Annotated in this window: 57 protein-coding genes and 1 tRNA gene (1 of these 58 only partly in view); 26 read left to right on the forward strand and 32 right to left on the reverse strand. The window is 44.2% G+C overall.

The genetic code is table 11. From position 1 onward, the window contains the following. A protein-coding gene (locus tag B4240_RS07860; RefSeq protein WP_296238083.1) for a GNAT family N-acetyltransferase crosses the window boundary here: on the reverse strand, positions 1-569 show its 5' portion. It extends 73 nt beyond the left edge of the window; only the first 569 of its 642 coding nucleotides appear in the window; it begins with the start codon at positions 567-569; its stop codon lies beyond the left edge, outside the window. 278 nt (positions 570-847) lie between these two features. On the opposite strand from B4240_RS07860, the gene ribF reads away from it, so the two are divergent. Next, the gene (gene ribF, locus B4240_RS07865) at positions 848-1,861 is read left to right on the forward strand and encodes a riboflavin biosynthesis protein RibF (RefSeq protein WP_296238272.1); all 1,014 of its coding nucleotides are present in this window, start codon (positions 848-850) and stop codon (positions 1,859-1,861) included. Positions 1,862-2,002: 141 nt separating this feature from the next. On the opposite strand, the gene B4240_RS07870 is transcribed toward ribF, so the two are convergent. The 4 genes from B4240_RS07870 to B4240_RS07885 all read right to left on the reverse strand — a co-directional run bounded on the left by B4240_RS07870 (position 2,003) and on the right by B4240_RS07885 (position 7,263). Continuing rightward, a complete protein-coding gene (locus B4240_RS07870) occupies positions 2,003-2,242 on the reverse strand; it encodes a DUF2789 domain-containing protein (protein WP_296238084.1) in 240 nt (79 codons plus the stop codon). 203 nt (positions 2,243-2,445) lie between these two features. Continuing rightward, positions 2,446-3,435 (reverse strand): malate dehydrogenase, encoded by a 990-nt coding sequence (locus B4240_RS07875; RefSeq protein ID WP_296238086.1) that lies wholly within the window; start codon positions 3,433-3,435, stop codon positions 2,446-2,448. A 452-nt stretch (positions 3,436-3,887) separates the two neighbouring features. After that, positions 3,888-4,586, reverse strand: coding sequence for a hypothetical protein (locus B4240_RS07880; protein ID WP_296238089.1), 699 nt, complete (start codon positions 4,584-4,586; stop codon positions 3,888-3,890). 385 nt (positions 4,587-4,971) lie between these two features. Beyond that, complete coding sequence (locus B4240_RS07885) at positions 4,972-7,263, reverse strand: lytic transglycosylase domain-containing protein (RefSeq protein ID WP_296238091.1); 2,292 nt, start codon at positions 7,261-7,263, stop codon at positions 4,972-4,974. A 416-nt stretch (positions 7,264-7,679) separates the two neighbouring features. On the opposite strand from B4240_RS07885, the gene miaB reads away from it, so the two are divergent. Continuing rightward, positions 7,680-9,194: a tRNA (N6-isopentenyl adenosine(37)-C2)-methylthiotransferase MiaB gene (gene miaB, locus B4240_RS07890; protein ID WP_296238093.1), complete on the forward strand. Its 1,515-nt coding sequence runs from the start codon at positions 7,680-7,682 to the stop codon at positions 9,192-9,194. An 87-nt stretch (positions 9,195-9,281) separates the two neighbouring features. Here miaB and B4240_RS07895 read toward each other — a convergent pair whose 3' ends face one another. The 4 genes from B4240_RS07895 to B4240_RS07910 form a co-directional block, all read right to left on the reverse strand. Further along, entirely contained in the window at positions 9,282-10,013 is a 732-nt protein-coding gene (locus B4240_RS07895; RefSeq protein ID WP_296238095.1) for a LysE family translocator, read from the reverse strand. 128 nt (positions 10,014-10,141) lie between these two features. Next, the gene (gene argE / locus B4240_RS07900; protein ID WP_296238097.1) at positions 10,142-11,419 is read right to left on the reverse strand and encodes an acetylornithine deacetylase; all 1,278 of its coding nucleotides are present in this window, start codon (positions 11,417-11,419) and stop codon (positions 10,142-10,144) included. 84 nt (positions 11,420-11,503) lie between these two features. Beyond that, entirely contained in the window at positions 11,504-11,986 is a 483-nt protein-coding gene (locus B4240_RS07905; RefSeq protein ID WP_296238099.1) for a nucleoside deaminase, read from the reverse strand. 126 nt (positions 11,987-12,112) lie between these two features. Continuing rightward, positions 12,113-12,766: a UPF0149 family protein gene (locus B4240_RS07910; RefSeq protein WP_296238101.1), complete on the reverse strand. Its 654-nt coding sequence runs from the start codon at positions 12,764-12,766 to the stop codon at positions 12,113-12,115. Between the two features lie 226 nt (positions 12,767-12,992). Here B4240_RS07910 and B4240_RS07915 point away from each other — a divergent pair, with 226 nt between their 5' ends. Both B4240_RS07915 and B4240_RS07920 read left to right on the forward strand, forming a co-directional pair. Further along, the gene (locus tag B4240_RS07915) at positions 12,993-13,433 is read left to right on the forward strand and encodes a hypothetical protein (RefSeq protein WP_296238103.1); all 441 of its coding nucleotides are present in this window, start codon (positions 12,993-12,995) and stop codon (positions 13,431-13,433) included. A 144-nt stretch (positions 13,434-13,577) separates the two neighbouring features. Continuing rightward, the gene (locus B4240_RS07920) at positions 13,578-14,063 is read left to right on the forward strand and encodes a cell division protein ZapA (protein WP_296238104.1); all 486 of its coding nucleotides are present in this window, start codon (positions 13,578-13,580) and stop codon (positions 14,061-14,063) included. A 114-nt stretch (positions 14,064-14,177) separates the two neighbouring features. Here the strand turns inward: B4240_RS07920 and B4240_RS07925 are convergent, their stop codons facing one another. The 4 genes from B4240_RS07925 to B4240_RS07940 all read right to left on the reverse strand — a co-directional run bounded on the left by B4240_RS07925 (position 14,178) and on the right by B4240_RS07940 (position 18,347). Beyond that, on the reverse strand, positions 14,178-14,474 hold the full coding sequence (locus B4240_RS07925) for a hypothetical protein (protein WP_296238106.1): 297 nt from the start codon (positions 14,472-14,474) through the stop codon (positions 14,178-14,180). 109 nt (positions 14,475-14,583) lie between these two features. Further along, positions 14,584-16,677, reverse strand: coding sequence for a glycine--tRNA ligase subunit beta (gene glyS / locus B4240_RS07930; RefSeq protein ID WP_296238108.1), 2,094 nt, complete (start codon positions 16,675-16,677; stop codon positions 14,584-14,586). Between the two features lie 12 nt (positions 16,678-16,689). After that, positions 16,690-17,670, reverse strand: a complete 981-nt coding sequence (glyQ, locus tag B4240_RS07935) for a glycine--tRNA ligase subunit alpha (RefSeq protein WP_296238274.1) — start codon at positions 17,668-17,670, stop codon at positions 16,690-16,692. A 464-nt stretch (positions 17,671-18,134) separates the two neighbouring features. Next, a complete protein-coding gene (locus tag B4240_RS07940; protein ID WP_296238109.1) occupies positions 18,135-18,347 on the reverse strand; it encodes a PspC domain-containing protein in 213 nt (70 codons plus the stop codon). 523 nt (positions 18,348-18,870) lie between these two features. On the opposite strand from B4240_RS07940, the gene nadR reads away from it, so the two are divergent. The 3 genes from nadR to B4240_RS07955 all read left to right on the forward strand — a co-directional run bounded on the left by nadR (position 18,871) and on the right by B4240_RS07955 (position 21,417). Continuing rightward, entirely contained in the window at positions 18,871-19,911 is a 1,041-nt protein-coding gene (nadR, locus tag B4240_RS07945; protein ID WP_296238110.1) for a multifunctional transcriptional regulator/nicotinamide-nucleotide adenylyltransferase/ribosylnicotinamide kinase NadR, read from the forward strand. Positions 19,912-20,006: 95 nt separating this feature from the next. Then, positions 20,007-20,765, forward strand: coding sequence for a nicotinamide riboside transporter PnuC (gene pnuC, locus B4240_RS07950; protein WP_296238111.1), 759 nt, complete (start codon positions 20,007-20,009; stop codon positions 20,763-20,765). A 202-nt stretch (positions 20,766-20,967) separates the two neighbouring features. Then, complete coding sequence (locus B4240_RS07955; RefSeq protein ID WP_296238113.1) at positions 20,968-21,417, forward strand: DUF962 domain-containing protein; 450 nt, start codon at positions 20,968-20,970, stop codon at positions 21,415-21,417. Between the two features lie 164 nt (positions 21,418-21,581). On the opposite strand, the gene B4240_RS07960 is transcribed toward B4240_RS07955, so the two are convergent. The 3 genes from B4240_RS07960 to B4240_RS07970 all read right to left on the reverse strand — a co-directional run bounded on the left by B4240_RS07960 (position 21,582) and on the right by B4240_RS07970 (position 24,196). Next, positions 21,582-22,193: a nitroreductase family protein gene (locus B4240_RS07960; RefSeq protein WP_296238115.1), complete on the reverse strand. Its 612-nt coding sequence runs from the start codon at positions 22,191-22,193 to the stop codon at positions 21,582-21,584. A gap of 260 nt (positions 22,194-22,453) precedes the next feature. Then, positions 22,454-23,392, reverse strand: coding sequence for a pirin family protein (locus B4240_RS07965; protein ID WP_296238116.1), 939 nt, complete (start codon positions 23,390-23,392; stop codon positions 22,454-22,456). 90 nt (positions 23,393-23,482) lie between these two features. Then, on the reverse strand, positions 23,483-24,196 hold the full coding sequence (locus tag B4240_RS07970; protein ID WP_193029912.1) for a pirin family protein: 714 nt from the start codon (positions 24,194-24,196) through the stop codon (positions 23,483-23,485). Between the two features lie 324 nt (positions 24,197-24,520). On the opposite strand from B4240_RS07970, the gene B4240_RS07975 reads away from it, so the two are divergent. Then, positions 24,521-24,871 (forward strand): GNAT family N-acetyltransferase, encoded by a 351-nt coding sequence (locus tag B4240_RS07975; RefSeq protein WP_296238118.1) that lies wholly within the window; start codon positions 24,521-24,523, stop codon positions 24,869-24,871. Between the two features lie 110 nt (positions 24,872-24,981). On the opposite strand, the gene B4240_RS07980 is transcribed toward B4240_RS07975, so the two are convergent. Together B4240_RS07980 and B4240_RS07985 are read right to left on the reverse strand one after the other, a co-directional pair. Further along, complete coding sequence (locus tag B4240_RS07980) at positions 24,982-25,701, reverse strand: YoaK family protein (protein WP_414707109.1); 720 nt, start codon at positions 25,699-25,701, stop codon at positions 24,982-24,984. Positions 25,702-25,839: 138 nt separating this feature from the next. Continuing rightward, positions 25,840-26,232 (reverse strand): DoxX family protein, encoded by a 393-nt coding sequence (locus tag B4240_RS07985; protein WP_102076246.1) that lies wholly within the window; start codon positions 26,230-26,232, stop codon positions 25,840-25,842. A gap of 405 nt (positions 26,233-26,637) precedes the next feature. Here B4240_RS07985 and B4240_RS07990 point away from each other — a divergent pair, with 405 nt between their 5' ends. The 6 genes from B4240_RS07990 (at position 26,638) to B4240_RS08015 (ending at position 31,453) form a co-directional block, all read left to right on the forward strand. Then, the gene (locus tag B4240_RS07990) at positions 26,638-27,249 is read left to right on the forward strand and encodes a YceI family protein (protein ID WP_191692532.1); all 612 of its coding nucleotides are present in this window, start codon (positions 26,638-26,640) and stop codon (positions 27,247-27,249) included. A 157-nt stretch (positions 27,250-27,406) separates the two neighbouring features. After that, the gene (locus tag B4240_RS07995) at positions 27,407-28,312 is read left to right on the forward strand and encodes a LysR family transcriptional regulator (RefSeq protein ID WP_296238123.1); all 906 of its coding nucleotides are present in this window, start codon (positions 27,407-27,409) and stop codon (positions 28,310-28,312) included. Between the two features lie 106 nt (positions 28,313-28,418). Continuing rightward, positions 28,419-28,883, forward strand: a complete 465-nt coding sequence (locus B4240_RS08000; protein ID WP_296238125.1) for a hypothetical protein — start codon at positions 28,419-28,421, stop codon at positions 28,881-28,883. Continuing rightward, positions 28,775-29,722, forward strand: a complete 948-nt coding sequence (locus tag B4240_RS08005; protein WP_414707114.1) for an IS256 family transposase, variant Zn-binding type — start codon at positions 28,775-28,777, stop codon at positions 29,720-29,722. The genes B4240_RS08000 and B4240_RS08005 overlap by 109 nt, the downstream gene beginning before the upstream one ends. Positions 29,723-29,789: 67 nt before the next feature. Then, a complete protein-coding gene (locus B4240_RS08010) occupies positions 29,790-30,650 on the forward strand; it encodes a hypothetical protein (protein ID WP_296238129.1) in 861 nt (286 codons plus the stop codon). Then, positions 30,650-31,453, forward strand: a complete 804-nt coding sequence (locus B4240_RS08015) for an SDR family NAD(P)-dependent oxidoreductase (protein ID WP_296238279.1) — start codon at positions 30,650-30,652, stop codon at positions 31,451-31,453. The genes B4240_RS08010 and B4240_RS08015 overlap by 1 nt, the downstream gene beginning before the upstream one ends. A gap of 96 nt (positions 31,454-31,549) precedes the next feature. Here B4240_RS08015 and B4240_RS08020 read toward each other — a convergent pair whose 3' ends face one another. Together B4240_RS08020 and B4240_RS08025 are read right to left on the reverse strand one after the other, a co-directional pair. Next, positions 31,550-32,341, reverse strand: a complete 792-nt coding sequence (locus tag B4240_RS08020; protein ID WP_296238132.1) for a glucose 1-dehydrogenase — start codon at positions 32,339-32,341, stop codon at positions 31,550-31,552. A 414-nt stretch (positions 32,342-32,755) separates the two neighbouring features. Continuing rightward, positions 32,756-32,830 (reverse strand) — tRNA-Gly (locus B4240_RS08025). 487 nt (positions 32,831-33,317) lie between these two features. On the opposite strand from B4240_RS08025, the gene B4240_RS08030 reads away from it, so the two are divergent. From B4240_RS08030 to B4240_RS08045, 4 genes are all read left to right on the forward strand, one after another. Continuing rightward, positions 33,318-34,130: a M48 family metallopeptidase gene (locus tag B4240_RS08030; protein ID WP_296238133.1), complete on the forward strand. Its 813-nt coding sequence runs from the start codon at positions 33,318-33,320 to the stop codon at positions 34,128-34,130. A gap of 377 nt (positions 34,131-34,507) precedes the next feature. Continuing rightward, positions 34,508-34,846 carry a BolA family protein gene (locus B4240_RS08035; protein WP_296238135.1) on the forward strand — a complete coding sequence of 113 codons (339 nt, stop codon included), beginning with the start codon at positions 34,508-34,510 and terminating at the stop codon, positions 34,844-34,846. 174 nt (positions 34,847-35,020) lie between these two features. Beyond that, entirely contained in the window at positions 35,021-35,380 is a 360-nt protein-coding gene (locus tag B4240_RS08040) for a SirB2 family protein (protein WP_296238137.1), read from the forward strand. Positions 35,381-35,476: 96 nt separating this feature from the next. After that, a complete protein-coding gene (locus tag B4240_RS08045; protein WP_296238139.1) occupies positions 35,477-35,878 on the forward strand; it encodes a hypothetical protein in 402 nt (133 codons plus the stop codon). 147 nt (positions 35,879-36,025) lie between these two features. On the opposite strand, the gene trxC is transcribed toward B4240_RS08045, so the two are convergent. Both trxC and B4240_RS08055 read right to left on the reverse strand, forming a co-directional pair. Continuing rightward, positions 36,026-36,463, reverse strand: a complete 438-nt coding sequence (gene trxC / locus B4240_RS08050; protein WP_296238141.1) for a thioredoxin TrxC — start codon at positions 36,461-36,463, stop codon at positions 36,026-36,028. A gap of 272 nt (positions 36,464-36,735) precedes the next feature. Next, positions 36,736-37,602 carry an MBL fold metallo-hydrolase gene (locus tag B4240_RS08055; RefSeq protein WP_296238143.1) on the reverse strand — a complete coding sequence of 289 codons (867 nt, stop codon included), beginning with the start codon at positions 37,600-37,602 and terminating at the stop codon, positions 36,736-36,738. Positions 37,603-37,945: 343 nt separating this feature from the next. Between B4240_RS08055 and B4240_RS08060 the strand changes: the two genes are divergently transcribed. The 4 genes from B4240_RS08060 (at position 37,946) to B4240_RS08075 (ending at position 41,105) form a co-directional block, all read left to right on the forward strand. Continuing rightward, complete coding sequence (locus B4240_RS08060; RefSeq protein ID WP_414707110.1) at positions 37,946-38,317, forward strand: ArsR/SmtB family transcription factor; 372 nt, start codon at positions 37,946-37,948, stop codon at positions 38,315-38,317. 111 nt (positions 38,318-38,428) lie between these two features. After that, complete coding sequence (locus B4240_RS08065) at positions 38,429-40,138, forward strand: SulP family inorganic anion transporter (protein ID WP_296238145.1); 1,710 nt, start codon at positions 38,429-38,431, stop codon at positions 40,136-40,138. 213 nt (positions 40,139-40,351) lie between these two features. After that, positions 40,352-40,693 (forward strand): beta-lactamase hydrolase domain-containing protein, encoded by a 342-nt coding sequence (locus B4240_RS08070; RefSeq protein WP_296238147.1) that lies wholly within the window; start codon positions 40,352-40,354, stop codon positions 40,691-40,693. A 79-nt stretch (positions 40,694-40,772) separates the two neighbouring features. Further along, positions 40,773-41,105 (forward strand): TIGR01244 family sulfur transferase, encoded by a 333-nt coding sequence (locus tag B4240_RS08075; protein WP_296238148.1) that lies wholly within the window; start codon positions 40,773-40,775, stop codon positions 41,103-41,105. 113 nt (positions 41,106-41,218) lie between these two features. Here B4240_RS08075 and ahpF read toward each other — a convergent pair whose 3' ends face one another. Next, complete coding sequence (ahpF, locus tag B4240_RS08080) at positions 41,219-42,796, reverse strand: alkyl hydroperoxide reductase subunit F (protein WP_296238150.1); 1,578 nt, start codon at positions 42,794-42,796, stop codon at positions 41,219-41,221. 528 nt (positions 42,797-43,324) lie between these two features. Here ahpF and B4240_RS08085 point away from each other — a divergent pair. Then, complete coding sequence (locus B4240_RS08085) at positions 43,325-43,573, forward strand: YdcH family protein (RefSeq protein WP_296238151.1); 249 nt, start codon at positions 43,325-43,327, stop codon at positions 43,571-43,573. 197 nt (positions 43,574-43,770) lie between these two features. Here the strand turns inward: B4240_RS08085 and B4240_RS08090 are convergent, their stop codons facing one another. Together B4240_RS08090 and ahpC are read right to left on the reverse strand one after the other, a co-directional pair. Next, positions 43,771-44,640: a glucose 1-dehydrogenase gene (locus tag B4240_RS08090; RefSeq protein WP_296238152.1), complete on the reverse strand. Its 870-nt coding sequence runs from the start codon at positions 44,638-44,640 to the stop codon at positions 43,771-43,773. 382 nt (positions 44,641-45,022) lie between these two features. Then, positions 45,023-45,589: an alkyl hydroperoxide reductase subunit C gene (ahpC, locus tag B4240_RS08095; RefSeq protein ID WP_296238153.1), complete on the reverse strand. Its 567-nt coding sequence runs from the start codon at positions 45,587-45,589 to the stop codon at positions 45,023-45,025. 275 nt (positions 45,590-45,864) lie between these two features. Between ahpC and B4240_RS08100 the strand changes: the two genes are divergently transcribed. Together B4240_RS08100 and B4240_RS08105 are read left to right on the forward strand one after the other, a co-directional pair. Further along, entirely contained in the window at positions 45,865-46,773 is a 909-nt protein-coding gene (locus tag B4240_RS08100) for a hydrogen peroxide-inducible genes activator (RefSeq protein ID WP_296238155.1), read from the forward strand. Between the two features lie 45 nt (positions 46,774-46,818). Next, entirely contained in the window at positions 46,819-47,517 is a 699-nt protein-coding gene (locus B4240_RS08105; protein ID WP_296238157.1) for a hypothetical protein, read from the forward strand. On the opposite strand, the gene B4240_RS08110 is transcribed toward B4240_RS08105, so the two are convergent. The 7 genes from B4240_RS08110 to B4240_RS08140 form a co-directional block, all read right to left on the reverse strand. Continuing rightward, the gene (locus B4240_RS08110) at positions 47,495-48,100 is read right to left on the reverse strand and encodes a methyltransferase domain-containing protein (protein ID WP_296238159.1); all 606 of its coding nucleotides are present in this window, start codon (positions 48,098-48,100) and stop codon (positions 47,495-47,497) included. The two genes, B4240_RS08105 and B4240_RS08110, sit on opposite strands and share 23 nt — an antisense overlap. A gap of 79 nt (positions 48,101-48,179) precedes the next feature. Continuing rightward, positions 48,180-48,845 carry a M48 family metallopeptidase gene (locus tag B4240_RS08115; protein WP_296238160.1) on the reverse strand — a complete coding sequence of 222 codons (666 nt, stop codon included), beginning with the start codon at positions 48,843-48,845 and terminating at the stop codon, positions 48,180-48,182. A gap of 2 nt (positions 48,846-48,847) precedes the next feature. After that, the gene (locus tag B4240_RS08120; protein WP_296238161.1) at positions 48,848-50,365 is read right to left on the reverse strand and encodes a DUF1513 domain-containing protein; all 1,518 of its coding nucleotides are present in this window, start codon (positions 50,363-50,365) and stop codon (positions 48,848-48,850) included. Between the two features lie 3 nt (positions 50,366-50,368). Then, positions 50,369-51,514 (reverse strand): imelysin family protein, encoded by a 1,146-nt coding sequence (locus B4240_RS08125; RefSeq protein ID WP_296238162.1) that lies wholly within the window; start codon positions 51,512-51,514, stop codon positions 50,369-50,371. A gap of 167 nt (positions 51,515-51,681) precedes the next feature. Then, entirely contained in the window at positions 51,682-53,346 is a 1,665-nt protein-coding gene (locus tag B4240_RS08130) for a di-heme oxidoredictase family protein (RefSeq protein ID WP_296238163.1), read from the reverse strand. Between the two features lie 302 nt (positions 53,347-53,648). Then, the gene (locus tag B4240_RS08135) at positions 53,649-55,103 is read right to left on the reverse strand and encodes an imelysin family protein (protein ID WP_296238164.1); all 1,455 of its coding nucleotides are present in this window, start codon (positions 55,101-55,103) and stop codon (positions 53,649-53,651) included. Positions 55,104-55,448: 345 nt separating this feature from the next. Beyond that, complete coding sequence (locus B4240_RS08140) at positions 55,449-56,102, reverse strand: OmpA family protein (RefSeq protein ID WP_296238166.1); 654 nt, start codon at positions 56,100-56,102, stop codon at positions 55,449-55,451. Positions 56,103-56,599: 497 nt separating this feature from the next. On the opposite strand from B4240_RS08140, the gene B4240_RS08145 reads away from it, so the two are divergent. After that, on the forward strand, positions 56,600-57,568 hold the full coding sequence (locus B4240_RS08145; RefSeq protein ID WP_296238167.1) for an acyltransferase: 969 nt from the start codon (positions 56,600-56,602) through the stop codon (positions 57,566-57,568). Positions 57,569-57,671: the final 103 nt, after the last annotated feature.

Below are 57,671 nucleotides of genomic sequence, written 5' to 3' on the forward strand. Positions count from 1 at the left end.
CAAACCTTTGGCATATAACCCCATTGCTCAAAGCCAAGCTTACGGAACAATCCTAAGCTTGGTTGATTGTGAGCAAAGATAAGCGCAATTACGTTACGAATGCCCAGACTTGGCGCTTGCGTCAGCATCCAGCGCGCCAGTAAGCTACCCAATCCTTGCGCATGATAATCCTTATGCAAGTAGATACTAATCTCAGTGCTGATATGATAAGCGGGGCGCGCATATAAATCGCTAAAGCTGCCCCAAGCGGCGATTGATGACGCTGTTCGCGCTGAGCTTTTGGATGTTGAGCCTGCGTTAGAAAGGGTTTTTACCACATAAATAGGTCGCGTTGCACTATTTAAATGCTCATCAAACCAGTCCTGACGCTCTTCACACGTCACTGGCGCTAGATTAGCAGTGGCTTGTTTGCCTGCGATGCTTTGATTATAAATTGCCAAAATAGCTGGCAAATCTTCTGTATCAGCGCGCTGCACAATAAAGCGCTCGTTGAGTTTATCGCCTGCCAAGTTAGATGTCATAGAAGCGCAGACATCATCACAAGTAGCGGGATAGACAGCGTCAGGCATAGCATTTTCATAATGAGTCATAATAAAAATAGTGATAAGTGATAGATAGTAGTTAAGGTGCTGATGTTGTTGTTTGATTAACAGCAGACTATAGGATGTTAGTATGTCTATTTTACTTTATAATGGCTGGTTTTAGACACTTCTTTTAAAGACGCTTTTTTATTTTAAAGACATTTTTTTTAGAAAAAAGGTTTTTAACTAGCGATGTGTTTGCGTTTTTCATTTGGTCTTATCTATCATAGCTGACATTTATGAACACCTATTTTCTTGAGCAACTGATGGCGTCGCCAAGCGCTTTGCCTGCCAATACTAGCCCAGTAGTTTTGGCGCCCTGCGTGCTAACTATCGGTAACTTTGATGGCGTGCATTTGGGTCATCAAGCGATGCTCGCGCAAGTTCGTGAGCTTGCCGCCGCACAAAATCTTGGCTCGGCAGTCATGATATTTGAGCCCCAGCCCCGTGAGTTTTTTGCGCCAGCTAGCGCCCCTGCTCGCTTGACCAATCTTGCCGAAAAGCAAGCTTTGCTCGCAGAGTATGGCATTGAGACCTTGATAGTCGCCAGCTTCGATAGTGATTTTCGCTCGCTATCGGCGCAGGCATTCGCCGATATTTTGGCGCTGCGCCTAAACGTTCAAGCATTGGTACTGGGCGATGACTTTAAATTTGGTCATGACCGGACTGGCGACAGTCAGTTTTTACGAGATTATGGCCTGCATGTGACCAATCTGCATACTGTCACCGATATCAAAGGCAAGGGCGCACGCATTAGCTCAACGCGCATTCGCGATTTATTATTGGCGGGTGACATTGATGCGGCCAATGCCTTACTGGGCCGCGATTATGCCATTACAGGGCGCGTCGTTGGCGGTGATAAACTAGGCCGTACCATGGACTTCCCCACTGCCAATGTCGATCTAAAACGCATAAAACCTGCGTTACATGGCATATTCGCCGTCGATGTCGTCAGCCTTGATGATAATGGTAACGTTATAGCAGATGGTCTTACTGCCCTCACCGATAGCAAAAATCCAGGGGTAAAAGGTTTACGGCCTCATAGCTTATTTGGTACTGCTAACCTCGGTATCAGACCGTCTGTAGATAAAGACCACGATTGGCGCTTAGAGGTGCATTTTCCCAAGCTGCAAGCTGACTTATACGGTTTAACCTTGCAAGTACGCTTTTTGCATTATCTACACGGCGAGCGCCATTATGAAAGCTTAGAGGCGCTAAGAGCGGGCATTCATAGTGACGTGATTGATTTGCTTGAGTGGCGCGCGCAGCAGCCTGATTAAATTAAAGATTGCTAGAATACTAGGACGTGTCGTCATTTTAAAAATGGCGACAGTAAAAAACCCACAGCGTGCTTCACGTTTGTGGGTTTTTATTTATTTTTATAACTTACTTATTATATCTCATAACTGATGCTAGCTTTTTTAAGCATCCGGGTGCAAACGCACGTTTAATTCATCGATAGTCTCTACCCAAGCTGCGTCTTTAAACCATTCTTCTTTCAAAAAAGCGCGCTGATTGTCGTTCCAAATATGCGCATCGGTGAGCTCTTCTTCTTTGGCCAATTTATTCTTTTCGATAAATTGCTCGATTGCTTCATCCGAGCTATCTAATCCTAACTGAGCAAAGAGCTCATTCATACTGTACTCTGGTTCACCCAACATATATTTTCTCCTTAAATGCCACAGATTTATTCATGCTTATTATTTAAACTTACCACTTTATTGTAGCAAGCTTTATTTGAATAGCTGTAAATCAACGTTTAGCTAACGTTATCAATTGTATTATTGAGCGCCCACAAAAAAGCCCTCTAATGAAGAGGGCTATTTCTAGAGTAATTATATAACAGTATCAACAAACTGTAGGCTTATGGAAGTAGGTGCGCTACGGCGTCACGCTCTTCGCTAAGCTCTTGCTCAGTTGCTGCCATTTTGTCTTTTGAGAAATCTGATGACACATCAACGCCGTCTACGATAGTCCAGTCGCCGTTCGCGCAAGTGACTGGGAATGAGTAGATCAAACCTTCGGCAATACCGTATTCGCCGTTTGAGTAAACACCCATAGATACCCAATCATTTTCATCAGTACCTAGTGCCCAAGTGCGCATGTGAGCGATGGCAGCGTTGGCAGCAGAAGCAGCAGATGACGCACCGCGAGCTTTAATAATGGCGGCACCGCGCTGTTGTACTTCTGGGATATAGGTGTTTTCGTACCAATCACGGTCGACCAAATCTAGCGCTGGCTTACCGTTGACAGTCGCAGCCGTTAGGTCTGGATACTGGGTTGATGAGTGGTTGCCCCAAATGATCATTTTTTTCACGTCATTGACCGTGCTGTCTGTTTTTTCAGCCAACTGTGCCATCGCACGGTTGTGGTCTAGGCGCGTCATGGCAGTGAAGTTACGTGGATCTAGATCTGGCGCATTGCGCTGAGCGATAAGCGCGTTGGTGTTAGCAGGGTTACCGACGACCAATACTTTTACATCACGGCTTGCGACATCGTTCAATGCTTTACCTTGCGCTGAGAAAATCGCGGCGTTGGCTTCTAGCAAATCTTTACGTTCCATACCTGGGCCACGAGGACGCGCACCTACTAATAGCGCATAGTCGGCATCTTTAAATGCAACATTCGCATCATCGGTTTGGACAACGCCCGCCAATAATGGGAATGCACAGTCTTCTAATTCCATGACCACACCCTTTAGAGCGTCAAGAGCTGGCGTGATTTCAAGCAATTGCAAAATAACTGGCTGATCTTTACCTAGCATCTCACCAGATGCAATACGAAATAACATAGCATAGCTGATATTACCAGCGGCACCAGTGACGGCAACACGTAAAGGCTGTTTCATTGACATTGAATACTCCCTAATTATTGATTAGATAATTCAGATTCTAATGGATGGTTCTAATAGATGGTTTTGATTGATGAATATCGTTTGAGATAGCGACCTGCTTACTGAATATAGCAGTCATAAACCGTTCACTAGTGTAGCACCTCCGCCTATTAACCGTCTAGAGAAAGCGAGAACGCGTTTAAAGACTCTAATGATTATATTGTTACATTTTATACGCGCAGGCACTTTGATTTGAGAGATAAAGGTGGGAAAATTAAGCACTAGAAGGATATAAAGAAGTGCTCAAAAGAGAAGATAAAAGTCGCTTTAAACAGAGTTATTGCAAGGAAGTTAAAAAGAATTTAGGGATATTTGACGTGAATACGACTATTTTTACTTATACCGTCTTTGCTTCTTAAGTGTCGACAAGACGATATATTTATAATGATGAATGCTCAAATGGTAAAAGAGTATCATTTACCGCCTGAAATAATAAATTTGCTACCACAATTATTGACGACGTTACTACATGTGCCGAACGCGCTGCCTTCATAACACACGTGCACGTCAGTCAGTACCATTTGACGGCGTGTGCCAACCTGACAAATCAAGTCAATACTAGCAGGCGACATACCGCTATTTAAGCGGGTCATTTGGCCGACAAAACGAGATTTTAATACCGTATAACTGTTGCCAGTATTCAATTCGTTTGGCAGTTTTAAGTCGCCGGCATAGTTGGTAATTTGGCGAAAATAACTGCTAGCACTGAGCGGGCTACAAGCGCCATAGCGCTGCCATGCTTGGGTCCGCACCGTGGTGTCCGGCATGATACGATTGACGACCTTTAATTGTAGTGGCGTCAGGCGCGGCTCGCTACCGCGGCCGCAGCGCTCGCCATAACCCATGTCTAAACCTGAAACGGTTAGCGAATAGCCTTCTAGACATTGACGCATGCGGGCGCGCGTTGGCTGTAAGCTACATAGAGCGGGCGTCATCTCAATCATTAATACCCGCTGTCCGGCTTTGCTGGCGTCAGCCGCTTGAGCGGGCAGCATGATGGCGCCCTGCAATAACAGTAAAGCCGTCACGCCAAGCGCGGCGTTGCCTTTAATTTCATACCTTTTGCTGATCAAGTGCTTGTTAACATGCTCTGATAGCGTTATCTTTGACATCGAGCCCACCTTGGTCTGAATAGATAATTGACGCCTAGCCTGCGACGATATGGGCAAATTAAAATATTTTTTAATCATAAGAAGTTAGAGCATTTAGCAATGACGAATAGGAGCTTTTAGGCTTAATTACTTTTCAAAACTCAAACCAAGACATTGATTAAACTAGGTCGCTTGAAAGTAATTGGCCTTTTAAGAATAAACCAACAGAAAATACAGACGGAAACTAAAACAATGGTAGCAAATTGCTTTTTTTAATCTATAGCAAAAACGTAAACAGCGCGTGAGAAGCCTATGCCAGTTTTAAATAGCGCTAACAAATGAATGGTATAAAAAGACCATTAGCAGTGATGAGATGCTAATGGTCTTTTAAGGCAAAACTGAGTGATTAAAACGCGGCAGGAATGGTTCCCATGCGTTGACTAATAGGCTGACCGCGGCCAAGCAAACTGCTATAAATGGTGGCGTTTTCCATCACGTGCTTGACATAATTGCGCGTTTCAGGAAAAGCAATCGACTCGACATACTGATCCGCTGGGAGTGAGCCATAAACAGGCTGCCAGCGTTTGGCATTGTTGGGACCGGCGTTGTAGCCCGCTGTTGCCAAAACGGGCTGACTGTTCAATTTACCAAAGATATCGCCCATATACCACGTACCGTAGCGAATATTGGTATCGCCACTATTGGCGCGGCTGGCGCTATACGTCTCGCCCAATTTCCGCGCGATATATTTAGCGGTATCGGGCATGACCTGCATAAGGCCACTGGCGCCAACGTTTGAGCGCGCCGACGGCACAAAACGGCTTTCTTGACGCATGATGCCATACGCCCACGCAGGGTCGATACCTGCCGCCTGACTATGGCGCACAACCGCCGATTGGTGAGGCATCGGATGGGATAGAGCCAAGTTGTTGACTGTATCGGTATTTTCAATGGCATAAATTGCCCGATCGAGCCAGCCGATATCATACGCTTGACGCGCCGCCGCAATAATCAAGTTATTATCGCGATTGTCGCGCGCTTTTTTTACCGCCCAATTCCACTCGCGGTTGGCATAGGCACGGCTGGCATCGGCGTTATATAATGCAAACGCGCGGGCAAAGTGCGGGTTTTGCATGACGCGCGCACGCTCAGCGCTACTGACATTTGGTAAATTATTACCACCCAAACGGCTGGCATCAAAACGCTGACCGACTTTATCCTTGGCCATCAGACCATAGTAGTCATTACTCTTCGCCAAGTTTTGATACATTTTTTTAGCGGTACTGCGCTTACCTACATTATTTGATTGCTCATAAGCTCGCGCCAGCCAGTACTGCCATTGATTGGTTTTTTGCGTTTCGGCGTCCATCTTTGAGATGGCTTCGACCACATCGTCCCAACGACTAAAACGAATCGCGGCGATGGCATAATATTCAGCTTCTTCAAAGCTAAAATCATTATCCAAGCTATTACGGAACCAATCGACCGCTTCAACATTAAAGCCGTCATCGGTATTGTGGTTCATACGCTGGACGCCAAGAATGCGATAAGCGTAACGGCGAGTGTCATCATTTAACAGCTTTGCTGCGCGCTGATTGTCTTGTTTAATATCAAAATCTAACTGCAGCGCCGCCTCGCGATAGGACTTTTCTGCCAAGCGTCCCATGGCATATAAATACAAATATTGATTCATTTGGCTGTTTGGTTCGCGGGCAAAACGACTAAAAAACGCCGACGGACTCAGCTGAATTTCACTTAACGACGAGTAAGGAATTGGCGTGCCCAAGCGCGAAGATAAGGCCATGATGTCGCCCGTCTTACCTTTACGCAGCATACGTTTGAGGCGTGATACTCTATCTTGATTGCTGATTAGCGCATTATTATTCATCTCAAGCGCCAATTGATCGCACAGCGCTGGCTGCTTTTTGGTGGTTAGCCAAACATCGGACTTGGCTGCTAGCGCACGCATGCTATCGCCGCCGTTATTAAACCCTAGCGCAACGGCACACTTTTCACTGTCATCGGCGTTGGTAATGAGATTTGCCACTTGGCGGACGGCGGCATAATCGTTTGAGCCTGCTTTGGTTTCGGCAAAATCGGCAACCAATTTTTCTGCCATGACGCTATCGGGATACTGACGGACGAACTGCGTGACCGCTGCTGGGCTCTGTGAGCTTAGCTCTAAATTCATGCGCCAATAAGGCGGATACATAGCAAACAAACCACCACTCATCGCCTGCTCATAATTATAAAGGGCGTTGATATCGCCGCGTTCTGCTGCAATTGCCGCTGCTGTAAATGAACCGACGCCACTGTCGGCCTGATAGCCCGAGTTTGCTTGATAAGCGTTCGTTGGCTGTGAGCTTGGCGATTGATAACTCTGCGGTTGATAATTGTCAGGTTGATAGCTTTGAGGTTGGAAATTATCGGGTTTATAGCTATCAGGTTTATAGTTGTCGGGTTGATAACTCTTTGGTTGATAGCTCCCTTCTTGCGGATAACTATTGACATTACTGCTGGTATTATTACCCCAAGTAAGCTCGGCATAAGCCGCTTGCGACACTACCAGCGCTCCCATTGCCGCGGCTATACTCAACACGCTGGCTTTTAGCGATGTTCCTTTAAAATGGCTAGGCAGTTTATTTTGATAATTGGCATCTTTATCCTTGATACTCTGAGCAACTTGCGGCTTTGACATACGGACTCTCTTTCTAATAGGTCTAAATAATTTGGCTCGATAAATAGGCTAAATATAGAATTAAAATAATATTTTTTTCTATTTAAAACACTCATTTAAACAATAGTGCGGATATGGTTGCCCTCATCATACTATACTCGTTGCACATTCAACCATAAGCTTTACTTTTCGTTAATAAATTGGATAGCCCTGCGTAACACAAAGGTGTTACGGCGCTTTTACGGGTTATAATTGTTCAAAATGGCATTGTTTGAGCGACAATACTGCTTAAGCAATTGATACTATTATAAATAATCAAGGGCAATTAACCGCATACGCGCTTGCTAACTTTTCACATTGAAGCCAGATTATGATAAAATACGCCACCGGTTAATCGCCTACCCCGCTATATTTTTAGTCAATCATGGACTTTGCTTATGAGTGTTACTGTATTTAATCCCCGCATCGATGACGCTGCTGTTGACACAAGGGTTACTGCGCCTGCCGTTACGGCACTCGAAGCGTCAAACTCTGTCCAAGCATCTACCGTCCAAACACCGGTCAGCGTCAATGACAGTGGCACGCCAAAAAAAGTCTTTGTTACCACGCAGGGTTGTCAGATGAATGTCTATGACTCTGGCAAAATGCTTGACGTGCTGGGCGATTCGCACGGTATGGAAGTGACGCACAACATCGACGAAGCCGATGTGCTATTAATGAATACCTGCTCGATTCGCGAAAAAGCCCAAGAAAAAGTGTTTTCAGAATTGGGCCGCTGGCGCAAGTTAAAAGAAAAACGCCCTGATTTGGTCATCGGCGTTGGCGGTTGTGTGGCCTCGCAAGAAGGCGACAATATCCAAAAACGCGCGCCCTATGTCGATATGGTTTTTGGGCCACAGACATTGCACCGCCTGCCAGAGCTTTATGACCAATCGCATGAGCAGCGTGAAATCTCGCCTAAAAATCGCATCGGTACGGTGGATGTGTCCTTCCCAAGTATCGAAAAGTTTGATTTTTTGCCGGAGCCGCGCGTTGAAGGCTACAAAGCCTTTGTATCTATTATGGAAGGCTGCTCGAAGTATTGCTCGTTTTGCGTGGTGCCCTATACACGCGGTGAAGAATTATCACGTCCGCTTGATGATGTCTTAGCAGAAATTGATAGTCTTGCCGCCCAAGGCGTGCGCGAGATTAACCTACTTGGTCAAAACGTCAATGGCTATCGCGGCGAAAAAGACGATGGTAGTATTTGCCGTTTCGCCGAGCTCTTGCATTACGTATCGCACGTCGATGGTGTCGAGCGTATTCGCTATACCACAAGCCACCCGCTTGAGTTCACCGATGATATCATTGATGCTTACGCCAAGTTGCCAGAGCTGGTGTCACACCTGCATTTGCCCGTCCAAAGTGGCTCAAATGCCATCTTGGCGGCGATGAAACGCAACCATACCATTGATGTTTATATCAATCAGATTAATAAGCTTAAAGCCATTCGCCCTGATATTCATTTATCGAGCGACTTTATCATTGGCTTCCCAGGCGAAACTGACGAAGATTTTCAAGATACCTTAAACTTGGCAAAAGAATTAAACTTCGATCACTCTTATAGCTTTATTTATTCTAAGCGTCCGGGTACGCCAGCGGCAGAGTTGCCTGATGATGTCAGCTTCTCTACCAAAAAGGCGCGCCTAGCAGAGTTTCAAAAAGTCATTGTTGAGTCAACGCTAGCCAAAACCCATGAAATGGTCGGCACTACGACTCGCGTCTTGGTCGAGCAAGTTGCCGATCGTCATCCCGATTGTCTGATCGGGACAGCTGATAATACTCGCACGGTTATGTTCCCTTATGACTTAGATAAAATGGACGAGCTACTGGGTAAAATCGTTAGCGTACGCGTGACCGATTTTGTCAGTCCGCATATGGTAAAAGGTGAGCTGGTTGAGGTATTGGCTTAAAATTTCAGATAAAATTGGATAAAAAAAAAGCCGTTCGCTAATCCATAGCGAACGGCTTTTTTTATGAGCGAATAATAGCAGCCTTTTTTAAGCCATAAAACCATTTAACACTTCTGCCAACAGCGCCGCTGCAATCAAGATAAATATAACCCCGCAGCCGCGATTTAGCCAAGCTAAACGCGCGCCAACATCTAACCAGCCAGCTAGCTTTTTGCCACCAATGGTATAAATAAGCTGCCAAATCGTTTCACTCAAAAAAAGCCCACAGGTCAGCATGATATATTGCGGCCATAGCGGCGCGCTAAAATTGATAAATTTGGGGAAAAAGGCGGCAAAAAATAAAATCGCTTTTGGATTCGATAATGATACCCACATACCCGTTCGGAACAGCAGCCATTCACGCGGCGGCGCTTTGACAGCAGCGCTCGAAAGTGAGCGCGGCATAGGTTTATCCGCCATTTCCGTAGCCGCAGTCAGCTCTTTATTAACTTCCGTACTCAGCGCATTGGCATCGTTCATTAAGCTACTATCACTGGCACTATCGCGCCATGACGTCACGCCTAAATAAATAAGATAAGTGGCACCAACGACTTTAATGACCGTCAATAACCATGGCGACTGACGGCTAATAACATCGAGTCCAAGAAGCGTTGATAGCAGCAAAATAAACAGCCCAAGACTAAGCCCTGCCAGCGTCCACAAGGTACGCTTGACGCCGTAATTAAGACCGTATTGAAACGCCAGTAGCATGTTTGGACCGGGGGTCGCTGAGATAAAAAACGTACTTGCAAAAAATACCGCAAACAGATGCCAAGACATCAACCAACCCCTACTTTTTTATAAGAAACTTACATATTTTATGCGACAGGGTGAAAAAATAAACACCGCCATAGCGACGGTGTATTTTATACCAACTATTACGGCAACCACTACCCAGATTAAATGAATTATTTATCCGCAGTAGCAACCGTACAACTGCCCAACAGCTTTTGTAAAAAGCCGTCACAGCGTTTAATTTCGCTCAGCTCGACATACTCATCGGCCTTATGCGCCTGTTCAATGCTACCGGGACCGCAGATAATGGTCGGAATACCACTATTGGTAAACTGCCCGCCTTCGGTCGCATACGCTACTTTGTGGCGTTCATCATCGCCGGTCAGGGCTGCAATTAACGCTTGTAGCTCAGCGCTGTCGCTATCGGTCATCGCTGGTACGGCCTCCAGTTGCTGCAGCTCAATACCAGTATCGGCAGCCCGTGCTTGCATCTGCGCGCTCAATTCAGCAACTTTTGCTTCAATCGGCGCCACAATATCGTCTTGCGTCATATGCGGTAGATTTCGATAATCAAAAGTAAATTCGCACAAATTGGGAACGATATTGGTCGCTGTGCCTCCTTGAATGGTGCCAACGGACAAGGTTGAATACGGCACATCAAACATGCCATCGTTATCATCACGCTGGCTGATTTCTTCCGCTAACGTATCAACATAGCTGATTAAACGGCTAGCATAGCTAATCGCATTCACGCCTTGCGCCGTCAATGACGAATGCGCCGATTTACCATGGACGCGGCAACGATAAACCGCAATGCCTTTATGTGCCACCACCATCGCCATATTGGTTGGCTCGCCAACAATGCAATAATCAGGGGTAATATCACGCGCTTTTAAATCTGCCAAGAGTAGCGGCGCGCCCAAACAGCCCACTTCTTCATCAAACGACAGCGCCAAATGCAGCGGTCGGCGCAGCTGGCCTGCGTTAGACAATTTGACCGCTTGCGGCAATAAGTTAAGCGCACAAGCAACAAAACCTTTCATATCACAAGCACCGCGCCCGTATAGCTTATTGCCGCGAATGGTCGCGGTAAATGGTTCAGACGACCAGTCTTGCCCATCGACAGGCACGACATCGGTATGTCCCGATAGCACCAAACCGTGATTGACTTCATCGGCATTTTTTCCCGCTGGCACGGTGACGAACAAATTGGCCTTGTTTTTAGCCTCATTAAAGGTCAAATCTACCGTTAAACCCAATTGTTCACAGTATGCTTGCACGTCTTCAATAAGAGCTAAGTTTGAATGGCGACTGACCGTATCAAAGCCAATCAGACGCGTTAGCCAATCGATGCTATCACGAGGATAGTCCGCATGTGATAGGGGTTGATTTTTATTTGCTTTAATATCAGTGCCTTGATTTTCATTGGCATGGTGGATGATGATTGTCATAAGACATCCTTATCGTACTACAAGATAAAAAGACCTAACTTTTTTGATGAACCTTTTGATGAGCCTTTTTAAGCAGATTTTTAATTAGCTTTTTTGAAACGAGCGCTGCTGCAGGGCTTTGACTTCTTCATCTAAACCCGCAATCGGACCTTCGACTGGAACATTAGGTGCCACTTCTTGGATACTTAATGAATTGATGGGCGATGTTGAGGTGACGCCCATCTCATCCATCCATGCACCAAGTTGTTTTGATGAGCTGATATAAACAATACGGCCAAGCCCTGCCCACGCATGCGCCGCTGAACACATGGCGCAGTGCTCGCCCGAGGTATATACCACGGCTTTTGCCCGCGCGTCCGCCGTCATGTTTCTTGCCGCCCACCGTGCCACGGCAATTTCGGGATGGTAAGTGGCATCGACTGTATTGGCGCGATTACGATCTTCGCGTAATACATTGCCATCGCCATCGACCAACACACTGCCAAACGGCTCATCACCTGCTTCTAGCGCTTCAGCAGCAAGCGCCACACAGCGGCGCAAGTGAATCATCTCATTATCCGTTGTCATCATAGTCTCCTTTCTATTTTATCTAATAGCCAAGCGCAGTTTTTTTACCCTTATTTTATGGCACTTATTTTACGACGCCCAGCTATCGACTCTATTCATCCTACCATATTATTTATGGGGACTTATTTATGACGGACGGTTTTGATTCATCACATCAACGACAGGTGGCATTGGTTTGGGTAATTTACCTTCTGCTTGTAATTCCTTGGTGGTTTTAGCATCGATAGCCAAGCCAGCAATCAAGGCAATCTCTTTAACAGGTTTGCGCTTACGGGTAGCAAAGCTGACCGGCACCATACGCGCAAACTCATAAATATATAAATAAGACTCCTCGCCACCTTCAAAGTCTTCATCATCTTCTAAGCGAATCGCGCCAATTTTTGCCAAATCTGACAGCATCTCGTTTTCTTCAGCGCTTAGACTACAATCTGTGATACCAAAACCCGTCATAAAACCATTTGCCCACTGTTTCAGGGCCATCACGCGCTCGTATAGGTCATGTTCATCGTCTGGCACCAGCGGCATATACGCATAAGCGTCATCTTTGTCTTTTAACTGAAAAACGATGTCTTCTGCTTCTTCTGCGAGCAACGTCAACGCCTCATCAGGTAAAGGCGCAAAGCTTAGCTCCTCAAATACCTTTGCCCATACTGCCTCATCGGGCGCGTTACAGGCGGTCATCAGCCCCGTCATCAAGCCGTGTACCTCGCTGATAGACACGTCATTCCAGTCATCAAATACTGCGAGCCACGTATTCCAGCCAGAGATATTGTCATTCATAATAGATGTCCTAGTCATTGATTAATAGTAGTAAATAAATAAACGCCGTACGCTACCATCGATGGTATGGCGACAGTATGGCGATAACACAGCGATGGAAAAAGCCACGAAACAAAGCGCGATACAATTACTTTGTTGATATAGATATTATGCGGTCACCTATGGCATTATTAAACGCAGAGAACAAAATTCATTTACGCTTACTTGTTAAGGATAAAAACTGACTATGTATGACCAACTTAGAATATTAGAAAAAATGGTACTCGACATCAAAAAACAGTATCAGCTTGTCAGTGCTGAACTTAGCAGCCTCAAACAACAACCCGTGTCTGACCCAAAAGAGCTCGCCGCCCTCAAAACCAAGCTCGATAATAGTTATGCAGAGCGCGACGGTGCCAAAAAACAATTACATGATCTTGATAAACGCTATCAAAGTCTTGCTGAAGCGCATCATATGATTGGTGAAGAACAGGACAAACTGCAAAAGCAAATTGAACAATTAAAACATCAAAACCACGCACTGCAGCAGCGCAATAACGAGTTAAAGCAGCAGTACAGCGATATTAAGCAGCAAAATAGTGAGCTGAGAAAGAAAAACGAGCTAGCGGCCGAGCGTACGCAAGTGGTCTTACAGCGTTTGACACGTATTGATCAAGCCGAAAGTTAAGTAGTCATTGATATTAATCACGTTTAATTCGCTCGCTTTTACTGACTCATTTTCGCCTATTAAGCTGCCGAATTTGTAATCACCAATATTTATAGCAGTAATAGTTAATTACTCACTTTAATGATACATATTGTAGGATTTATTATGACCGATGACCGCGTAAACCCCGTAGATAGTCAACTTAAAAACAATCAGCCTCAAAATAATCAATCAACAAACAACCAATCAAAAAATACTCAAGCACAAAAACCCATGCCAAATAACGCAAGTATTAATAGCAGTAATGTAAACAATAGCGCCGCTAGACCGGCTGCTAAAGCTGAAAGCGCCCCTGAACCGCAAATCAAAAAGGTCGATGTGGTAATTGCAGGCGTGACCTATCCTATCTACTGCCCAGTCCATGAGCAAGAAGAACTCCACTCGGCGGTTTCTTATATCAATAACTATGCGCTAGACCTCAAGCGCGATGCGCCAAGCCTCAGCCAAGAAAGTCTTTTAGTACTGTGCTGCTTGAATTTGTATGAAAAAATTCATGCCAATCAAAGAGACGAAGAAGACCGTTTGCAGCAAACTAAGCAGTCTGAAGCCCTGCTAAGCAAGATTATGAAAGATGCGCATTCTATTTTATAAGTTTGCAGTTATATTAAATCGCCATTGGTGCATTAAAATGATAAGCGCTTAACTCACTGATGCTAAGCGCTTTTTTAAATGTAAATGACAGCTTATCGACTTATAATTTACAAGTTAAGCGTCTGTTTTATAAGTCTTGCCGGCATGAAAGTCTGCTTGATGCTCATAATTGCAAAAGAATAACTCTTTATTAGCGGCAATATTATCACTACTACTACCATCTAAAACAGGTTTAGATTCAAGCACGCCGCGATATTCAGCCAAATGATTGCCACAATAATCACACTGACGCGGTGTGGTCACATCGCCTTTTTTTGGCATCATGCTTTTGGGCGGGCGCGGGTACATAAACTTATAAAAGCCCCACATCATAGCCCAGATAATGAGAATTACAATGATAACAGCAGCCATGACAGCATTCCTTTTGATATAAGTTAACGCTATGAGTCATAAAAAACTGGCTATATGAAGCCAGTTTTTATGTTACAGAATACATGATGCAAACATCAGAATGATTGAACTATAGCTGTAGCTCGCTGATATCAGCAACGGTTAAGAATAACGCACGAACTTGCTTTAGTAGGGCTAAGCGATTGTTCTTTAGCGCCGCATCTTCACTATTTACCATCACATCAGCGAAAAACTCTGACAAAGGCGCATCTAAACTGACCAGCGTTTGTAAGACTTGCGTATAATCAGCCGTTTCAAGCAAAGGTTTAACCGCTGTTTGTGCTTGCTGCACGGCTTGATATAACGCTTGCTCAGCAGGTTCAGATAATAACGCTTCATCGACAGTGTCCGCGACGCTTACTTCTGATTTGGCTAAAATATTGGCAACGCGTTTATTTGAGTCAGCAAGCTTTTCGGCTTGAGGCAGCTCGCTAAAGGTTTGTACTGCGCGAATACGCTGATCAAAATCAAGCGGCATGTGCGGATTAATTGCTTGCACTGCCTGAATGGTATCGACGCTAACGCCCTGCTCGGTATACATCGCCCGATAGCGTGAGTTCAAGAACGCCATCACTTGGGTAAAGGTGTCGCCCATTTTGGCAATTTTGCTGCCCTCGCTGGTGCTATAACCTTTAATCGCTTGCTCAACGAGCGCCACCAGATTAATTGGCAGCTGTTTTTCAATCAAAATGCGCAAGATACCAATGGCGGAGCGGCGTAAGCTAAACGGGTCTTTTGAGCCGGTCGGCGCTTGGTCAATGGCAAAAATACCAACCAAGGTATCTAAACGATCAGCCAATGCTAAGCAAATACCAATTGGCGTTTTTGGTAACACATCACCGCTGAACTTAGGCAGGTATTGCTCTTCCAAACTTGCGGCAACGGCCTCTGGCTCGTCATTTAAGCGCGCATAATACGTCCCAGCAATACCTTGCAGTTCAGGATATTCGCCAACCAGTGAGCTGGCCAAATCCGCTTTCGACAAAATACCTGCCCGTACCGTTTCATCAACACTGATATCATAACCCTGCTCTTGCATTAACGTAGCAATAAAAGCGGCAAGCTTGGCAATACGTTCAGATTTTTCCCAAATCGTACCCAGTTTGTCTTGGAAGACGCGAGTTTTTAGGCTTTCGGTCAAGGCAAATAACGGCTGCTTTTGGTCTTGTAAAAAGAAAAATTCGGCATCGGCCAAACGCGGACGCACGACCTTCTCGTTACCTTCAATGATTTGTTTGGGGTCTTTTGACTCAATATTGGTAATAAAAATAAAGTACGGTTGCAGTTTACCCGCTTTATCGGTCAAGCAAAAATACTTTTGATCCGCTTGCATGGTAGAAATCAATGCTTCTTGCGGCACTTGCAAAAAGCGCGGCTCAAAGTTTGCCCGCAGCGCAATCGGGAAATCAACCAGCGCCGTTACTTCGTCCAATAAATCTTGTGGGACGATAGAATCAGCATTGACCTCATCGGCAAGCGCTTTAACTTGGTTTTTAATCAGCGTTTGACGCTTATCAAAATCCGCCACCACTTTTAAACCATCAAGCAGCTGTTCATAGTCATTGGCGTGCGCAATCTCATGATAGTCAGGACTGTGGAAGCGGTGACCACGAGTATGTTTGCCAGTTTGATGCCCTTGGATAGTGGCGTCAATGACGGCGCCATCTTGCATCAATACTGTCCACTGTACTGGACGCACAAACTCATCACGGCTGCTACCTGCGCGCATACGTTTTGCAATTGGCAAATCATCAAGCGCGGTCTGAAAAATAGCTGGCAATAGCTCAGTGGTTGCTCGGCCATGAATGACTTGCTCATAGCCGACATAATCCCCTTTATCGGTGTTAATGGTGATTAGCTCGCTTGGGTCAATGCCCAAGCCTTTAGCAAAGCCCATCGCTGCGCGCGTCGGATTACCATCGGCATCAAACGCCGCTTTAATCGCCGGGCCACGCTTTTGCTCGCTACGGTCAGGCTGCTTATCGCTAATCCCTTGAATTTGAATGGCTAAACGGCGCGGGGCAGCAAAGGCTTTAATGCTATCAAAGCCAATTTCTGCTTCATTTAATTGTTCAGTGACACTTGTTTGTAGCGCGTCACGTAAAGGTTTTAGGCTTTTTGGAGGTAGCTCTTCACACCCCAGTTCAAATAAAATAGTACTCATGGGATGCTCCTATTAATGATTAGTTTGGTTATTGTCGGTAGATGGATTGCTTTGTTTATTATCAGCAGCTTCTTCTTTTGGCAAATACTTATCAAGCGCCGCCTGACGATGCGCCTCATCCGCGAGTGGGAAGCCCAATTTGGCGCGCGCTTCGACATAACCAAAGGCGACTTTACGCGCAAGCGTACGCACGCGTAGGATAAAACGCTGGCGTTCCGTCACCGAAATCGCCCCGCGCGCATCGAGTAAATTAAAGGCATGCGACGCTTTTAATATCATCTCATAGGCTGGCAATGGCAATCCTTCAGCAACCAATTTATCAGCCTGCTGCTCATAAAAATCAAACATCTGGCCCATCATTGGCACATCGGCGTGCTCAAAGTTATAGGTCGATTGCTCAACTTCGTTTTGATGAAAAACATCGCCATAAGTCACGCGGCCAAACTCGCCATCGGCCCAGACCAAGTCATAAACGCTATCGACGCCTTGCACATACATGGCTAAGCGCTCAAGACCGTAGGTAATCTCGCCCGTCACAGGGAAACACTCAATGCCGCCCACTTGTTGGAAATAGGTAAACTGCGTCACTTCCATGCCGTTAAGCCAAATCTCCCAGCCAAGTCCCCACGCACCCAGCGTTGGCGACTCCCAGTTGTCTTCAACAAAACGCACATCATGCACCAATGGATCAATACCAATCGCGCGTAAAGAGTCCAAATATAACTCTTGGATATTAGGCGGATTGGGCTTTAACACCACTTGGAATTGATAGTAATGTTGCAAACGGTTTGGGTTATCACCATAGCGGCCATCAGTTGGACGGCGTGATGGCTGCACATAAGCGGCGTTCCAGCGCTCAGGCCCTAGTGAACGCAAAAATGTCGCGGTGTGAAAGGTACCGGCGCCGACTTCCATATCGTAAGGCTGCAAGATAACGCAGCCCTTTTCAGCCCAGTAACTTTGTAGGGTTAGGATTAAATCTTGAAACGTCATCGGCTGACGGTCTTTTTCTTGTATCATCGAGGTTGTCGCTTGGGAGGTCATAGTTTGGGTTTTCATCGTTTAGGGCATTATAAAGCCACTGTGGAATTAGTATTATTGAATAAAACGTTAATAGCGCTCGTATCGCCTATTTGGCAACGACTCTATTTGCCTGCTCACCTTACTAAAAATTGACTATTTTATCTATATTTACCGCAACTAAATTTGTCGCGGCAGGCGAAATACGCCGTCAAATACCTTGTTTCTCGACCATCTGCATAAATGAGCGCCATTAAGGCTATAGATAAAAAAATACCCAAATGCGTGAGCATCTGGGCAGGAGGAAAAGTGTGTCGCGGGCATCCTGATGAGTCAGGCTTTTTGTTTTTACGGGGGCTATTATTTTCTTATTAGCCTTATTTTTTCGTTTTTTAAAACGTCTCTTTAACTGTTATTTAAAACTCTTACTTACATAATTACTGATACGACTGATCAGTGGCTTTTGGCATGATAATCCACAAAATAATGTAAATTAAAATTCCCGGTACGGCAGCACTTAGTGTTGAGACAACCATGAATAACACTCTTACCCAAGTTGGTGACCAACCGACGTATTCTGCGATGCCGCCCATCACACCCGCAATCATGCGGTTATTTCTTGAGCGATGTAATTTTGCTAACTTAGCCAAACCAAATACCTCTCTTCTTATTTATATTTATTTTAAAGCTTTTATTTATCATTATTTTTATAATTTGTCCTAAAAACAATTTTGCTCTTTTTGCTTTTTGGACTTACGAGTAAGTATAGCAACTATTGACTTTTTATCTGTTGATGATATAGACGTGCTTTGTGAGTTTATGCTACTTAAGCTTGCCCTAATCTCTCGTAAACCCTCCTAAACCCCTGATTTTAAATAAGTATTTCAAAATGTTTCGCAATTAGCTTTGTTTCTCTTACCTTACACCTTTTGTTACAACTTCGTTTTTAACAACCCCTATTGGCTCAATTATTTTCATAATCTGCCATTAAAAAGAAGAAGCTGTTTTGAATAATTGCAAGTAAATGAAGCGCTTAATTGTATTAACAATAAGAGAAAACATACGCCCATTTACAATAACCTACCTGTAAATCTGTTTAAACCTTTATACCATGCTGATAAACGACGAAAATAGCGATTTCGATAAAAAATTTTTACCGCAATAAGGATAATTATGTACGAGTCAGGCTTAATGATTGGACATTTTGAACCGCTCCATTTAGGACAAATGCGCAGTATATTAGACGCAGCAGGACAAGCGAAAACCCTGCATATCGTTATTACGGCGCACCCTGACCCGCATTCAGATTTTAATATTACCTTGCAAGATAAGGCGCGCTGGTTACAGATGGCGTGTGCAGATTTGCCCTTTATCCATATTTATACCACTGATGAGATTGAGCTGCCGCTGCATGAGAATTTTGCTGACGTCACCATTGACATTGCCGCCAGTAATGCCAAATTGCAGCGCTTAATAGAGGCGTTAGCGCTGCCAGCAGACACGGTATTGTTTATCGCAGAAAACCATCCGCTAGCGCAGTTGGACGTTTCTGAGCAGCTACTCATGCAGGTGGTCACCACGCCACTGCAGCCTGAATTTGATTCTTACGCGATTGCACGCAATCCAGTCGCGCACTGGCCGGCACTGCATCCACAAGTGCGCGGCGACTATACCAAAACGGTGGCGATTGTGGGCGGGGAAAGCTCGGGCAAGACAACGCTGGTGCATAAGCTTGCCAACTATTATGGGGCCAGCTTTGCCCTTGAGATGGGACGGCTGTATGTCGGCACGGATTTGGGCGGTAGCGAGATTGGGCTTCAGTACAGCGATTATGGACCGATTGCCCTCAATCATGCTCAGGCTATTCGAGAAGCTACCGCCATGGCAACGGCGCCTGTCACTATTATAGATACGGATTTTGTGACCACTCAAGCTTTTTGTGAAGAGTACGAAGGTCGTACCCATCCCTTTGTAGCGGCGTGTGTCGATGAATTTCGCTTAGACCATACCATTATGCTCGACAACAATACGCCTTGGATTGACGATGGCATGCGCTCATTGGGCACGCCTGAGGCTCGCGGACGCTTTGAGCAGCGCTTATTGGATATTTTCGCCCGTCATAGTATTAAGCCCTATATGATTGATAAAGCCGATTACGATGCCCGCTATCAGCAAGCTTTATTAATTATTGATAAGCTTATCTATGGTAAATAATAAATTTAAAAAAACCATAAAAAAATGCTGTTAAAAAAAAATTCTAAAATAAGAAAAATCGATGATAGTTTTCATACTTTGGGGAAAAAGACATTATGCGTATTCAGCTACTAGATAACATTACCGGAAAATGGGCACTACAATGGATTGTCCTATGGTTTATTTGCGGCGTCATCGCCTTGTCAGCAGGCTTTTGGCTGACCACCAAACATAATACGCTCGATTGGTTTTACTTAGCGGTCTCCTTTATTGGTTTGGTGTGCGTGGTGTCGTTGTCGTTTCGCAAAAACATCTTGGGTAATGGCTTTGGGATGGCGGCAACCGCTGGGGAGTTTGTGGTACAAGCAACCGCGGGCGCAGTTGGTTTGATGCTAGCGCCGTTATTTAACTTTTTTAGTCATGTTTATGGCATTTTTTATTGGTCAAAGCACACTGATGCAGACGGCGATATGGTGCCCAAATCTGCCAATCGCTGGATTTGGTTACTGACCATCGTCTTTATGGTCATCGGTCTAGCGCTGTTTCCTACGGTAAACGATTTGCTTGCCAGCTATGGTTACGCCGTTGTTGAAGATGACAACAGTAAATTTTTGGGCTTTATCTCTTTTTTTTGGATTAACGTCATCGCTTTTGTGCTTTCTATCACCGCGCAAGCAGCGATGATTTTACGTTACTCATTTAACTGGTGGTTATGGATTATATCTAACTTCGTTTGGCTCACCGTCAACCTTATGTCGGGCAATTATATCTTTGCGATTCAAACCATGATCTATCAAGTCAACTCGTTTGTCGGACTGTATGAATGGTATCGCAGCGAGCAAGACTCCGTAGAACAGGCCCAACCAAAACGCTAACATAGCGTTAGCAAGCGATAAAAAGTTGCAAAATAAACGGATAAAGTTAAAGAGATGGCATGATTTGACTGTGCGGTTTACCAGATAAAATGGCAGATTGTGCCAATTAGTGCTACAACTGATATTAACAAGTAGGTTTATGCAATTGATTTAATGTTAGTTATCTACGATCCATCATTTATTTGCTAACAAGGAGGTTAGTATGTCGCGTACTCGTCAAGGCCGTATGTCTAAACGCACGCTTGAGCAATGGCTCAGTGAATACTCTGTCAGTCACCAAAACCTAGTCAACAAAAAAATCCATTGGCTCTGTGTCCCAACCATATTTGTCAGTTTGTTGGGCATGGGTATGTCGCTATCAGTATGGTTTACCTTAGTGCTGAGCGCTTTGGTATTATTATTCTATATGCGCTTATCGACGCCGCTATTTTTAGCCATGGGTATGTTTATTCTCATTTGCTTGTCAGTCATGACGTTACTGCCGTGGGGCTTTAAGGTTTGGGCGGCCATTTTTGTGGTTGCTTGGATTGGCCAGTTTATTGGTCATAAAATTGAAGGCAAAAAACCGTCTTTCTTTGAAGATTTACAGTTCTTGCTAATTGGTCCTGCTTGGGTGGCTAATAGCTTAATGGGCCGTAAAAAAGCTGAATAATGGCTATTTCAAACTACCCTTTATTTCAAGTTATCATTATATTTAACTTCATCATTTGACATTGTCATTTAGCATCATCATTTAAAACAGATAAAAAAAGCGCCACCCAATAATCAATTGCGTGGCGCTTTTTCTATGTGCTAATTGGCCTTTTCAAGAATGGCTTATTTACCAAATACTTTCATACGTTCTTCAATCGGCTTAAATTCTTTATCGCCCGCTGGCTGCTCGATAGCACCAAATACCATTTGCGCATTTAATTCCCAATGCTCATCGATATTCCACTCGTCCGCCACTTTTTTATCAATGATAGGATTATAATGCTGTAAGTTGGCGCCGACATTAATACTTGCCAATGCTACCCAGATTGCATACTGGTGCATGGCATTGGTTTGATGCGCCCAAATTGGGAATTTATCCGCGTACAAAGGCGCAGCGGCTTGCATGTCTCTTACGACGCTATGATCTTCAAAGAACAAAATGGTACCAGCGCCCGCTTTAAAGCCAGCAATTTTTTGCTTGGTTGAAGCAAATTGCTCTTCACTATCTACGAGGTCACGTAACGTATCTTCGGTTAATTGCCAAAGCTTGTTATGGTCGTCACCAAACAAAACAGCGATACGCGTTGATTGCGAGTTAAATGACGATGGCGTATGTAAAACCGCATGTTCAACCAACTTGACGATTTCATCATTTGAAACGGGTAATTGATCGCTCAAAGCATAAACTGAACGTCGTTTTTCTGCCAATTTCTCTAATGTTTTTAGGTCGGACATAATTTTCTCCATATTATTTATTAGGAATATTAGTGATTAAGTATATTAGTGATTAGGAATATTAGTGATTAGGAATATTAGTGATTAGGAATATTAGTGATTAAGAATTAATGAATACGAGTACGATTAATGGGTAATACCAAGCAATTGTACTATCAACAAATCTGCTGTATTATAAGAAAGATTGAGCTTAATCAATACTTCCTTTTTGTAATTATATCTTATTAATAACCTATAGAGGCCAAGGTAAACTAAACAAATTAACCTTTAAAGCCTTGTGGTAATTCTGGTGCTGGCAAGCGTTTCATGTCTGAGTCGACATTACCAAAACGCTCATGACCGTTGTTCCAGTCGATGATAGATTGCTCAACCTCTTCTTTGTTGTCGGCGACAAAGTTCCACCACAGCAGCACTTGGTTATTTAATGGCTCACCGCCGATAAACATCACACGGGTGCCTTTTTTGGCAACTAGCTTGATGCTTTTATTATTGGCAACGTCGCTATCGTGGAAGCGGAACAATTGATCTTGCTCACAAATTTTGCCTTCAGACTCAATCTGTCCTTCTGTCACCAAGATACCATATTCAAAACCCGGTTCTAGGTTAAGCGTAACTTCACCATCCTCTAAAAAGTAAACGTCGATACCGACCATTTTTGAGTACTGAATGGTTGGCGCTTCATAGCGCTTACCTGTGACGCTGTCATAGCTGCCCGTCGTCAATACCATCTCGACGTTATCTTCACGCCATGTCGGTAGCTCTGGATAATGGTGGAAACTGCATTCGATTTGTTGACCGGTCGGTAGCGCAATCCACAGTTGTACCATACTTAGACCACGAGCGGCATCTACCGAACCACCGGTATCAGGAAAAACGCTCTGCTCTGTATGACTGATACCTTGGGTAAGGCCAGTACCTGCTGTCATGACGTTGACCTGGTTTTGGGTAATCACTTGCTTATTTCCCAAGCTGTCTTTGTGCAGTACTTCACCATTTAGCATCCAGCTAAAGGTTTGCAGGTTAGTGTGCGGATGACGACCGACTTGCATACCGTTTTCATCTTCGCCAAATTCAGCAGGACCTGCATGGTCTAGAAAGCACCAAGCACCAATTGGCTGCTTACCTTTATTGGGTAACAGACGAGCAATGGGAATGCCGCCCACATCTGCTAAACGCGGCTCTAGGGTTTCAATACTCATGATTTACCTCTTATGATGTAATATAGAATCTAGTGTGACCAAAAGATAAGAATTAATGTCTATTATTTGGCATTAAAAGCTCATTTAGTATCAAAAGCTCATAGGTACTTCCATGAGCAAAACTCTGGCCTCATCGAGGACATCCATCGTAAAGTTCTTAGTATCCCAAACACCTAGACCATCGCGGGTATCCAAAGTGTTACCGTTTATAACGACTTTACCGCTAATGACAAAAATATAGACACCATTGTTAGGATTTTTAAGCTGATACGTCTCTGTCACGCCTTTATCAAAATCACCCATACTGAACCATGCATCTTGATGAATCCACACGCCTGCATCATCGCTATTAGGCGATAAAATTTGGTTAAACGCATTTGGCTTCATCAGTTCATCCATACGGATTTGCTGATAACGAGGCTCAACGTTCATTTTGTTTGGGATGACCCAAATCTGTAAAAAACTCACCGCCTCATGATTATCGGCGTTCATTTCACTATGGGTGATACCCGTACCTGCCGACATGACTTGGATTTCACCGGTTTCAATGATGCCATTATTACCGATGTTATCGCCGTGACCGAGCTTGCCTGATAAAGGAATACTGATAATTTCCATATCACGATGTGAATGTTTACCAAAACCTTGACCTGCGATGACAAAATCATCATTAATGACACGTAGCGCACCAAAGCCCATACGTTCTGGATTATGATAATTGGCAAAACTAAAGGTATGCTTGCTTTTTAACCAACCATGGTTGGCATCGCCACGAGAATCCGCTGCATGATAGATGGTTCTCATAATGTATCCTTAATTATTAGTAAGTTAAACGGCTTTAGAATTTGACATTCATTAACTCGTTTAAACAATGAAACTATTATAATTGTTGTCTACTAACAGATAAACAACGATATTCGCAATTGACTATTCTTATTTTTAGAACAATGTCATCATAAAGGTAAGGTAATATATTTATAACAGAACCCTGTATACTCATAACAGTACAACTAGCTTGAGCTGTTACTATGGCCAAAGTTACGATAAAAGTGTCATGAAAAAAGTAACGCGAGCAGGTGTAAATTGAGTCCAGAAGATGTTAATCATACGATATAAGGAAATTTAACCATGTCAGATATGGCAAAGACAGATATGAAAAATAAACAACCATTACATTATGAAGTCATTAATAATACCGAGAAAAAGCGTTTTGAGATTCATATCGATGACAAAATCGCTTTAGAGGATTATGAATTTTTCACCACGAGTGCCGGCGAAAAAGGTATTGAATACAAACATACCGAAGTGCCAGCAGAGTTAGGTGGCCAAGGTATTGCAGGGTATCTGGTCAAATATATTTTGGATGATGCAGCGGCGAAAAACCTGCGGGTGAAACCAACTTGTTCTTATGTAAAGTCTTATATTGACAAGCATCTAGGGTACCAAGACAATTCAGTATTTCATAACGCTACGCCTTAAATAGCGATACATAAGTGCTTAACCAGCAAGCAAAAAAATGCCCTATCCATAAAGCTAGGGCGTTTTTTATTGGCAATGGTTTAGGTGAGATTTATTATTGGTAGTATTCCTTAAGCGATATGCGCTAAGACTTCTTTATCGCGTGCCATCACTGATAAATACAGCACCGGCAATACAAACAAACCTACGGCCCAAAAACTCAGCTGCATATATAGCAAAGCACTTACTAACGCGCCAACTAAAAAGCTAAACACCAATACCGAGCTGTGGGCCAATTTTTTGCCATTATCGGCGTTTCGGTTAAGGAGATAATCAGTCAAATTGATACCCAGTTGGGTGGTATTTCCAGTCATCAATACCGTCGGGCTCATGTGTTTAATCACTGTCTTGCTAGCGGTATTACGAATCGCTAGCGCAATCAAACCTAATCTACCTGTGATTGCCACGGTGATATCGCCGGCATCAACAAACGGCTGGTAATAAAGACCAGCCACCATAAACGCGGTCAAAAAAGCCGCTTCTGCTAAAAATAAATGGCTTAAGGTCAGTTGTTTATTTTTACTGCGGTCAATAAATATCTTGGTGACCATAACCGTTAAAATAAATAGCGGCAAAGCAGCAAGTTTAATCCATAGACCCGCTTCACCTTTTACCAAGCCACTACCCGCCATCACCAAGTTACCCGTGACATGGGCAGTAAAGAACCCAAACAAGGTGATAAAACCAATGGTATCAATCGCGCCGCCGACCACTGTTAAAAGTACGGGCGTTTGATGACGTTGCCAGAAGCTTGGCAGCTTGGCAGTCTCTGTAGAGATAGGATTAGGCACGCGACGACTGCCCTGCAAATTTACGATTGATGGATTCTTTTCGCAAACTACCGATAATTAATACGATGTTTATGGATGCGCTCATAGGTGCTCCTTGATTATAATTATAAGATGATATTGTCTAAACCATTTACTCTACTAGATTCTGTGCGTATGACTGTTATCAATTGAATATGCGCCTGGTCCATGAGTAAAAATCATCAAGAAACCGCCTGCCATGGCAATGTTTTTCATAAACGGGTTCATTTGCGATTCATCAATCCAAAATTGATGGAAAAGTAGCGCCGACACAATGCTAAAACCAGCCATTAGAATCGCCACCAAGCGCGCTTTGAAGCCTAATAAAATTGCAATACCGCCAAGCAGCTCAACAGCAATGACCAAAGGCAATAGCATACCCGGTACGCCCATCGATTCCATATAACCTTGGGTGGCCGCGTAGCCAGTAATTTTGGTAAAGCCAGAAAAGATAAAGATCATCGATAACAATAAGCGACCAATTGGGGCGCTCAGCTCTTGCAGCTTATCCATAAGTATTCTCCAATAACATAAAAGTCATCATTATAAAAATTTTACCCAAAAGACTTTTGTTCGATTAAATGATGGCATTATTGTAGTCGTTATTGTAGTCGTTGCTTAATAGCAGATAAACCAAGATAATCGCAAATATAAGTTCTCTTTTAGAGAACAGTCAAATAGTAATTCTACTGGTACAATATTAAAAACGACAATAGTGTTACGTGCTATTTATGCTCACTATTAAGACAGTTAGCATTTTAGCCATACTATTAGACGCTAGAGATAAGCGCCACAGAAAGAAACATTTTTCGATGCCATTTAGCGTTTAATATCCTAATTTTTTGCTACACTCATCATGTTGTTATGTAAGACATACTTAACGCTAGCTTCTACTTACTCACCTAAAAAGGATGATTTATGATCACTATAAATTCTATTAAAAAAACAAACCGCGCAATTACTTTTGCTGCTATCGGTATGCTTGGTTTGCTTAGCACACTAGGTCACGCTGCGACTTATGAGCTTGATTCCAAACATACCGCCGTACGTTTCTTCGTCGATCACTTTGGTACCACGACCAACGCTGGCGGCTTTTATAATCTATCGGGTACGCTTGAGTACGCGCCTAAAGAGAAAAAAGGCTTTGTCGGTATTACCATCCCGATGGGCAGCTTGAGCACAGGTATTAAAGCGTTTGATGGTCACCTTAAATCTGCCGATTTCTTCAATGTAAAAGAACACCCAACCGCTTATTTTAAATCGACTAAGTGGGAATTTGACGGCGATAAAGTCAAAGCGGTCAAAGGCGATTTAACGCTGCTAGGTCAGACGCATCCAATCACTTTAACGGCCACTAAATTTAACTGTTATGACAGTCCTTTATTAAAAGCTGAAGCGTGCGGTGGTGATTTTGAAACCACGATAGATAGAACCAAATGGGGTATCAATACCTTTACCGATGGCGGTATGATGAAAGACATTAAACTGGTCGTTCAAGTAGAAGGCAGTAAAAAAGCCGATCTTAAATAAGACGGCTTGACGACTTTAAACCGTATTTTATACGGAACACAGTCTAAACTATTTGGCGTTATTGATAAAAAGACTGGGTTTTTAACTCGGTCTTTTATTTTTTATATGATTAACCGCTAAATAATAACAGCCAAATAACAGTAAGGAGGTAGCTAAGATGGGACAACTAGAAGATATGGCGATGTTTGTGCGTATAGTCGAAGCGGGTAGCATTACCAAGGCCGCCGAGCAACTTAATATTGCTAAATCAGCAGTAAGCCGCCGACTCAAGGATTTAGAGACGCGTTTGGGCAGTCAACTGATTAGCCGTACCACGCGCCAATCAAACTTAACCCAAGCTGGCGAGCAATATTACCAAAAGGTGAGTAATATCCTCAGCGAAGTGGATGCGCTAAACGAGGAAACCAGTGGCGCGCCGACGCGTATCGAGGGCACCTTAAAAATGACTGCGCCTTTGTCATTTGGCTTGATGCACTTAAACGATGTCATCGATGAATATGCCAATCAGCATCCTAATCTGAACTTTGAATTAAACTTTTCCGACCGCCATACCGATCTGGTCGAAGAAGGCTTTGAATTAGCGATTCGGATTAGAGAGCTGCAAGATTCAAGTTATCAAGCCAAACGTCTGGCGCTGATTCGTTATACCTTATGTGCCAGTCCTGAATATCTGACTAGAATGGGCACACCAAAAACCATAGAAGATTTGGCCAAGCATGCGTTTTTACAATACGGTCTGAGTAAATCTAGCACGATAGAGCTGATAGACGAGCAAGGCAAAAAACATCAAGTCGCTATCAATTCAAAAATAAAAGTCAATAACGGCGATTTTTTGCGCGATATGGCGGTAAAGGGACACGGTATTGCTTTTTTACCCAATTTTATCACTTATAACACCCTAGCCAGTGGTGAGCTTGTCCCCATTATGCAGCAGTATCAACTGCCTACTTTAAACGCTTATGCGGTCTACCCGAAAAATCGCTTTTTGTCGCAGCGCTGTCGCTATCTCATTGATTTTATTGCCGAGCGTTTTGGTGATAATCCTTACTGGGATGACTTCTAATGCGCCTAATTTAAGACACTGAACAGTTTTCTAAAGTTGCTATAAATGTTAAAACAATACTGCTAGTCTTATCTTAATATATCCATCAGTCATAAGGAGATGCAATATGGATCTAACATCGCTTGGCATGAAAGCCATTCACGACTTTGATGACGTGCGCCAAAGTCCGTTACCACAAGAGCGCCTAAAAGCCGCGCGCAGGCAAGCAAATGCTTTTAGAGAGCGCTTTATGGATGAAGCGCCAGTACAGTTTTATCAAAGTGCTGACATGGTGCGCGTGCCCTTCCCCACTTGGTACGCCTATAGCGGCGTCTATACCCAAAGCGCTTATAAATTCCCCTACCTTCATATCCTAAACCGCCTATTTATCGTGCAGTATCATGACTTTTCAGGCGAATTAAAAACCTTGGGTGTAATGGACATTATTCATGCTGTCGTAGGGACTAACGCTATATACTGTCTATATTTGCAAGGAATCAACGCCATGAATCAAAAAACTGCCCTTTTTGTCGTGATAAACACACCAAGAAGAACGGACGTAAGCTTGGCAAACAGCAGTATCAATGCCTAGCTTGCAGACGGCAGTTTTTAGGTGGCACAAGACTCAATAACCAAACCCTTTGGACGGAATACACTCAGGGAAAACAGACCTACCAACAGCTGGCTAATAAATATAACTGTAGTCTCAAGACCATTCAAAGACGCTTAGATAAAGTCAGTACCCAGTATCAGATTAAGCGACCAATGACTGCTAATATCATCATGGATACCACTTACTTTGGTCGCAAGTTTGGTTTAATGGTCTTTATGGACAATACCACTAAAGCCGTTCTTTATTACGCGATAGTGAGTCATGAAACCAACAGCGCCTACAAACAAGGAATTGATCATCTAGCAACGCTGGGCGTTGATATACAAAGCATTACCCGTGATGGTAGACGAGGACTGCGTACGTTATTCACCCGTATCCCTTGCCAGATGTGCCAGTTTCATCAGGTGCAAATAGTGACTCGCTATCTCACTCGTCGACCTAAGAACATCGCCAGTATCGAGCTTAGACGGCTCACTTTAAACTTAACACAGTTTAAGAAAGCTGACTTCATAGAGCGTTTAGATCAGTGGCATTTAACCCATGAAGACTATCTGAATGAGCGTAGTACCAATGACGATAACAGTAGAACATGGTACACGCACAAACGTCTTAGAAGTGCTTATCGTAGCCTCAGAACCAATAGCGATTGGTTATTCACTTATCAAGAATATGGGCATTTAGATATACCAAACACCACCAACTCTCTTGAAGGATTATTCAGTGAGTTAAAGCGACAATTACACAGTCATCATGGCTTAAATGAGCAGCGTAAGTTACGGTTTATTAAAGACTTCCTACTATCAAAGTCACTCAAATAGCATGAATTATGTCCATTAGCGACTACCTTCTACTTTTTAGCATGAATTTTGTCCATTACACCAAACCTTGTTATTCTCTCCTTCCGATATCGAAGCGGATCGTGAGACGCCATTTTTTAAACGCTTGACCGACAAAATGCCAAGTTGGTCGCCGCTTGAAAGTGTCGTTGCGCCTATCATCCGCGATGTGGCTGGCGCCTTAGCCGAAGTCGGTTTGTCCCCAGAAGATGTTGATTATATTAGCTATGACCATTTGCATACCCAAGATGTCCGTGGCTGGCTTGGCACTAAAAATCTAGGTGCAAAAGATACACCTGCTTATTTCCCTAACGCCAAGTTGTTGGTTCACGAGCAAGAATGGCTAAGCACCACTTCTTTATTACCCGTGCAAGCAGATTGGTATTGCCCAAATGGCATCGCAGGTATCGATCCTGACAAAGTGATTAAGTTCACGGGTAGTATCCAATTGGGCGAAGGCGTTGCGCTCGTGCATACCCCCGGCCATACAGAGGGCAATCATTCATTGGTCGCCCGCGTGCCAGATGGCATCAGAGTGACTTCAGAAAATGGCGTCGGCGCCGATGCTTATGCGCCCATGAATTCGACAGTAAATGCTATCCACCGCTATGCTAAGCAGACGGGCGTAGAAGTAATTTTAAATGGCAATACCCTAGAAGGCAGTAACGAGCAATATATCTCAATGGTCATTGAAAAAACCATCGCTGGCCCCTCTAACAACCCTGACTTTCCGAACTGCGCTTCAAGTAGTGAAGCAACGCCTTATTGGTTGTTTCCGGGGCATAAAGTCAGCCACCTGATTGGCGAGGCAAAGTTTGGGCATTTACAGAAAAAGACGGCAAAACAGCCGAGCTCAATAGAACAAACCAACTTGGTAAAAGACAGCTCATTGCAAAAGGAAAGCGCGTGATGGGTTATTTTACGGGTAAAACTGTCTATATCACTGGTGCCGCCTCCGGAATCGGATTTGAGACGGCTAAGCAGCTGATTGAGCAAGATGCCAATTTGGTGTTGTTTGATAGGCAGGCGCTCGATAAAGCGGCTATCACGCTGCAAGGCCTGAACAAAAACAAAGCTTCGATCATTAGCTATGAGTTAGACGTCACCGACGCCGATATGACAACCAAGAAAATCGCTGAGGCGGCAAGCAAGCTAGTGCCTGACATCTTGATGCACTTTGTTGGGATTACGGGGCCTTGGACGTTTGATGAGATGAGCCAAGAGCAGTTTGAGCGCGTGCTGACGATCAATCTATTTGGCACGCGCAACGTTCTAGCAGCCATGCGTCCGTTTTTATCACGCGGCGACCAAGTCATGGTTACCGCTTCGATGGCGTCATTTACCGGCAGTTATGGCTACAGCTCTTATAGTGCCTCAAAATTTGCTATTTGGGGCATGATGCAATCCATCGCTTTTGAGTGGAAGCCTGACGGCATTGATATCACTGTCTTTGCGCCGCCACCGATAGATACGCCGCTGACCCAAGCAGAAGTTGGCGTCATGGCGCAGGCGGGCGTTGGGATGAAAAAACTGGCTGGTGAATTAAAAATTGACGATGCGGTGAAATCCATGCTCAAAGGCGTAGAAAAACGACAGTTTTTGGTCGTGCCGGGCGTGATGGCAAATTTAATTAGATTGCAGCTGCGTTTCTTCCCCGGCAGCTGGGTCAATTGGATAGGCAACAAAACCGTCGCTTTTTCGCTTAAAAAATAACGATTAACAAAAGGCTTTGCACCTAAAAAACGTCGCCTAACAAGAGATCAGGTGACGTTTTTTATGACTAGCTCTCTAAACTAGCTACTTATAATTTTAATCTAACGTTTGCACGCCGCCACCGTTGACGAATAACGTTTGACCACTGACCCATGCAGAGATTGGCGAGGCAAAATACAGCATGGCGCCCGCGATATCATCGGCTTCGCCCAAACGCTTGATAGGGGTATGCGATAGCATTCTCTCTTCAATTTCAGGCGTTAGTACACTCTCTAACGCTGCAGTGCGCGTGGCACCTGGACCGACGGCATTGATACGCACCTCAGGGCCAAAGTCGTGCGCTAGGTTTGCTACCATGTGATTGACCGCCGCTTTTGATGCCGCATAACCGCTCATATCAGGACTCTTATTCACGCTCGACATCGATGTGGTAATGACAATTGCGCCATAGCCTGAGGCTTTCATGTGGGGCACGCATAATTGGCATAGTCGCCATGCGCTAAAGACGTTTAATTCAAAGTCGCGGCGGTAATCATCAACAGAGATTTTAAATGGATTTTCTTGGCCACCGCCCCCGCCGCCAGCGTTGTTAATCAAGATATTGACGGTGCCAAATTCCTCTACCGTTTTATCGACCAGCGCGACCAAGTCATCATCTTTTAAAATATTGCATTCAACCGCTAAGGCTTTGACGCCATAACTTTCGATTTCTTTGGCCGCTTCATTGGCATCTGCTATTTTTAAATCAGCAATGACGATATTGGCGCCAGCTTGTGCCAAACGCAAAGCACTGGCTTTGCCGATACCGTTGGCACCGCCTGTAACTATCGCTGTTTTACCGCTTAGGTCAAATAATTCGTTAAATGCTTTTGGTTGAAAATTTGGCATACTCAATCCTTATAATCGTTATTATTTTTAAAAGCTACAGACTATAATATTGAACGTATTTTTTTCTGTAACTGACCAAGGATAAGTATGCGCGGCTAAAGTCAAATGACTGTGTCAAATCATCCGTATTTTGTAACGGCGCTGTTTTAAAGTGCTGCTGTTTAACAATGCTGTTTTTTTAATATAGTCGAATCTAAATAGATCAGATACGTAGCTATCAAGTCGCTCAATGAAAAGTTGTTCTTCTTGCGTGCTGTGCCTACGCCGACAGATGCTGCGAAAAACAACTTTTCATCTCGCTGTATCGTTTTTATATCGAATGAAATATAGTGCTACGAGCGGATTTTATAAATTTTAGGCATAAAAAAAGCCCCACAATGAAGTGAGGCTTTAGTGCTCTAAAAGAGTCATATTTGGAGCGGGATAAGAGATTCGAACTCTCGACCCCAACCTTGGCAAGGTTATGCTCTACCACTGAGCTAATCCCGCTAAACATCAAACCGTAATGTTGTTAACAACGACTACGTCTCGATAGGCTGGCTATTTTAGCAAATTTTCTGTACGTGTCAACAGCTTTTTTCAAATTTTTGACTAATAGCTTACGCCCTGAGCGCTTTTTAAGACAGATGCGCGTATATACTATTGATTTTAAGTAATATTTTAAAAAGCATCAATAAAGATATTTTATTTTAAATGCTTATAGAGAATCACCAATTTTATGATATCTATATGGCGCTGGATTAAGCACTTATAAATGACATTTACAATCCTACCGCGTATTGTTACTTTTTTTGCCTTGGTTTGAGTTTGTTAACATTATTATACTTATGCCTAATGACAGTTGGCGTAAAATTTTACTGTTTAGGTAGTGTGGCGGGCGGTAGTAGAACTTCAATAATAAACTACCCTTTGCTCTACTGTTTTGATTTCAGCTTTGTTCAACTTTACTTTTTTATTTATAGCGAGGATGTTTATTATGAAAAAAATGCTTACTACCACGGTGATGGCCGCATCACTATCAGCATTGTCTCTAGCGGGTTGTTCTAGCACGACCAGCACGGGGGCCGTTGGTGTTGACCGTCAGCAGCTGCTTTTGGTTTCTAGCGAGCAAGTACAGCAGTTATCAGCGCAAAGTTATAATAAAAGTATCCAAGAAGCGCGAGCGCGTGGGTTACTTGATACCAACACAGCGCAGCTTAATCGCTTAAAAAAAATCTCTAGTCGCCTTATTGGTCAAGTGGGCGTTTACCGTCCTGATGCCGCGAAATGGAAGTGGGAAGTTCATACCATCAAGTCTAATGAGTTGAATGCGTTTGTTATGCCCGGCGGTAAAGTCATGTTTTACACTGGCATCATCGATCGTCTAAACCTGAGTGATGACGAAATTGCTGCTATTATGGGCCATGAGATGGCTCATGCGCTTCGTGAGCACTCACGCGAGCGTCTTTCACGTCAATACGCCACCCAAACTGGCATCGGCGTAGCAGCGAGTATCTTTGGTCTCTCGCAAGGTCAAGCTGAGCTGGCAAATATCGCCGGTGATTTGGGTCTAAGCCGTCCACATAGCCGCACCCAAGAAGCCGAAGCCGATCAAATCGGTCTTGAGCTAATGGCACGTGCAGGCTATAACCCACAAGCAGCCATTAGCTTATGGCAAAAAATGCAGCGCGCCAGCCAAGGCGAGCCACCACAATTCTTGAGTACGCACCCAACCAGTAGCCACCGTATTGCGCAAATACAATCACTACTGCCTAAGGTGATGCCGCTATATCAAAAAGCGCGTCGCTAAAATTTGACGCTAACATTTAATGCTAAGTAGTGTTCATAATAAATACGAACAGACGATAAAAGCAGAGTGCACTCTTATGGCGCTCTGCTTTTTTTGCGGGTAACTATCTGTTTTTAGCGTTACGCTATGGGACTGGGCAGCATTGGGGCTAGGCAGCTTTGCCGCATAGGTATCAGGGTCTGCTATAATGGACACAATCAGCCGTTTAAAAGGCTTAGCATCAAACTATAATTGCTACTAAATAAAATAGATAGATGCCTTAAATACGCACACTGGTATAAACTTTTCTTGCTTGCTGTGCCGATAGAGGCTGCGAAAAATTTATACCAGTCTTGCTGTATCTCTTTTATCAAAACCTAACTTTATTGGGGATTACTATGATGACGAATGTATCTTCTAAAACGCCGACCGCAGACGCCCTAAATCATGAGCTACAAGCTTTGCAAGCGCAGCATATTGAACTGGTTAATGAATCTATGAATCATGCCGGTTATTTTGACGGTAAAGAAAGTCATTTTAAGCTGACCATTGTTAGCGACGCCTTTGAAGGCAAACGTCTGGTTGCGCGTCATCAGCTGGTATATGGTTTGGCAAATCCGCTGTTGACCTCGCAAGGCGGTCAAATTCATGCGCTGGCCATCCATGCTTATACGCCGTCAGAGTGGCAAGGCCAGAGCCCTGAGAGTCCGCTATGCGCTGGACAAAATAAAGGCTAGATGATTTTTTAGACAAGCTTTTTTAGACAAAGGTTTTTAGACAGTCAATTTTCAAATAACGGTAGTCACCTATAATAAATACGCTGGTAAATAGCACTTTTCAAACAGCATTTTTCAAACAACACTTTTCAAACAACATCTTGCAAAGGGCACTCTTAAAGGAAACGGTATCCGATGAAACATCTTCACATACTGATGGCAGTACTCTTGATTGCGCTGTTTTTATACCAAAGCTATGTGGTGTTACGCGCAAACAGGCAGCCACCATTTGTCGTCAAAATCTCAACCCATATTCTCTATGCCGTTATCATTATTTCAGGGGCTGGGATGTTGGTGCAATTGATGAGTGCCAATGCGCCAGTCCAATGGGTATTTGCAAAGGTTATTTTGCTCGTTGCCGCGCTCAGCGCCAGTATTAAGGCCTTTAATCCGAGCGCGGCACCTAGCCAAACAAAAACTGGCATTCTTGTCGCAGGTATCGCCTATATCGGCATTTTAATACTTGCCTTTACCAAACCGGGTAATTTGTTTTAATCATTGTAAAATGAGCTAATTTTCAATATCTTAAACGCATTTTTTTTGCTATCTTACATAAATACAAACCCATCGACGTCGCTTAATGGAGACATTATGAAAACTCTTACTGCAGCAACCTTACTGGCAACAGCTGGCGTTTTTGCTCTCTCAGGCTGCGCCTCGACGGGTAGTATTACCCCGCAATATGTGCCGCCAAGCACCTATCAAAGCTATGATTGCCAAGCACTGAGCCAAGAATACAATCGTGTCAACCGCTATGTCGACGCGGCGCGCAATGAGCAATCCACCCTATCCGCCTCAGGTGTCGGCGTTGGCGTTTCCGCTGGCCGCTGGGGTATCTCGCCTAATATCAGCTTTGGCGTGGGCAAAAGCAACAATACCAAAGCGCGCGATGCCAAATTATCGCGGCTTTATGGTGAGCGTGATGCCATTGTCCAGTCAGCCCGTATTCAGCGTTGTAGCTTTGCCAATGGCGTAAAGATTTATGGTGAGTAAAGCACAATTAGCCAAATTTGATGGTTTAATTTTTCACTGATTTTAAAAGCCACTCGTTAAAAAGCCAATACGCAGTTAGCATATTGGCTTTTTTATATTTAATCATGACGGGCATTTAATCATGACGAGCATTAACTCAGTCAAAGCTTAAACATTTAAGCTTCTCACCCACTGCACGATTTGGTCGCTTGGTAATGCTCCAGATTGACGCGCGACTTCTTTGCCGTTTTTAAAGGCAACCATCGTCGGCAAGCTACGAATATTATAAGGTGCCGCCGCTTGTTCGTATTTATCCGTTTGTATTTTGGCAAAAACCACTTGCGGTAACTGACTGGCGGCTGCTTTAAACTGCGGCGCCATCATCAAACACGGCTGACACCAACTTGCCCAAAAATCAACGATGGTTAATACCTCATTTTTTTGAATGACCTTACTAACCGTTTGCGCGTTTAGCTCGTGCGGACTACCCGTCAATAACGGCTGACCACATTTACCGCAGTTTGGCGCTGCATTAAGCCGCGCATCGGGTACACGATTGGTGGCCTGACAATGAGGACAGACCAGATGAGAGTTTTGTTCACTCATGATAGGACTCCTTTACAAATAACCGTGGCGAGCGCCTGAGCAACGCGCCAATAGTGAATACTGCAATGTTTAATACTTTTTAATGAACGATAAAACGTCTAATCGCTAGTCTTATTTAAACATCTATATTGATAGTACAGACTAGCATTATGATGGCGGTGACTCGTATTGTGCTTGCGTAACGGTTTACTTTTTTTGCCTATAGCTTATTTATTAGCCTTTGATAAGTCGGCTTTGATAAACTTTGATAAACAAAGCATCCGCATGGCTGATTAAAGCGCATTGATTGGCACCTTTAGATAGCGCGTGCCATTGTCCTCGGGTTTTGGTAAGTGACCAGCGTCGATATTGATTTGTACTGACGGGATAATCAGCCGCGGCATCTCTAGCGTGGCATCGCGGCGCTCGCGCATCTCGACAAACTCCGCTTCATTGATGCCCTCTTTGACATGGATATTACCAAGTTTTTGCGCGGCAACCGTCGTGGTTGGGCAATGCTTGCGTCCTTGACTTGGATAGTCATGGCACAGATACATGATGGTCTCATCAGGGAGCGCCAGTAGCTTTTGAATCGACTGATATAAGGTTTTGGCATCGCCGCCTGGAAAGTCACAGCGCGCCGTACCCACATCTGGAGCAAATATTGTATCACCGACAAAGACCACGGTTTTTTCATCATCAGCGGCAAGATAAGCCATATCAGCCCGCGTGTGTCCGGGTACGTACATCGCGGTGATGGTAATGCCGCCAAGCATCAAGGTCTCGCCCTCATCGGTCAAGATATCGAACTGACTGGCATCGGTATGAAAGCTGGTATCAAAGTTAAAGATTTGCTTAAATACTTTTTGTACTTCGGAGATATATTGACCGATGACCAATTTGCCGCCAAGCTCATCTTTTACATGCATAGCCGCCGATATATGATCGGCATGAGCATGGGTTTCTATAATATAGACCAGCTTCCAGTCCTGCTCGCGCACAAACGCTATCACCTCATCAATGCTAGCCGTAGCAGTGTGTCCCGACTTGGCATCGAAATCTAATACAGGATCGATAATGGCACACACTTGCTGCTGTACGTCAGCGAGTACGTGGGTGTAGGTTTCCGTGTCGCTATGTAAGAAAGAATGAACTTGCATGGCTACCTCTCTACTTTTATATGAATGTTTTAATTTTTAATGGATACTTACGTATAATAGGCGCGTCATTTATGATATTTGCTTGTCAGTAGTTTTTAGCAGACCTTGTTAGCAGGTCTTGATTATTAGCAAGCCTTGATATCATTAAGCACAATCTATTTATACATACCACTATAGCAATCGCCATACAATTTATCCATTTATATAATGTAAATAACGATAACTTGCTATCACTACCGAAATCATTGATAATTAATCATATATAGTTATATCTTCTCTATTACTTTGCTTTTTTATCCCTATCTTATATAAGGAGCTCGCTCTGACTACTTCAAATTCAGCATTGAGCACATCTACTAACGATACTGATGCGCCTGTATCGACCAGCGCAGCGGACTTTGCGCCCAAAGACCTTGCTGAGCAAATGCAGCAAGCCTCTATGCAAGCCAGCCAATTATTAAAATCACTCTCGCATCCTGATCGCCTGTTACTCTTATGTCAGCTAACGCAAGGTGAGTACTGCGTCAGTGAGCTTGAAGGTTTGGTTGGTGTCGGTCAGCCGAGCTTATCGCAGCAGCTTGGTATCCTGCGCAAAGACGAGCTGGTCACGACTCGCCGCGAGGGCAAGCAAATTTACTATAGTATCGCAAGCGATGATGCGTTATCGGTACTACAATTATTGTATGAGCGCTTTTGTGCTAAGACCGACAAGTAGCTTGTTCGCTTAATTTTTAGCGCTTGGCTATGCTCAGTTAAATTGCTCAGTTAAATTGCTCAGCTAAATCACTTAGCCAAATCAACCTTTTATACATGATGACATAATGCTATGCCCTCTATCGCCGCTCGTCTGATTCCTGCTTGGCTGCGCCAGTACCAGCTGTCTGCCCTGCCGACTGACATCATCGCAGGATTGGTGGTTGGGGTGCTTGTTATTCCCCAAAGCTTAGGTTATGCGGTGTTGGCAGGTTTGCCGCCTGTCTATGGACTTTATGCTGCCATCGTGCCGGTTATGGTTTATGCGTGGATAGGCTCAAGTAATGTACAAGCTGTAGGCCCCGTTGCTATCACCGCGATTATGACGGCAAGCAGTCTGCATGCTTATGCTGCAGAGAGCGCGCAGCAGTACGCGTTAATGGCCAGTTTATTATCCTTGATGGTTGGCGTATTGTTGTGGCTGGCAGGTCGGCTCAAGCTTGGCTGGATCATGCAGTTTATCAGCCGCGGCGTATCTGCTGGTTTTATCAGTGGCGCGGCGGTATTGATTTTTGTCAGTCAGCTTAAGTATTTGACCGCAATCCCAATTGCAGGCAATGGTTTGATTGGCTACCTAGCGAGTATGCAAATGTATGCTCGTCAATTGCATCCGCTAACCTTAGTAATCGGTATCATTGCTTTTGCGCTGTTAATTGCCAATCGCTACGCTAGCACATGGGTCTGGCGCTCTTGGTTGTCGGCCTCTTATGCTAAATGGGCTGAACGTCTGTTTCCGCTCATTTTACTTGGCATTGCCATCGTATTAAGCATGAGCTTACATTGGACAACGCGCGGCGTGGCAACGATTGGTAGTATTCCGCAAGGGCTACCTACCTTTACCCTACCATACATACCTGATTTTCATGAAGCCTTAAACCTGTTGCCCAGTGCAAGTTTGATGGCACTGATTATTTTTGTTTCAAGCAGTTCAGTGGCAAGCAACTACGCGCGCCTACGCGGTGAAACCTTTGACGCTAACCGCGAGCTAAACGGACTTGGTTTGGCCAATATTGCGGGCGGTTTTTTTCAAAGCTTTACGATTGCAGGCGGCTTTTCACGTACCGCTATCAATGCCGACTCAGGCGCCAAAACACCGGCCGCAAGTTTGGTAACCGTATTGGTGATGATTGCGGCGTTAATTGCTTTTGGTCATTTATTGGCGCCTCTGCCCTATGCCTTATTGGGCGCGACCATCATGGCATCGATTATCGGCCTCATTGATATAGCGACTTTAAAATCAGCATGGCAACGTGACCGTTTAGACGCGGCAAGTTTTATGGCCGCATTTGCTGGCGTGCTGATATTTGGCTTAAATACGGGCTTGGTGATCGGTTTGATGGTATCGTTTGCCAGCCTGATTTGGCAATCGAGCAAACCCCACGTCGCCGTCGTCGGCCAGCTAGCGGACACGGGTCATTTTCGCAATATCAACCGCCATGATGTGGTGACATTTCGCAATTTATTGATGCTACGTATCGATGAGAGCTTGTTTTTTGGCAATAGTGAATCCGTGCATCGCAGCGTCATACAAGCCACGCGGCAATACCCTAACGCGCAGGAAATCATCCTTATCATGTCCGCGGTCAATCATATCGACTTGACCGGACAAGAAATGCTAATTAGCCTCAATCAAGAGCTATTAAACCAAAACAAACACTTAAGCTTTAGTTTTATTAAGGGGCCTGTAATGGATATTATCGAGCATACCCCCGTTATTACTGGTCTGTCAGGAAAGGTTTATTTAAGCACCATGGATGCGGTGAACGCGCTAAAAGAAACATAACTTATAATTGCCTAGTTGTCATGTTACATGCATCACACCAGTGATTGTCTGTGACAAAATATAGCTATGATAAAAGCTGTGTTATGCTAAATTGTTATAAACATTTAAAAGTTATAAGCCTTGAAAAAGTTCCGCTTCTCAAAGAAGAAGAAACAGTCTTTAAAAAATGACCCTTAACTTAAAACACGCTACCTCCAAACGCCTTTAATATACGTGACCGAAACACTTATGACCGATGATTTGACCATTTATAAGCAGATTTATCCAAGCCAGTGTGTCAAGATTGCAGAGCTTGGCTATCGCTCTGTGCTCAATATCCGTCCTGACGCTGAGGTTAACTCGCAGCCTAATAGCTGTGACTTTGCCGATGCGAGTGCTAAAGCCAATTTGACCTATCAGCATTTGCCGTTTGACGACGAGCGCTTGAGCATAGCGACCGTCGAGCAATTTGCCGCCTTTTATCGCGCCATGCCCAAACCCATCCTGATGTTTTGCGGCACGGGTGCACGCGCCAAACTGCTGTACCAAAGTGCGCTGATGCAAGGTCTGCTGTAAAAAGGCGCTACAACGTAATTAAACGTTATATGTTAATGATAAAAATTTACTTTTACGCTAAAAATAAAAAGGAGCTCCTATGAGCCATCAAGTGAGTATTACCGGACAAATCACCCCTGACCAAGTACCAATGATTGCGGAAAATGGCTTTAAAACCATTATTAATAACCGTCCAGATGGTGAAGAACCAAATCAACCAACCAGCGCTGAGATTGAAGCGGCAGCTAAAAAAGCAGGTCTTGCTTATAAAGAAGTGTCTTTTGCTGGTAGTGAGCTCAACCAAAACCATGTCGAAGAATTTGCGGACTTTTTTAATCAAGCTGAGCAGCCAATATTGATTTTTTGTCGCACGGGCAACCGTTCAACAGGTATCTATGAAGCGGCAAAGCGTATGGATTTGTTAGACGATTAAGAGTGCTCTAATTTTAAGTCTTCCTGCTAAAAAAATAAAACCCCTAAAGTCGTAATAGACTTTAGGGGTTTAAAACATTGATAAGAATTAATACAAAATCCTACTTCATGACCTTATTGCATCACCAAGTATTCAAATGCTGATAATGCGGCTTTTGAACCTTCGCCCATCGCAATGTTAATCTGTTTAAAGGGGACAGTGGTCACGTCACCACAGGCAAAGATGCCTTTACGGTCGGTGCGGCAGCGCTCATCAATCTCAATCTCGCCAAAGCGGTTTAAATCGACAAAGCCTTTGATAAATTCAGTATTTGGCACCAAGCCGATTTGGACAAACACCGCTGAAATATCAAGCTCTTTGGTCTCATTGCTGTTACGATCTTGATAAACAAGTGAAGTCACTTTACCACCGTTCGCTTTAATTTCCTGCGTTGCAGCACTGGTAATGATATCGATATTGCTCTTTTCTTTGGCTTTATTAATCAGTACTTGGTCAGCTTTTAGGTCATCGGCAAATTCAAGAACGGTCACGTGCTTAACGATACCTGCCAAGTCTAGCGCCGCCTCGATACCTGAGTTACCACCGCCAACGACCGCAATATCTTTACCTTTAAAGAATGGGCCATCACAGTGCGCACAGTAGGCCACGCCTTGACCGACGTTTTCATCTTCACCCGGCACACCAAGCTTGCGCCACTGGGCACCCGTCGCTAGGATAATACTACGCGTTTCAAACGTCTCACCAGTATTTAGATGAATACGGTAGTTTTCTTCTTCAGTTTCGCTGATTTCTTTCACGCTGACATGCTCTTTGAGCGTAATGTCATATTCGTGCAAATGCTTTGCAAAGTTCGCCGACAGCTCACTACCCGTGGTTAAAGGCACAGAGATTAAGTTTTCAATATCTTGCGTGTCTTTGACCTGCCCACCAATACGGTCAGCGACCATGGTGACTTTTAAGCCTTTACGCGCGGTATAAATCGCCGCTGCTACGCCAGCAGGGCCCGCACCAATAACCGTCACATCTTGCTGCTCTAGCTGCTCAGCATCATCACTGGCATCGCTCAACAAATCAGGGAACTGCTCTTGTAATTTCTCAATCAATTTGGCCGTGTCGATTTTACCATTGGCAAACGGTTTGCCGTTTAAAAATACTGCCGGTACACCTTGGATATTATTGGCTTCTACTTGCTCTTGGAACAAGGCGCCATCGATCATCTCGTTACTGATGTCATCATTTAATAACGCAAATTGGTTCAGCGCCTGCACGACATCTGGACAGCTGTGGCACGATAATGAGACATAAGTCTGAAACTGTAGCGGCTTATTAAAGCGTTTAATCAGCTTTTGAATGCCCTCGTCTAGTTTTAGCGTATGTCCGCCCGCTTGCAAAATTGCCAAAATCAATGAGGTGAATTCATGGCCACCCGGAATACCGCTAAAGACAATACCCGTATCGGTCAATGCACCATCAATATGACTGACGACTTTAAAGCTAATCGCGCTCGGTAAGCTGTCATCAGTTGCTGTGCTATCAAAATTAATCTTGTCTGTTGTGCCAGCGATTTTGGTCAAAAAATCAATCAGCTCGGCGCGCTTGCTATGCTCGCCACTACCGAGTACAAAATTAATGGGACGGGTCATGTTTTCACTATAGCTTTTGACGGCATCTAATAAACTTTGATCTATCATGTTTGTTCCTCGTTATTATCGAATATGTAACGCTCGCTATCATTCTGAGCGTTTAAATAGGGTTTGGTCATAAGTTAAGTCGCTGATTTAAAAAGCTATAAACGCTTGGCTTATCACCTTTGATGCGTCCATTATCAAGGGTTTGCGCGCTTTGAGCAAGCGCATAAACTTAAACCTTACGTTTTATAAAACAAATCGTAAGTCAATTTTTTTAATTAATTGTAAAACCATGCATGGAGCGATGAATAATGATAGCCATGGTATCTGGTAATTTTTTTCGCTACAATCGAGTGAGGCGAATAAGAAAAAGTCTTATTTACCTGCCAGCAGATTGACTGTTACTTGTACTTATTAAACGCCCTATCTGCTGCTATTAAGCCTGTTACGATTGAGCTGGATCACGATTTGGCTCGGTAATATTGACGTCTCACAATCATATCAATTCATCAGAGCACTCCTCACAGAGCACTCTTAACTAAAATGCGCTATTGCTTTGATAAGCTTGCGCTTCATACCAAGGATGACAACATGAGAAAGACTGATACATGGCAAGACAACAGAGATATTATTTGCGAACTTAAGCAGAAAGACAGCCACTTTGCGAGTATTTTTGATGAGCATAGCAAGCTTGATCAGCAAATCAATCAGCTCGATAAAGATTTGGTGACCCACGCCAGTTGTGACGAAGAAATAGAGCAGCTAAAAAGGCGAAAGCTACATCTAAAAGATGAAATTTATAGAATAATCGATAAAAACAAAATTAATTCTGCCGTCTAAGCGCTTTCTAAGCACTTTATTCTATAACTTTACCTGATTTAATAGCGGCTTGATTCGATGATCACTCACTCATCAAATCAAGCCGTTATTTTTTGCCGTTATTTTTAACGGGTTTGGGTTAATGGCCGTTTGATAAGCCCTTTTTTAATTAGCTCTTTCTTAATTAACTATTTTTAGTCAACCAAGCATCCAAACTTCTATGCACCGACAATTTCGCCGCCATTCACATGAATGACCTGACCCGTCACATAACTTGCATCGTCGCTTGCTAAGTATAGGTAAGCAGGCGCAACTTCGTTTGGCTGACCGGCGCGGCCCATAGGCGTGCTTTGACCAAATTTTTCTACCTCATCAGGGGTAAATGAGGCCACAATAAGTGGTGTCCAAATAGGCCCTGGCGCCACGCCATTGACGCGAATGCCTTTATCATGACTCATTAAATTATTGGCTAAAGCGCGGGTGAAAGACAAAATCGCGCCCTTGGTAGCAGCATAATCAATCAGATGGTCACTGCCGCGATAAGCGGTGATAGAGGTCGTATTGATAATCGCGCTACCTGCTGACATATGCGGCAAGGCAAATTTACTCAGCCAAAAATGCGGATAAAAATTGGTATGAATGGTTTTATCAAACTGCTCGCTACTGATGTCAGTAAGAGATTCTTGTTCAATTTGCATCCCCGCGTTATTTACTAAAATATCAATTTTACCGAACTCTGAGATGGCGGTATCGACCAGCTTTTGGCAGTTGGACTCTTGTGACAAATCTGCCGCAACCAATACGCAGCGCCGGTTATAAGACTCCACGTGCTTTTTGGTCTTGTTGGCATCTTCATCTTCACACAAATAGCCGACCACCACATCCGCGCCTTCTTTGGCAAACAATATCGCCACGGCTTGACCAATTCCGCTATCGGCACCAGTGACAACGGCGACTTTTCCAGCAAGCTTGCCATTTGGATATTCTTTTGGCAGTACCTCAGGGGTTGGATGCTGCGCCTGCTGCGACCCTGGCAGCGACTGCTCTTGTTTTGGAAACTCTTTATCAGATGATTTATCGTTACTCATAATGTCCTCTCTTTATTACCGATTAGTGTTATTGACATCAACATAACAAACGTTTTTTAGCGGCTGAGCATTAAAGACGTTTGTTATAGCCATCTTTACTTTCATAGACACTTAATTATCATAGACACTTATTATCATAGAGGCTTAGTTATAAAGTTCGAATGCGCTTAGGTGACATTCTGTAGACAGCATGTAATTTTGTGCATAAATAAAAATTAAGTAAAAAAAAAGCCCCATCAACCATGGCTGATGGGGACTTTTTTAAGTGAGAAATTAATAGCATGTTTACTATTTACTAAACCCTAACTATTAAAATTCACCCTTAATATTTTATTCATCTAAGTAGCTAGTTATCTAAATACTTATTTAGGTTTATACTGACTTAGATTTTACCTACTAGATCTAGGCTTGGTTTTAGCGTTTCTTGACCTTTTTCCCAAGCTGCTGGGCAAACTTCACCGTCGTTTTCGCGCACATACTGTGCCGCTTTTACTTTACGAACCATGTCTTTTGCGCTACGGCCGATACCGCCAGCATGGATTTCAGCAACTTGAATCTTACCGTCTGGGTCAACTAAGAAAGTACCACGCTCAGCCAAACCTGCTTCTTCGATCATGACGTTAAAGCCACGAGTGATACGGCCAGTTGGATCACCGATCATTGGGAAAGTAACTTTACCAATAGCATCTGAAGAATCATGCCATGCTTTGTGGGTGAAATGAGTATCGGTTGATACTGAGTACACTTCTACGCCTAAGCCTTTAAGCTCTTCGTACTGGTTTGCCATGTCTTCAAGTTCAGTTGGGCAAACAAAGGTAAAGTCTGCTGGGTAGAACATAAAAATTGCCCAGCTGCCTTTTACGTCTTCTGAGGTGATGGTTTTGAACTCACCATTTACAAACGCTTCTGCTGAAAACTCTGGAATTTCTTGATTGATAATTGACGCCATGATTGGCTCCTTTTTTGATGGATTGTTGTTAAGTTAATGGATGTTTATTGTTGAAGGTTGCCACGAACCCGCTCATTAACTGGGTTACAAGACAAACTATACGCGAATTCTATGGTTAATCCAGTTAAAAGTTTTTAATGTGATGTTTTGTTTTATTAAACTTGTTAAACTATTCTAACGGTCTTCTTATACGTACAGTGGTATTAAATTGCTATAGTACACAAGATAAACGCTTAAAACAAATAGCCTTAGAAACCCATTAACAGAGAGGTTTTATGATTACCCTACGTCAACTTGAGTTTGCCTTAGCGGTTGCTAAACATCGTCATTTTAAACGCGCGGCGGAAGAGTGTAATATTTCGCAGTCGGCGCTAAGCTTAGGTATCGCTGAGCTAGAAAAGCAATTGGATACGCAGATTTTTGAGCGTAATAATAAGCAGGTTTTGATTACGCCCATCGGTGAGGACATCCTGAGACGGGCGCAGCGGGTGTTTTCTGAAGTCAACGATTTGACCACGCGGGCGCATAGCCATCAGTCCCCGCTTGCTTACCCTATGACGGTCGGTATCATTCCGACGATTGCGCCGTATCTGCTACCAAAAGTGTTGCCAGCGCTGCGTAAGCATTATCCTGAATTTCGCATGACCGTTATCGAGCAGCAAACCGAGCGCTTACTTGAGCAAGTACGCTACGGTCATATTGATACGGCGATTATTGCGCTGCCTTATGCGGTCGATGGTTTGCATACCTTTGAGTTTTGGGCAGAGGATTTTTTTGCTGTCTTTCCAAAAGACGATGCCCATGCCAAGCTTGAAAAAATTAACGCCGATGAGCTGGCAGCGGCGAATCTGATGCTGCTTGGCGAAGGACATTGCTTGACCGATCAAACCTTGACGGTTTGTCATTTTGACCGCGCGCAGATGAAATCAAGCTTTTCTGATGCCAGCTTAAATACCTTAATACAAATGGCGCTTGCCAATATGGGCACGACATTGGTGCCAGAGATGGCACTCGATCAATTGCATCTACAAAACCAAAATGCAGTCGCAGTGCCCTTAAGCGAGGCAGGCCCGCATCGTCATATTGCCTTTGTCACCCGCTTAAATTATGCCCGCGTTGATGATGTCAATTTGCTCGGTCAATTGTTTAAACAAGCGCTTGAAGAGGCTGCTAATAACAAATAAATGACGGCTGATAAATTATCGGTAGCTATAAAGTAAAGGTTACATATGAGCGCTTTTTTGCAAATAGATAATAAGCTGGGCAGGCGTTTTTATACGCATTTAGCGGCTATAAATAATGATATCGAACCAGTAAAAGGGCGAGCGCTTTGGCAAGATATCGCTAGGCGCTATAACGAAACCCAGCGCGCTTATCATACTTTGCAGCATATTCAGCAGTTATTTGCCCAGTTTGACCAAATCAGGCAGCACCTTTATGAGCCGCATATTATTGCGTTGGCTCTCTTTTATCATGATGTGATATACGAGCCGACGTGCGCTGATAATGAGCTTAAAAGTGCAGAATATGCCGTAGAGTCGTTAAGCCTATATTTAACGGCTGAACAATGCCAACATATCCATGCGCTGATTATGATGACTGCCAATCACCAAATTGAAAAAGTTGATGATTGCTCAGATAAAAACAGAGACAATGCTAAAGAAAAAGAAAGCGATGCGGCCTACTTACTCGATATAGATTTAAGCATTTTAGGCGCATCTTGGGCTGAGTATGCGCAATATGCACAAGCTATTCGCCAAGAGTATGCGCATGTTTCAAATGCAGATTACCGCGCCGGACGCATCGCGGTATTAACAGACTTATTAGCGCATCCGGCGCTTTATCTGAGCAATTACTATCATTCTCGACTAGAGGAACAAGCGCGGCATAATATCCAGCGTGAGATTAAGATTTTACACGCATCTTAATAAACAGCTCACTGCCCTGCCGCGCCGGATGCGAGTTATAGCTCGGCTCCATAATCTCAATATCGAAATAAGGCGCAAAACGCTGTTGGTATTCAGCCTTTGTACCGCCAAACGGTGGCTCAGCTCGTCCAAAGTCTTTATCAAAAAGTAAACCAGCCAGCTTACCATTTGGTTTAAGAAGGGCGGCCATTTGCTTGACATACTCATCGCGGCGCGCAGGATTAATCGCACAAAAAAACGTTTGCTCAAGCACCCAATCAAACTGGTATTGCGCAGGCGATAGCTCAAAAAAATCGGCACAGATTAGGTGCTCACTGGGAAAGTCAGGGTAGCGCTCGGCAAATGCTTTAATCGGCGCAGGGGCAAAGTCAACCAAGGTAACATTGGTAAATCCTTGCTCGTGTAAGTAGCCAACCTCATAGGCGTTACCCGCTCCCGCTACCAAAATAGCTTGATCTTTAGCAGCCTCAGGTAGCTGATCGATATAGGCTTTTAGCGGTGGCGATACTTGTCCCATATCCCAGCCGATACTGTCTTGTTCATAACGCTGCTGCCAAAAATCGGCTTGGTTGACGTTTTCCATAGGGCATCCTTGTCTTGATAGAAAAACCTATCTTAGCAGATTACGGCGAGATATCTGGCTGTTTAGGGGTAGCAGGACTTTAATCTAATTGTCCCCTCTTTCCTGCTAGCATATTATGCCAGCGCTTATAATCAGGCATCGCGGCAGCTACGGTTTGCCAAAACGCGCGGCTATGATTGTCATGGTGCAAATGACACAATTCATGGACGATGACGTACTCACAACATTCGATAGGATAAGCGGGCAGATATACAGACAACCAAATTCGCCGCGCGCGCGTGTTGCAAGTGCCCCAGCGCGTGTACATTTTTTTTAGGCGTATCTCATTAGCATAAGCGCCGACGATAGGCTGCCATTTTTCAAATAATGAAGGCGCTACTTTAGAGAGATGTTGTCGATAATAGGCAACTTTTTCGTCATGACTGAGCGTAAACGCTTGCTCTACCCCCCACAACCGCGTAGGACGATTGGCGCTTGCTGACTGAGATAAAGCGCTTTGCTTGCGTTTGTACTGTTCTAACACTTGCGGGTGATTGGCGAGCGCCCATGGCACACGTTTATTGACAGCCTGTGCCACCTGCGCTGTGCTAATAACCATGGGCACAGATACCAGTAATTTATGCGGCTTTAGACGAAAATTGATATTTTTAACGCGCTTTTTCGTCATCTGTAGCTCAATTTGCGCTTGCGCTAAGTCCTGTATAGCGCTTGCTAATAAGGACGTGTATTCTGGTGGCACACTCATATTCATAGCGCTTGCAAGTGATTGTCAAACGACATCGTATGAGATTTGCTGTCTGTCAAGAGACGCTCCTCTTTATCGCTAGCAGACAACTCCGCACTTGCTACGCGATCCACACTTATCTTAGTTAGCTGGCCTTGCCCATCGCTAACGATAAAACCTGATTTCTCAGTGTTGTCGTCTTTTTTATTAGCGCTCTGGTTAAAAAACACCGCTGCCCCTGCACAATCGGGCAAATTGACATCACCAATGAATGCTCGCGTGTTTAAATCATAAATTGCCGCGCAGCCACCAATCGGTGTGGTCACGCATAATAAGTTACGCTCACTATCGACTGCTACGCTAGCAATATATTGATGGAAGCGTTGCCATTGATTGTTGGGCATCTCAAGCGCTGTAAAATCAGCATCACCGCGCTTATGCGTCAACACCAAGGGAACATTGATGTGCTTTTCGCCTTGGAACTGGATACCTATCATCACAGTACCATTATTGTGCATGGCCAAATGACGAACGCTCATTTGATTGTGCTCGGGCGTAATTTGCTCAAGTAAGGTGCCATTATGACGATTGAGATAAACCAATGAAGGGTGCATGCTGTCTAAATTTAGCTCTTCGCGAGACGCTTGCTCAGTCTTAATACCACCATTTGCAATCACCAGCGTATCGCCATCAGGATGCATAATCAGCTCATGCGGGCCAATACCATAAGAATCAAATTCCGCTATTTTTTTATAATCATCATAAGCAGCATAAACGCCAACTTTGCCGTCTAAACTTATGGTGTCATTTTCGGTCACATAGAGCAGTTTACCGTCTAAGCTATAGCAAGCATGGCCGTAAAAATGACGCTGCGTTGATGCTTTAATAGCAAACTTTACTTGTCCGTTTGCCGTATCTAACACCCAAAACTTCTCACTTGGGCGACGGCCCATAACGACAACATCGCGTGTTTGGTCATTTTTAGCAGATGAGTTTTGCGCATTAGAAATAGGTTGAACGACAATATCGTGGACGCGTTCGGGCATGGTGGTTTGCCAAACAATTTGTCTATCGGCATCGATACCAACCACGCCAAAGTCATTTTCATGGCTGTCGTCATGTGCTAAGGCGATATTTTTTGGCATAGACGCCACACCACTAACCCAGCAAACAGGACGCGGCAGTAACGTGGTCGTATGTAATGAGCGTAGCGCGCTAAAGTCAGTGACGCTGTTATGATGGGAAAAATGCTCAGCACCCGTTGGTAGGCGATAAGCCTGTTGCCATGCAAGAGCTGCTTGCTGACAGGCATAGCGAAATTGCGTTAGCAGCTGCAACTGCGAGCGTAGACCTACTCCATAATCTCGTAAGCTTGCATTGGGCTGACGCTGCTTGCGGTAATGATGATGGACACCGACAAGCGCTGCTGTACCTACGACTGAGCCAAGCGCTGTCAATGCGGATGTCGCGAGCAGCTCGTAGTAAGGCTGCTTATCCGGCTTTTTATCTGCTGTCTTAGCGTTGACGTTGATAGTAAGCATTATTTAATCGCCATCAGTGCTGTTAAAGCCGACACGCAGGCCGAGGGTCGGAATCAATTGACGCTTAATCAAGCGTGTAATGGTCGTCAGATGGTCGTACAATTCTTGCTGCGCCGCTTTATCAGCATTGGACAAGTCTTCTGGCATTTGCGCCAGTAACGTGCTGGTTTCAGCAAGCGCGGTCGATAGACTATCCGCCACTTCATTTTCATTGTTACTACCAAGAATAGCGGTCAAAACGGGATCAGTCAGAGCTTTATTTAGTATAGCCAATTTAGCGTTGATAATAGCACGGCTTTGTCCAGCGGTAGCGGCTGGTAGATGTCCTTTAGCTTTACCCGTTAGGCCGAGTGGCTGATCGATAGCGTTAGATTTCATGGTCTCAACCAATGAAAGTAACGAGTTAAACCACTGGTTCAGACCTCGATCATTATCAGTGGTGGTATCAATCGCTAATAACTCGGTTGAGTTTTGCTGCCAGTCCTTTTCGATATTTTTGAGTCGGGTGTTTAACGCGCTACTGGCACTGATCACATAAGCGCATTGCCCAGCATCCAAGCTATCATTAGCGTAGAGCACTTCTTCTAAGCCTGGTACACCTTGGACGATGGCGCTCTCGTCAGCCAACTGCTCGGCGGTGAGGTTAGGATTGGCGGCAATCAATTCAGCAACGCCACTGTGTACCAATCCGCGCTCATCAGGGTAGTAATTGATATATAAATTACTCATGCTCGCCGTCGCTGGACCAAAGTTAACCATCTCAGCGCTTGCCCATGCTTGTGCTAGCACGAGCCACTGGTCGCGCAATTCTTTTAATTCTTCACCGCTAACTGGCGCTTGTTGGCAATGCTTTTGTGCCAAATCCTGCAATAAACTACTTTGCTTAGTCACATCAGCATAAACTGGAATGACGATATCTTTTGCCACATGGGACAAATAGGTTTTTCCAGTCTCAGCGCTGACATCAACCGCGGTCACTTTCACTGCACTGCCATTATTGTCATCGGCGCTAGTGGTTGCTGTTTTGTCTTGGGCGACTTGACTATCTACCTCTGGCGCTTTGTTTTCTTCTGCAGGTTTGACGCAGCTGATAAGAATACCAGCACTTAACGCTGATAGTGCCATTGCTAAAGCAGGGTTTAATTTCATAAGTTTCTCAGTATTTATAGGGGTATTGATATAGGTAATTATTTAAATCGCTACACATAAAAGAGATAGCTAAAATATAATCGATACGCAATAAAATAGATCGTTCCTTAAATACGCAAGATGGGTATATCTCTTTTATAAGCATCTAATTATAGGTAGCCCAATTTTTATAATGATTTTAAGAAAGCCGTTAACTCAGCACGGCCTTGTTTGTCTAACTTTAATACTTTTTGTTTCTGTTTTTCAGCTTCGCCGCCATGCCAGAGCACCGCTTCCATCAAGGTGCGCGCGCGGCCATCATGTAAAAATGTCGCTTGCGGATCGACCGTTTGCGCAAGCCCAATGCCCCACAATGCAGGTGTGCGCCACTCATAAGAATTGGCTAAAAATTCAACCTGTAAATCTTTTGATGGCAGTTTGCCCGCTATTGTCCGATCGGCAAGGTCATTGCCCATGTCGTGCAATAACAAATCCGTATAAGGATAAATCACTTGCCCGTGCTGCTCAAGATGGTCATCGTCGGTTTTTGGCAACTGATACCTTGGTGTATGACAGCTTTGACAGCCCATATCATAAAAGCGTTTTTTGCCTGCCAACACCAGCTTGTCTTCGGCATTGCGGCGATGTGGCACCGCCAAATTACGGGTATAAAATTCGACAAACTTTGCTACCTCATCATTGACTTCGACGGGCGGTTTGCCATTACCTTGCTCATCAGCGCCAGTCGCCGCATTGACACAAGCGCTCTGCGTTGGCATACACGATTCATGCGGACGGATGTTAGAAGTCAGCCCCATATCCTCATTAAACGCACTTTGATTTTGGGTAATGAGTTTGGTTTGGCCCGCTTTCCAGCCAAAACGTCCCAAGGCGACTTTCCCTGTTTGCGGGTCCATCACCATATTAAATTTGCCGCTAATGTCGCTATTGGCATTTTTTGCCTTTATCGCTTGTTTTTTGATATCGTCGTCAGGAATTTGCTCAAGCAGCCCAAGCCCAATCATCGGCAAAGCAACACGCGGTGACACCATCAGCTCATCATTAAATGGGCCATAACCCGGTTTGGTCAAATTGAAGGTTGGCGCGCGCAAAGTCTCGACATGACCATCAGCAAAGGTAACCGGCTTATCTGTCCACTGTACTGCAATTCGGGCTTCAGCAGGGACACCTTGAACGCCGCGATCCTGCAATTGACCGCCGTACATAGGATGCACCACTTTTTCAATTAAGGAGTTTTTTAATTTTTGCCGCTGCTCATCAGTGGTAGCTGGCATCGCAAGACGGATCAGCAAACTGTCGGCATCGTCGTCACTACTCATCGGCGCATGACCGCGACCGTCTTTGATATGACACGATTGACAAGCGGCAACGTTAAATAAAGCGCCAAGACCATCGCGGCTGTCTGTACTGGCTGGCGCAACCACCCATGGCTGCCTAAAAAACGCATTACCAATAAAAAATGAGCCTTTACGTGAGGCAGTAATATTTGAGGAAGGTTTAGAGTAGCTCTCGCTCGTGGTGATACTTATGCCAGTATCACCGCCTTGCTTGATTTCTTGCGGATCAAAGCTGACCAACTGCTGCATAGGCACTCCTGCCAGCGCTTCAATCGTCTGCGCACGTTCAGAAGTGATGGCTTGCGAATGGCTGTTTTCTTGCGCTTGACTACTAGCATCGGCAGTATTGTTGGCAGCATTATCGCTCGGCTGGCATGCACTTAATGATAATGCACACGCTATTCCTAGCGATAGCTTCAATGGCGTATTCTTAAATATCAAAGAGGAATAAAACGCGATAGATTGTTTGGCGGTTGACACATTGCTGCTGCTCATAGGGGACCTTAGTTCTGCTACAGAACTATTAAAAACACGTACTATAATTTTTTACTGCTATTTGATAAGTAACCACGACACCCTGACATATCTGGCTATGTTAATACGCTATAAAAAAACACGCTGCCAACAGCGGTTGACAACGTGTATATTACACCGAAATTACTTTTCCATGAAAATAATTCCCATTCACTGATAAAGACTCATCAGGCACATAAATATAGGCAATGGATAGCTTCCCACATGAACACAGCAAGCACTGCTTTAAACAACAACCCCTATTTTAAACAGTAAGCGCTACTTTAAAACTGTGAGCCTGCATCGGCGTCCAAATTGTCGATACCAACCGCTTTTGCGGCGTTTTCGATACCGGCGGTTAGCTCTTGTAAGCTCGTAATGCTGCTTTCAATCCAGCCGCGGCGTTTATTTTGCTCTTCAGCAGAGATGCCGTGCTTACTCGCCTGACCTACCGTTGCAATCATCTGATCGACCTTGATGCCTTCTTTCTCAGCTTTTTCAACGATCACGTTAAATGCCGCCTCTACTTTAGCAAAGTCAGCCGCTAACTTATCAGCCGCTTCTTTATTGCCGGTATCGACAAGATAGTTCTTTAGTCCATAACCGCCCACGGTCTTGCCAGCGACGGTTTTATAGCTGCCATTAAAAATATTTTGAATACCGCGCGCATTATTGGCATAGCTTAAATGGGTCAAGTCACTAAAGCATTCATGCTCATCTTCGGTAGAGCCGGTGACGAAAGCAACCTGTATACGCTCAGATGCCAGCTCGCCAAGCGCTAGGCTGCCCATTTGATACATGATTTGACGCAGTGCATTTTTGTCTTTACGCGCCATCATGTCGCTACGCAAGGTGTTTTCGCTATCAGGTTGCCACTCGGCTTCCATCGCGGTTAAATCATCGACCAATAACTGAGTGACCGCTTTTAAATACTGTCCACGGCGCTCACAAATACTAGCATCGGTGTTTTTAGTTTCCCCGCTGGTACATTCGCCATCGGTAGTCATATAGTCGCTGACCGGACGATTACCTGCGCCTTCACCGACGCCGTTGGTATCTTGACCCCACAGCAGAAACTCAATCGCATGATAGCCTGTGGTAACATTGGCTTCGCTGCCGCCAATCTCATTCATCTCAGCCAATAGTTCAGGCGTAATGGTGCTCGTATCTTGCTTTATGCTACCAACCGTGATGCTGTCGCTATTGATAATATTGTCTGGACTGTTATATTCGCCCTCATAATTGTCACTGACATAGTCAATCAATGCCTCATCAAGCGGCCAAGCATTCACCTGCCCTTCCCAACCATCCACACTACCAATGGCACGTTTATCATTAGCCGTCACAAAACCTTCGTCAAAGCGAAACACCTCAGTCTGTGAATATGGCTGACGCGCCGCTTTATAGGCAGCCTTTGCAGCGTCAAGGTTAGCTTGAGTCGGTGTTTCTACATACGTATTGACCGCCGTTTGTAAGGTCTTGGCAGTCTCTAAAGCATCCTTGTAGACGGCGTGTGCCATATCTGCATAGCTAATCAGCAAGCGATCGGTATGCGCTTGCTCAGCAGCGGACGAGGTTTTGCTATCTGTGTTTTCTGCCCCTTGGACGTCAGTTTGCGCATCTGCCGTTGGGGTTTCATCAGACTGTTTGGTACATCCTGATACTAGCAGTATCCCTGCCAATGCAGCAGCTAAAGTAGTCGGTAAAATTTTACGGCTTGTCGCTGGGCTGTTATTCATACACGTCCTCGATGAAATACATTAAATAAAATGGCAAAAGATAAAATAGCAAAATGGCAGTTTACAGAGGCAAAGAATTATAATTTCATAAGGTAAAACTTTAGTAGCTGTTTAAACCTTAGTTAAATATGAGTTAAATATGAGTTAAACACGAATGAAACACGAATGAAACACGATTAACATTCAATGCCTGCAAATTATAAAGTTATTGATAACTATTATCAAATATAATTTTTTGAAGTTTAAACAATTTTTAAGCAAAAAAAGACCAACTTTATGCTGGTCTTTTTAGCCAAATCAATATTTTTAGTAAACTGTCTACTATCTTAGTAAACTGACTACTGATTAACGCACGCTGCTTGGCGCGTTTACGGTTAGCTCAACACGGCGGTTTTGCTGACGACCAAAATCAGTGCTGTTATCAGCAATTGGACGAGTTTGGCCATAAGCAACGACGTTGATACGGTTAGAAGCTACGCCGCGACTAACCAGATAATTCCTAACAGCATTGGCGCGATCACGCGACAAATTCATGTTATAAGATGGATTACCCACGCTATCAGTGTGACCAGCAATGGTGATGGTGTTTTGGTTATATTCGTTCATCGTCGCTGCAAGCTTATCAAGCGTTGGTCTAAACGATGGGTTCAGTGAAGCACTATCAAATGCAAAGGTGATATTGCCTGGCATCACTAGATCAATATTACCATTAGCATTTGGCGTAACGGTCACGCCAGTACCAGCCATTTGCTGCTCAAGCTGCTTAGCCTGACGCTCCATGTAATAACCAACGCCTGCACCTAATGCAGCGCCAATAGCAGCATCGCGACCAGTTTTACTACCGCCTGTCGCTTTTGAGATAGCCGCGCCGCCAGCTGCACCCGCTAGCGTACCAATTGCTGTTTTATTCAAACGTTGTTGTCCAGAATATGGATCGGTAGTACAACCGCTGAGAGCCAAACCTGAAGCCAACGCTGCAACCATTAATGTATTACGCATAATATTTCCTCTTAAGTTAAAAATTGAATATTAATAGATAGATTGTGTTTTTTATAAATATTGCTTGTCACGATTGCTTATCACAACGATGCGTTAACAAGCGCCTTTATTCGTCTATGCACACTTGTTGTTATTATGGCAATTGCCGTCTATTTATGTGTAATATTTTGTCACATCTATGTATGAAAAGTGCATAGGTATCTATAGAGCACTGTTTATAAAAGCCTCTTATTTGTTACCGCAAGTCACGTTTACAGTCGTACACTCTAATTCTTTTCTGCTAAAATTGGCCAATAAACCGGTCAGCTACAAACATACTTTAAAAGTATAAAGTCAAATAATGACTGGACTTAAATAGGCTTTTATCTGTTATTAATGCTAAAAATTTTAACAAATAACAGAGCTTTTATAAGCAATGTGACAGCTACTCGAAGTTGCTGCAAAAGTCGATGAAAAAAGTTTGAGAGATTAACGAGATAAATAGGAAGGGATTGGACATGCGCTTGAACGCTGCTATGCAAAAAATACACGAACGAGCCCCAAAACTTGGCAAAGCAATGTCGCTTGCCACAGCAAGTGGGGTCATCGCTGCCAATAGCTTTGGCGGTAGCATTCCGTTATGGCTCATGGGCGTGAGTAAAATCATCACAGGCGCCCCTATCGCTGATAAAACAGTAATTAAAATCGCTGACCACTGGATTAGTAGCAATAATGCCCTGATCGATACTATTTTGCCCCGTAAAGACTGGCGCATTAACTTGCCGGACGATGTGCGTATGGACGGTAAATACCTGCTCGTCAGTAACCATCAATCTTGGGTAGATACCAGCATCGTGCAATACATCAGTGAAAAGCGCTTACCGCTGACGCGTTTTTTTACCAAGTTTGAGCTGATTTACATTCCCATCGTTGGGCAAGCGTTTTACTTTTTAGACTTTCCAATGATGCGCCGGCACTCTAAAGAAGCGGTTGCCAAAAACCCTGCCCTTAAAGGTAAAGATATCGAGGAAGCCAAGCGCGCTTGTGCCTTATTAAAAGATAAGCCGTTTACTTTGTTAAATTATCTAGAAGGCACACGCTTTACCCAAGAAAAACACGCTAAGCAAAACTCCCCCTATAAGCATCTGTTAAAACCACGCGCTGGCGGTTTATCGCTGGCCATTAACGCTTTGGGCGCTGACATCGATGGCATCTTAGATATGACCATCGTCTATCCCGACGGCGTGCCGAGTTATGGCGATTTATGGAAGGGCAATATCAAACGCTTGGGCGTCGATGTCCGTTATATCGACATACCCAAAGACCTGTTTGTGGGCATTCAAAACGGCGGCTATGAAAACGATGACGCTATCAAAGCGCAAATGTTTGATTGGGTCGAGCAAATTTGGCAGCAAAAAGACCAACGCATTACAAAAATGCTCGCTGAGTTTGATGAAAGAGAGGCCGCTCAAACATCAAATACTTAGCATAATATTCAAAACTCTCTCTTCTTTCAGTCGGCTAACTGGTCGACTGATGGTATATCAAATTTTTTATACAAAAGGTTTTTCTGCAAAAGGTTTTCATGCA

Origin of the sequence: Psychrobacter sp. UBA5136, from assembly GCF_002414005.1 — a bacterium.
Lineage (GTDB): Bacteria > Pseudomonadota > Gammaproteobacteria > Pseudomonadales > Moraxellaceae > Psychrobacter.

Coding starts and splice junctions, on each gene's coding strand:
- glyQ (WP_296238274.1), bottom strand. CDS start 17,670: ATGACGTTTCAAGATTTAATCCTAACCCTACAAAGTTACTGGGCTGAA.
- B4240_RS08115 (WP_296238160.1), bottom strand. CDS start 48,845: ATGAGTGTGCCACCAGAATACACGTCCTTATTAGCAAGCGCTATACAG.
- B4240_RS07905 (WP_296238099.1), bottom strand. CDS start 11,986: ATGACAACGGATAATGAGATGATTCACTTGCGCCGCTGTGTGGCGCTT.
- B4240_RS08090 (WP_296238152.1), bottom strand. CDS start 44,640: ATGAGTAACGATAAATCATCTGATAAAGAGTTTCCAAAACAAGAGCAG.
- B4240_RS07990 (WP_191692532.1), top strand. CDS start 26,638: ATGATCACTATAAATTCTATTAAAAAAACAAACCGCGCAATTACTTTT.
- B4240_RS08130 (WP_296238163.1), bottom strand. CDS start 53,346: ATGAGCAGCAGCAATGTGTCAACCGCCAAACAATCTATCGCGTTTTAT.
- B4240_RS07880 (WP_296238089.1), bottom strand. CDS start 4,586: ATGTCAAAGATAACGCTATCAGAGCATGTTAACAAGCACTTGATCAGC.
- B4240_RS08065 (WP_296238145.1), top strand. CDS start 38,429: ATGCCCTCTATCGCCGCTCGTCTGATTCCTGCTTGGCTGCGCCAGTAC.
- nadR (WP_296238110.1), top strand. CDS start 18,871: ATGTACGAGTCAGGCTTAATGATTGGACATTTTGAACCGCTCCATTTA.
- B4240_RS07870 (WP_296238084.1), bottom strand. CDS start 2,242: ATGTTGGGTGAACCAGAGTACAGTATGAATGAGCTCTTTGCTCAGTTA.
- B4240_RS07925 (WP_296238106.1), bottom strand. CDS start 14,474: ATGGCTGCTGTTATCATTGTAATTCTCATTATCTGGGCTATGATGTGG.
- B4240_RS08075 (WP_296238148.1), top strand. CDS start 40,773: ATGAGCCATCAAGTGAGTATTACCGGACAAATCACCCCTGACCAAGTA.
- ahpF (WP_296238150.1), bottom strand. CDS start 42,796: ATGATAGATCAAAGTTTATTAGATGCCGTCAAAAGCTATAGTGAAAAC.
- B4240_RS07965 (WP_296238116.1), bottom strand. CDS start 23,392: ATGAGTATTGAAACCCTAGAGCCGCGTTTAGCAGATGTGGGCGGCATT.
- B4240_RS07910 (WP_296238101.1), bottom strand. CDS start 12,766: ATGAATGACAATATCTCTGGCTGGAATACGTGGCTCGCAGTATTTGAT.
- B4240_RS08145 (WP_296238167.1), top strand. CDS start 56,600: ATGCGCTTGAACGCTGCTATGCAAAAAATACACGAACGAGCCCCAAAA.
- B4240_RS08140 (WP_296238166.1), bottom strand. CDS start 56,102: ATGCGTAATACATTAATGGTTGCAGCGTTGGCTTCAGGTTTGGCTCTC.
- B4240_RS08085 (WP_296238151.1), top strand. CDS start 43,325: ATGAGAAAGACTGATACATGGCAAGACAACAGAGATATTATTTGCGAA.
- B4240_RS08035 (WP_296238135.1), top strand. CDS start 34,508: ATGATGACGAATGTATCTTCTAAAACGCCGACCGCAGACGCCCTAAAT.
- B4240_RS08015 (WP_296238279.1), top strand. CDS start 30,650: ATGGGTTATTTTACGGGTAAAACTGTCTATATCACTGGTGCCGCCTCC.
- B4240_RS07960 (WP_296238115.1), bottom strand. CDS start 22,193: ATGTCCGACCTAAAAACATTAGAGAAATTGGCAGAAAAACGACGTTCA.
- B4240_RS07995 (WP_296238123.1), top strand. CDS start 27,407: ATGGGACAACTAGAAGATATGGCGATGTTTGTGCGTATAGTCGAAGCG.
- B4240_RS07875 (WP_296238086.1), bottom strand. CDS start 3,435: ATGTCAATGAAACAGCCTTTACGTGTTGCCGTCACTGGTGCCGCTGGT.
- B4240_RS08110 (WP_296238159.1), bottom strand. CDS start 48,100: ATGGAAAACGTCAACCAAGCCGATTTTTGGCAGCAGCGTTATGAACAA.
- B4240_RS07885 (WP_296238091.1), bottom strand. CDS start 7,263: ATGTCAAAGCCGCAAGTTGCTCAGAGTATCAAGGATAAAGATGCCAAT.
- ribF (WP_296238272.1), top strand. CDS start 848: ATGGCGTCGCCAAGCGCTTTGCCTGCCAATACTAGCCCAGTAGTTTTG.
- trxC (WP_296238141.1), bottom strand. CDS start 36,463: ATGAGTGAACAAAACTCTCATCTGGTCTGTCCTCATTGTCAGGCCACC.
- B4240_RS07975 (WP_296238118.1), top strand. CDS start 24,521: ATGTCAGATATGGCAAAGACAGATATGAAAAATAAACAACCATTACAT.
- B4240_RS07970 (WP_193029912.1), bottom strand. CDS start 24,196: ATGAGAACCATCTATCATGCAGCGGATTCTCGTGGCGATGCCAACCAT.
- B4240_RS07985 (WP_102076246.1), bottom strand. CDS start 26,232: ATGGATAAGCTGCAAGAGCTGAGCGCCCCAATTGGTCGCTTATTGTTA.
- glyS (WP_296238108.1), bottom strand. CDS start 16,677: ATGAGTACTATTTTATTTGAACTGGGGTGTGAAGAGCTACCTCCAAAA.
- B4240_RS08045 (WP_296238139.1), top strand. CDS start 35,477: ATGAAAACTCTTACTGCAGCAACCTTACTGGCAACAGCTGGCGTTTTT.
- B4240_RS08100 (WP_296238155.1), top strand. CDS start 45,865: ATGATTACCCTACGTCAACTTGAGTTTGCCTTAGCGGTTGCTAAACAT.
- B4240_RS08040 (WP_296238137.1), top strand. CDS start 35,021: ATGAAACATCTTCACATACTGATGGCAGTACTCTTGATTGCGCTGTTT.
- argE (WP_296238097.1), bottom strand. CDS start 11,419: ATGACAATCATCATCCACCATGCCAATGAAAATCAAGGCACTGATATT.
- B4240_RS07895 (WP_296238095.1), bottom strand. CDS start 10,013: ATGTCTTGGCATCTGTTTGCGGTATTTTTTGCAAGTACGTTTTTTATC.
- B4240_RS07920 (WP_296238104.1), top strand. CDS start 13,578: ATGACCGATGACCGCGTAAACCCCGTAGATAGTCAACTTAAAAACAAT.
- B4240_RS08125 (WP_296238162.1), bottom strand. CDS start 51,514: ATGAAATTAAACCCTGCTTTAGCAATGGCACTATCAGCGTTAAGTGCT.
- B4240_RS08120 (WP_296238161.1), bottom strand. CDS start 50,365: ATGCTTACTATCAACGTCAACGCTAAGACAGCAGATAAAAAGCCGGAT.
- B4240_RS08030 (WP_296238133.1), top strand. CDS start 33,318: ATGAAAAAAATGCTTACTACCACGGTGATGGCCGCATCACTATCAGCA.
- B4240_RS07955 (WP_296238113.1), top strand. CDS start 20,968: ATGTCGCGTACTCGTCAAGGCCGTATGTCTAAACGCACGCTTGAGCAA.
- pnuC (WP_296238111.1), top strand. CDS start 20,007: ATGCGTATTCAGCTACTAGATAACATTACCGGAAAATGGGCACTACAA.
- B4240_RS08135 (WP_296238164.1), bottom strand. CDS start 55,103: ATGAATAACAGCCCAGCGACAAGCCGTAAAATTTTACCGACTACTTTA.
- B4240_RS08000 (WP_296238125.1), top strand. CDS start 28,419: ATGGATCTAACATCGCTTGGCATGAAAGCCATTCACGACTTTGATGAC.
- B4240_RS08105 (WP_296238157.1), top strand. CDS start 46,819: ATGAGCGCTTTTTTGCAAATAGATAATAAGCTGGGCAGGCGTTTTTAT.
- miaB (WP_296238093.1), top strand. CDS start 7,680: ATGAGTGTTACTGTATTTAATCCCCGCATCGATGACGCTGCTGTTGAC.
- ahpC (WP_296238153.1), bottom strand. CDS start 45,589: ATGGCGTCAATTATCAATCAAGAAATTCCAGAGTTTTCAGCAGAAGCG.
- B4240_RS08055 (WP_296238143.1), bottom strand. CDS start 37,602: ATGCAAGTTCATTCTTTCTTACATAGCGACACGGAAACCTACACCCAC.
- B4240_RS08020 (WP_296238132.1), bottom strand. CDS start 32,341: ATGCCAAATTTTCAACCAAAAGCATTTAACGAATTATTTGACCTAAGC.
- B4240_RS07915 (WP_296238103.1), top strand. CDS start 12,993: ATGTATGACCAACTTAGAATATTAGAAAAAATGGTACTCGACATCAAA.